This is a genomic window from Micromonospora sp. NPDC049836, assembly GCF_044465125.1.
Taxonomy (GTDB): Bacteria; Actinomycetota; Actinomycetes; order Mycobacteriales; family Micromonosporaceae; genus Micromonospora.
In genome coordinates, this window is record NZ_JBITLH010000006.1 from 228,241 (window position 1) to 281,568 (window position 53,328).

At 75.4% G+C, this 53,328-nt stretch carries 59 protein-coding genes; 30 read left to right on the forward strand and 29 right to left on the reverse strand.

Annotated elements, in window-relative coordinates; all coding sequences use genetic code 11:
• Positions 1-114: 114 nt before the first annotated feature.
• The gene (locus tag ACIBPB_RS18415) at positions 115-870 is read left to right on the forward strand and encodes a hypothetical protein (protein WP_396840781.1); all 756 of its coding nucleotides are present in this window, start codon (positions 115-117) and stop codon (positions 868-870) included.
• On the opposite strand, the gene ACIBPB_RS18420 is transcribed toward ACIBPB_RS18415, so the two are convergent.
• The gene (locus tag ACIBPB_RS18420; RefSeq protein ID WP_396840970.1) at positions 819-2,408 is read right to left on the reverse strand and encodes a phospholipase D family protein; all 1,590 of its coding nucleotides are present in this window, start codon (positions 2,406-2,408) and stop codon (positions 819-821) included. The genes ACIBPB_RS18415 and ACIBPB_RS18420 overlap by 52 nt on opposite strands.
• Positions 2,409-2,537: 129 nt before the next feature.
• Between ACIBPB_RS18420 and ACIBPB_RS18425 the strand changes: the two genes are divergently transcribed.
• Positions 2,538-2,669 (forward strand): hypothetical protein, encoded by a 132-nt coding sequence (locus ACIBPB_RS18425; protein WP_255352182.1) that lies wholly within the window; start codon positions 2,538-2,540, stop codon positions 2,667-2,669.
• Between the two features lie 52 nt (positions 2,670-2,721).
• On the opposite strand, the gene ACIBPB_RS18430 is transcribed toward ACIBPB_RS18425, so the two are convergent.
• Entirely contained in the window at positions 2,722-3,708 is a 987-nt protein-coding gene (locus ACIBPB_RS18430) for a pirin family protein (protein ID WP_396840782.1), read from the reverse strand.
• A 9-nt stretch (positions 3,709-3,717) separates the two neighbouring features.
• Complete coding sequence (locus ACIBPB_RS18435; protein ID WP_396840783.1) at positions 3,718-4,200, reverse strand: MarR family winged helix-turn-helix transcriptional regulator; 483 nt, start codon at positions 4,198-4,200, stop codon at positions 3,718-3,720.
• A gap of 135 nt (positions 4,201-4,335) precedes the next feature.
• On the opposite strand from ACIBPB_RS18435, the gene ACIBPB_RS18440 reads away from it, so the two are divergent.
• Positions 4,336-4,917 (forward strand): DUF1684 domain-containing protein, encoded by a 582-nt coding sequence (locus ACIBPB_RS18440; RefSeq protein WP_396840784.1) that lies wholly within the window; start codon positions 4,336-4,338, stop codon positions 4,915-4,917.
• Positions 4,918-4,971: 54 nt separating this feature from the next.
• On the opposite strand, the gene ACIBPB_RS18445 is transcribed toward ACIBPB_RS18440, so the two are convergent.
• Positions 4,972-5,559 carry a general stress protein gene (locus ACIBPB_RS18445; protein WP_396840785.1) on the reverse strand — a complete coding sequence of 196 codons (588 nt, stop codon included), beginning with the start codon at positions 5,557-5,559 and terminating at the stop codon, positions 4,972-4,974.
• 230 nt (positions 5,560-5,789) lie between these two features.
• Between ACIBPB_RS18445 and ACIBPB_RS18450 the strand changes: the two genes are divergently transcribed.
• The gene (locus tag ACIBPB_RS18450; protein ID WP_396840786.1) at positions 5,790-6,290 is read left to right on the forward strand and encodes a metallophosphoesterase family protein; all 501 of its coding nucleotides are present in this window, start codon (positions 5,790-5,792) and stop codon (positions 6,288-6,290) included.
• A 1-nt stretch (position 6,291) separates the two neighbouring features.
• On the opposite strand, the gene ACIBPB_RS18455 is transcribed toward ACIBPB_RS18450, so the two are convergent.
• Positions 6,292-6,513, reverse strand: coding sequence for a DUF3072 domain-containing protein (locus tag ACIBPB_RS18455; protein ID WP_396840787.1), 222 nt, complete (start codon positions 6,511-6,513; stop codon positions 6,292-6,294).
• Positions 6,514-6,567: 54 nt separating this feature from the next.
• Between ACIBPB_RS18455 and ACIBPB_RS18460 the strand changes: the two genes are divergently transcribed.
• On the forward strand, positions 6,568-7,554 hold the full coding sequence (locus ACIBPB_RS18460; RefSeq protein WP_396840788.1) for an NAD(P)/FAD-dependent oxidoreductase: 987 nt from the start codon (positions 6,568-6,570) through the stop codon (positions 7,552-7,554).
• Positions 7,555-7,567: 13 nt separating this feature from the next.
• Here the strand turns inward: ACIBPB_RS18460 and ACIBPB_RS18465 are convergent, their stop codons facing one another.
• The 3 genes from ACIBPB_RS18465 to ACIBPB_RS18475 form a co-directional block, all read right to left on the reverse strand.
• Positions 7,568-8,863, reverse strand: coding sequence for a cation:proton antiporter (locus ACIBPB_RS18465; RefSeq protein WP_396840789.1), 1,296 nt, complete (start codon positions 8,861-8,863; stop codon positions 7,568-7,570).
• Between the two features lie 64 nt (positions 8,864-8,927).
• Positions 8,928-9,689: an HAD family hydrolase gene (locus ACIBPB_RS18470; RefSeq protein ID WP_396840790.1), complete on the reverse strand. Its 762-nt coding sequence runs from the start codon at positions 9,687-9,689 to the stop codon at positions 8,928-8,930.
• A gap of 42 nt (positions 9,690-9,731) precedes the next feature.
• Positions 9,732-11,852, reverse strand: a complete 2,121-nt coding sequence (locus tag ACIBPB_RS18475) for a SpoIIE family protein phosphatase (protein WP_396840791.1) — start codon at positions 11,850-11,852, stop codon at positions 9,732-9,734.
• A 200-nt stretch (positions 11,853-12,052) separates the two neighbouring features.
• On the opposite strand from ACIBPB_RS18475, the gene ACIBPB_RS18480 reads away from it, so the two are divergent.
• Positions 12,053-12,919, forward strand: a complete 867-nt coding sequence (locus ACIBPB_RS18480; protein WP_396840792.1) for a hypothetical protein — start codon at positions 12,053-12,055, stop codon at positions 12,917-12,919.
• A gap of 62 nt (positions 12,920-12,981) precedes the next feature.
• Here ACIBPB_RS18480 and ACIBPB_RS18485 read toward each other — a convergent pair whose 3' ends face one another.
• Positions 12,982-13,344, reverse strand: coding sequence for a DUF6401 family natural product biosynthesis protein (locus ACIBPB_RS18485; protein ID WP_396840793.1), 363 nt, complete (start codon positions 13,342-13,344; stop codon positions 12,982-12,984).
• A 164-nt stretch (positions 13,345-13,508) separates the two neighbouring features.
• Here ACIBPB_RS18485 and ACIBPB_RS18490 point away from each other — a divergent pair, with 164 nt between their 5' ends.
• Positions 13,509-13,961, forward strand: a complete 453-nt coding sequence (locus ACIBPB_RS18490) for a hypothetical protein (protein WP_396840794.1) — start codon at positions 13,509-13,511, stop codon at positions 13,959-13,961.
• Here ACIBPB_RS18490 and ACIBPB_RS18495 read toward each other — a convergent pair.
• Positions 13,958-14,173, reverse strand: coding sequence for a hypothetical protein (locus tag ACIBPB_RS18495; RefSeq protein WP_357328106.1), 216 nt, complete (start codon positions 14,171-14,173; stop codon positions 13,958-13,960). The two genes, ACIBPB_RS18490 and ACIBPB_RS18495, sit on opposite strands and share 4 nt — an antisense overlap.
• A gap of 173 nt (positions 14,174-14,346) precedes the next feature.
• Here ACIBPB_RS18495 and ACIBPB_RS18500 point away from each other — a divergent pair, with 173 nt between their 5' ends.
• Positions 14,347-15,675 (forward strand): MFS transporter, encoded by a 1,329-nt coding sequence (locus ACIBPB_RS18500; RefSeq protein WP_396840795.1) that lies wholly within the window; start codon positions 14,347-14,349, stop codon positions 15,673-15,675.
• A gap of 137 nt (positions 15,676-15,812) precedes the next feature.
• Here ACIBPB_RS18500 and ACIBPB_RS18505 read toward each other — a convergent pair whose 3' ends face one another.
• From ACIBPB_RS18505 to ACIBPB_RS18520, 4 genes are all read right to left on the reverse strand, one after another.
• Entirely contained in the window at positions 15,813-16,076 is a 264-nt protein-coding gene (locus tag ACIBPB_RS18505; RefSeq protein ID WP_396840796.1) for a hypothetical protein, read from the reverse strand.
• 185 nt (positions 16,077-16,261) lie between these two features.
• Positions 16,262-16,723, reverse strand: coding sequence for an SRPBCC family protein (locus ACIBPB_RS18510; RefSeq protein WP_396840797.1), 462 nt, complete (start codon positions 16,721-16,723; stop codon positions 16,262-16,264).
• A gap of 54 nt (positions 16,724-16,777) precedes the next feature.
• Entirely contained in the window at positions 16,778-17,194 is a 417-nt protein-coding gene (locus tag ACIBPB_RS18515; protein ID WP_046562871.1) for a DUF2795 domain-containing protein, read from the reverse strand.
• An 85-nt stretch (positions 17,195-17,279) separates the two neighbouring features.
• A complete protein-coding gene (locus tag ACIBPB_RS18520) occupies positions 17,280-18,254 on the reverse strand; it encodes a YihY/virulence factor BrkB family protein (protein ID WP_396840798.1) in 975 nt (324 codons plus the stop codon).
• A 142-nt stretch (positions 18,255-18,396) separates the two neighbouring features.
• Here ACIBPB_RS18520 and ACIBPB_RS18525 point away from each other — a divergent pair, with 142 nt between their 5' ends.
• Positions 18,397-18,801, forward strand: coding sequence for a ChaB family protein (locus ACIBPB_RS18525; protein ID WP_046562869.1), 405 nt, complete (start codon positions 18,397-18,399; stop codon positions 18,799-18,801).
• A 60-nt stretch (positions 18,802-18,861) separates the two neighbouring features.
• Here the strand turns inward: ACIBPB_RS18525 and ACIBPB_RS18530 are convergent, their stop codons facing one another.
• Positions 18,862-20,295, reverse strand: a complete 1,434-nt coding sequence (locus ACIBPB_RS18530; RefSeq protein WP_396840799.1) for an aldehyde dehydrogenase family protein — start codon at positions 20,293-20,295, stop codon at positions 18,862-18,864.
• A 72-nt stretch (positions 20,296-20,367) separates the two neighbouring features.
• On the opposite strand from ACIBPB_RS18530, the gene ACIBPB_RS18535 reads away from it, so the two are divergent.
• The gene (locus ACIBPB_RS18535) at positions 20,368-21,960 is read left to right on the forward strand and encodes a phytoene desaturase family protein (RefSeq protein WP_396840800.1); all 1,593 of its coding nucleotides are present in this window, start codon (positions 20,368-20,370) and stop codon (positions 21,958-21,960) included.
• 54 nt (positions 21,961-22,014) lie between these two features.
• Here the strand turns inward: ACIBPB_RS18535 and ACIBPB_RS18540 are convergent, their stop codons facing one another.
• Positions 22,015-22,782 (reverse strand): polyprenol monophosphomannose synthase, encoded by a 768-nt coding sequence (locus tag ACIBPB_RS18540; RefSeq protein WP_396840801.1) that lies wholly within the window; start codon positions 22,780-22,782, stop codon positions 22,015-22,017.
• Positions 22,783-22,894: 112 nt separating this feature from the next.
• A complete protein-coding gene (locus ACIBPB_RS18545; RefSeq protein ID WP_396840802.1) occupies positions 22,895-23,332 on the reverse strand; it encodes an SRPBCC family protein in 438 nt (145 codons plus the stop codon).
• Between the two features lie 153 nt (positions 23,333-23,485).
• Between ACIBPB_RS18545 and ACIBPB_RS18550 the strand changes: the two genes are divergently transcribed.
• Genes ACIBPB_RS18550 through ACIBPB_RS18585 form a run of 8 tightly spaced genes read left to right on the forward strand, consistent with a single transcriptional unit; the run spans position 23,486 to position 32,192 of the window.
• Positions 23,486-25,207 carry an HAD-IIIA family hydrolase gene (locus ACIBPB_RS18550; protein ID WP_396840803.1) on the forward strand — a complete coding sequence of 574 codons (1,722 nt, stop codon included), beginning with the start codon at positions 23,486-23,488 and terminating at the stop codon, positions 25,205-25,207.
• A complete protein-coding gene (locus tag ACIBPB_RS18555) occupies positions 25,204-26,178 on the forward strand; it encodes a glycosyltransferase (RefSeq protein ID WP_396840804.1) in 975 nt (324 codons plus the stop codon). Before ACIBPB_RS18550 ends, ACIBPB_RS18555 begins: the two co-directional genes overlap by 4 nt.
• On the forward strand, positions 26,163-27,380 hold the full coding sequence (locus ACIBPB_RS18560; RefSeq protein WP_396840805.1) for a glycosyltransferase: 1,218 nt from the start codon (positions 26,163-26,165) through the stop codon (positions 27,378-27,380). The genes ACIBPB_RS18555 and ACIBPB_RS18560 overlap by 16 nt, the downstream gene beginning before the upstream one ends.
• Positions 27,380-28,060, forward strand: a complete 681-nt coding sequence (locus tag ACIBPB_RS18565; RefSeq protein WP_396840806.1) for an SIS domain-containing protein — start codon at positions 27,380-27,382, stop codon at positions 28,058-28,060. The genes ACIBPB_RS18560 and ACIBPB_RS18565 overlap by 1 nt, the downstream gene beginning before the upstream one ends.
• Complete coding sequence (locus tag ACIBPB_RS18570) at positions 28,057-29,556, forward strand: PfkB family carbohydrate kinase (protein WP_396840807.1); 1,500 nt, start codon at positions 28,057-28,059, stop codon at positions 29,554-29,556. The genes ACIBPB_RS18565 and ACIBPB_RS18570 overlap by 4 nt, the downstream gene beginning before the upstream one ends.
• Complete coding sequence (locus ACIBPB_RS18575) at positions 29,553-30,257, forward strand: SDR family oxidoreductase (RefSeq protein ID WP_396840808.1); 705 nt, start codon at positions 29,553-29,555, stop codon at positions 30,255-30,257. Before ACIBPB_RS18570 ends, ACIBPB_RS18575 begins: the two co-directional genes overlap by 4 nt.
• Positions 30,254-31,222 (forward strand): glycosyltransferase family 9 protein, encoded by a 969-nt coding sequence (locus ACIBPB_RS18580; RefSeq protein WP_396840809.1) that lies wholly within the window; start codon positions 30,254-30,256, stop codon positions 31,220-31,222. The genes ACIBPB_RS18575 and ACIBPB_RS18580 overlap by 4 nt, the downstream gene beginning before the upstream one ends.
• A complete protein-coding gene (locus tag ACIBPB_RS18585; protein WP_396840810.1) occupies positions 31,206-32,192 on the forward strand; it encodes a DNA topoisomerase IB in 987 nt (328 codons plus the stop codon). Before ACIBPB_RS18580 ends, ACIBPB_RS18585 begins: the two co-directional genes overlap by 17 nt.
• Positions 32,193-32,456: 264 nt before the next feature.
• Here the strand turns inward: ACIBPB_RS18585 and ACIBPB_RS18590 are convergent, their stop codons facing one another.
• The 3 genes from ACIBPB_RS18590 to ACIBPB_RS18600 all read right to left on the reverse strand — a co-directional run bounded on the left by ACIBPB_RS18590 (position 32,457) and on the right by ACIBPB_RS18600 (position 35,840).
• Positions 32,457-33,497 (reverse strand): helix-turn-helix domain-containing protein, encoded by a 1,041-nt coding sequence (locus ACIBPB_RS18590; RefSeq protein WP_396840811.1) that lies wholly within the window; start codon positions 33,495-33,497, stop codon positions 32,457-32,459.
• 143 nt (positions 33,498-33,640) lie between these two features.
• Complete coding sequence (locus tag ACIBPB_RS18595; protein WP_396840812.1) at positions 33,641-34,144, reverse strand: hypothetical protein; 504 nt, start codon at positions 34,142-34,144, stop codon at positions 33,641-33,643.
• 64 nt (positions 34,145-34,208) lie between these two features.
• Positions 34,209-35,840, reverse strand: a complete 1,632-nt coding sequence (locus ACIBPB_RS18600; protein WP_396840813.1) for a RecQ family ATP-dependent DNA helicase — start codon at positions 35,838-35,840, stop codon at positions 34,209-34,211.
• Between the two features lie 143 nt (positions 35,841-35,983).
• Between ACIBPB_RS18600 and ACIBPB_RS18605 the strand changes: the two genes are divergently transcribed.
• Both ACIBPB_RS18605 and ACIBPB_RS18610 read left to right on the forward strand, forming a co-directional pair.
• Positions 35,984-36,823, forward strand: coding sequence for a class I SAM-dependent methyltransferase (locus tag ACIBPB_RS18605; protein ID WP_396840814.1), 840 nt, complete (start codon positions 35,984-35,986; stop codon positions 36,821-36,823).
• 70 nt (positions 36,824-36,893) lie between these two features.
• Complete coding sequence (locus ACIBPB_RS18610) at positions 36,894-37,529, forward strand: TetR/AcrR family transcriptional regulator (RefSeq protein ID WP_396840815.1); 636 nt, start codon at positions 36,894-36,896, stop codon at positions 37,527-37,529.
• 68 nt (positions 37,530-37,597) lie between these two features.
• On the opposite strand, the gene ACIBPB_RS18615 is transcribed toward ACIBPB_RS18610, so the two are convergent.
• The 4 genes from ACIBPB_RS18615 to ACIBPB_RS18630 all read right to left on the reverse strand — a co-directional run bounded on the left by ACIBPB_RS18615 (position 37,598) and on the right by ACIBPB_RS18630 (position 41,792).
• On the reverse strand, positions 37,598-39,349 hold the full coding sequence (locus ACIBPB_RS18615; protein WP_396840971.1) for a hypothetical protein: 1,752 nt from the start codon (positions 39,347-39,349) through the stop codon (positions 37,598-37,600).
• Between the two features lie 90 nt (positions 39,350-39,439).
• Positions 39,440-40,483 (reverse strand): ATP-binding protein, encoded by a 1,044-nt coding sequence (locus tag ACIBPB_RS18620; RefSeq protein WP_396840972.1) that lies wholly within the window; start codon positions 40,481-40,483, stop codon positions 39,440-39,442.
• 155 nt (positions 40,484-40,638) lie between these two features.
• Positions 40,639-41,589, reverse strand: a complete 951-nt coding sequence (locus tag ACIBPB_RS18625; RefSeq protein ID WP_396840816.1) for a TIGR03557 family F420-dependent LLM class oxidoreductase — start codon at positions 41,587-41,589, stop codon at positions 40,639-40,641.
• A gap of 80 nt (positions 41,590-41,669) precedes the next feature.
• On the reverse strand, positions 41,670-41,792 hold the full coding sequence (locus tag ACIBPB_RS18630) for a hypothetical protein (protein WP_396840817.1): 123 nt from the start codon (positions 41,790-41,792) through the stop codon (positions 41,670-41,672).
• A gap of 136 nt (positions 41,793-41,928) precedes the next feature.
• Between ACIBPB_RS18630 and ACIBPB_RS18635 the strand changes: the two genes are divergently transcribed.
• Positions 41,929-43,428, forward strand: a complete 1,500-nt coding sequence (locus ACIBPB_RS18635) for a glycoside hydrolase family 3 protein (RefSeq protein ID WP_396840818.1) — start codon at positions 41,929-41,931, stop codon at positions 43,426-43,428.
• Between the two features lie 109 nt (positions 43,429-43,537).
• Here the strand turns inward: ACIBPB_RS18635 and ACIBPB_RS18640 are convergent, their stop codons facing one another.
• Complete coding sequence (locus ACIBPB_RS18640; protein WP_396840819.1) at positions 43,538-43,825, reverse strand: GNAT family N-acetyltransferase; 288 nt, start codon at positions 43,823-43,825, stop codon at positions 43,538-43,540.
• Complete coding sequence (locus ACIBPB_RS18645) at positions 43,822-45,048, reverse strand: cysteine desulfurase-like protein (protein WP_396840820.1); 1,227 nt, start codon at positions 45,046-45,048, stop codon at positions 43,822-43,824. The genes ACIBPB_RS18640 and ACIBPB_RS18645 overlap by 4 nt, the downstream gene beginning before the upstream one ends.
• Positions 45,049-45,179: 131 nt before the next feature.
• Here ACIBPB_RS18645 and ACIBPB_RS18650 point away from each other — a divergent pair, with 131 nt between their 5' ends.
• The 7 genes from ACIBPB_RS18650 to ACIBPB_RS18680 all read left to right on the forward strand — a co-directional run bounded on the left by ACIBPB_RS18650 (position 45,180) and on the right by ACIBPB_RS18680 (position 49,499).
• The gene (locus ACIBPB_RS18650) at positions 45,180-45,545 is read left to right on the forward strand and encodes a hypothetical protein (RefSeq protein ID WP_396840821.1); all 366 of its coding nucleotides are present in this window, start codon (positions 45,180-45,182) and stop codon (positions 45,543-45,545) included.
• Between the two features lie 58 nt (positions 45,546-45,603).
• A complete protein-coding gene (locus tag ACIBPB_RS18655) occupies positions 45,604-46,425 on the forward strand; it encodes a DUF1206 domain-containing protein (protein WP_357328215.1) in 822 nt (273 codons plus the stop codon).
• 78 nt (positions 46,426-46,503) lie between these two features.
• Positions 46,504-47,700 carry a mechanosensitive ion channel family protein gene (locus ACIBPB_RS18660; RefSeq protein WP_396840822.1) on the forward strand — a complete coding sequence of 399 codons (1,197 nt, stop codon included), beginning with the start codon at positions 46,504-46,506 and terminating at the stop codon, positions 47,698-47,700.
• Between the two features lie 266 nt (positions 47,701-47,966).
• Complete coding sequence (locus ACIBPB_RS18665) at positions 47,967-48,401, forward strand: phage holin family protein (protein WP_046566004.1); 435 nt, start codon at positions 47,967-47,969, stop codon at positions 48,399-48,401.
• Complete coding sequence (locus ACIBPB_RS18670; protein ID WP_396840823.1) at positions 48,398-48,739, forward strand: DUF3618 domain-containing protein; 342 nt, start codon at positions 48,398-48,400, stop codon at positions 48,737-48,739. Before ACIBPB_RS18665 ends, ACIBPB_RS18670 begins: the two co-directional genes overlap by 4 nt.
• 8 nt (positions 48,740-48,747) lie before the next feature.
• On the forward strand, positions 48,748-49,008 hold the full coding sequence (locus ACIBPB_RS18675) for a DUF4235 domain-containing protein (protein WP_396840973.1): 261 nt from the start codon (positions 48,748-48,750) through the stop codon (positions 49,006-49,008).
• Positions 49,009-49,295: 287 nt separating this feature from the next.
• On the forward strand, positions 49,296-49,499 hold the full coding sequence (locus tag ACIBPB_RS18680; protein ID WP_091424054.1) for a cold-shock protein: 204 nt from the start codon (positions 49,296-49,298) through the stop codon (positions 49,497-49,499).
• 170 nt (positions 49,500-49,669) lie between these two features.
• On the opposite strand, the gene ACIBPB_RS18685 is transcribed toward ACIBPB_RS18680, so the two are convergent.
• Positions 49,670-49,867, reverse strand: coding sequence for a hypothetical protein (locus ACIBPB_RS18685; RefSeq protein ID WP_396840824.1), 198 nt, complete (start codon positions 49,865-49,867; stop codon positions 49,670-49,672).
• A 115-nt stretch (positions 49,868-49,982) separates the two neighbouring features.
• On the reverse strand, positions 49,983-50,966 hold the full coding sequence (locus ACIBPB_RS18690) for an aldo/keto reductase (RefSeq protein WP_396840825.1): 984 nt from the start codon (positions 50,964-50,966) through the stop codon (positions 49,983-49,985).
• Between the two features lie 85 nt (positions 50,967-51,051).
• Between ACIBPB_RS18690 and ACIBPB_RS18695 the strand changes: the two genes are divergently transcribed.
• The gene (locus ACIBPB_RS18695) at positions 51,052-51,882 is read left to right on the forward strand and encodes a trans-aconitate 2-methyltransferase (protein ID WP_396840826.1); all 831 of its coding nucleotides are present in this window, start codon (positions 51,052-51,054) and stop codon (positions 51,880-51,882) included.
• Positions 51,879-52,904 (forward strand): adenosine deaminase, encoded by a 1,026-nt coding sequence (locus ACIBPB_RS18700; protein ID WP_396840827.1) that lies wholly within the window; start codon positions 51,879-51,881, stop codon positions 52,902-52,904. The genes ACIBPB_RS18695 and ACIBPB_RS18700 overlap by 4 nt, the downstream gene beginning before the upstream one ends.
• Here the strand turns inward: ACIBPB_RS18700 and ACIBPB_RS18705 are convergent.
• Positions 52,861-53,148, reverse strand: a complete 288-nt coding sequence (locus ACIBPB_RS18705) for a hypothetical protein (RefSeq protein ID WP_357328240.1) — start codon at positions 53,146-53,148, stop codon at positions 52,861-52,863. The genes ACIBPB_RS18700 and ACIBPB_RS18705 overlap by 44 nt on opposite strands.
• Positions 53,149-53,328 lie beyond the last annotated feature (180 nt).

The following is a 53,328-nucleotide window of genomic DNA, read 5'->3' on the forward strand; positions in this document are numbered from 1 at the left end:
ACGCCGACCGGTCAACGCGAAACCCGACAACCGGCTCAGAGTGTCGACTTTCCGTCGTTGTCCTGCACACGGGACCGTCGTAGCGTCCCTCTTGTACACATCGACGGAGGCACCGTGCTCGATCCCGCCGCTCCGCAACTGGTCGTCAACGCCCGGACGCTGCTGGTCAGCTGGCTCCCGGCGGACCCCGACGCGGTCGCGGCGCTCCTCCCGCCGGGCCTGCGCGCGCGCCCCGACCACCAGGTCTTCATGAACCAGTACGTCGTCGACGACGAGACCCAGACCTCCGGCTTCGGCGCGTACTCCTGCACCTATCTCGGGGTGTGCCTCGCCGACATCGAGCCACCGATGGTCGGCGACGCCCCCGGCGGCTGGTGGTGCCACTACCTGGCCTCCAGCCCTCGGGTCCGGGCGTACGCCCACGCGCGCGGCGCGCCGGCCACCGCCGGGGAGACCCGGATCGACGTCCGGGGGGACCGGCTGGTCGCCGAGACCCTCGTCGACGGCGTGCCGCTGATCCGCTCGGTGGCCCGGGTGGGTGACACCGGCAACCGGGTGTTCAGCGGTCACCACCGCTACCTGACCGTCCGGGACGGCGAGCGGATCGCGGTCGACTACCCGTTCGTCTCCGAGCCGGTCACCCCGTTCGAGATCGAGTCGGTGGAGTTCCTCAGCCCCGGCCATCCGGCGCACGCGCTACGGCCGGCCAACCCGCTCTGCATCGGCGGCGGGTTCTACTCGCCCCGGGTCTCCTTCGCCTACCCGGCCCGGCCCGGCGCGCTCGACGACCCCTCGGCGGCGGGCGCGGTCCCGCCCGCTCACCACGTGCCCGCGCGGCGGGCCCGCAGCGGCCTGCCGTCCGGGTCGTAGACCAGCCGGTAGACCGGCAGCGCCCAGAGCCGGGTGTGCCAGGCCAGCCGCTCGGGGCGGTGCGGCCGCAGCCGGCCCGGTGGCCGGGGCCCGCGGCGCCCGCCGGCGTGCCAGCGGTCCAGCGCGTCGGCCGCCGAGGTGATCGCGGCCACCGCGTCGGCCGGGTCCAGCAGGTCGGCGTCCTGCCCGCCGTCCGGGTCCCGGTCCAGGTGCTCCCGCCACAGCCGCAGCCGCAGATCCCGCGCGAAGACCCGGGCGCCGTCGCCCAGCCCGGCCGGATCGACCGGGGCCCGCTCGTCGCGGGTCTCGTCCAGCACCGCGCAGGACAGCTCGCTGTCGTGCGTCCAGGACCGGCGGTTGAAGTTGTCGCTGCCCACGCTCGCCCAGACGTCGTCGACCACGCAGACCTTGGCGTGCACGTAGACCGGGGTGCTCTCGTGGTTCTCCACGTCGAAGACGTGCACCCGGTCCGGGGCGGCCCGGTGGCACAGCGACAGCGCCTGCTCGCGGCCCACCATGTTGGGCGGCAGCGCCAGCCGGCCGTCCACGTCCGGGTGCCGGGGCACGACCGCCACCAGGTGCAGCTCCGGCTGCGCGCGCAGCGCCTCGGCGAAGAGTTCCGCCACCTCGGTCGACCAGAGGTACTGGTCCTCCAGGTAGATCAGCCGGCGGGCCCGGCGGATCGCCTTGGTGTAGCCGCGGGCCACCGTCCGCTCGCCGTCCGGGGCGAACCGGTAGCGCGGCCGGACCGCCGGGTAGGTGCGCAGCACCTGGATCCGGTGCGGGCCGCGGGCCGGCGGATCGGCGGGCTGCTCGGGCAGCGGATCGGGGCTGAGGTCGGCACCGCGCAGCCGGTCGCGCAGGTACGCCATCGGGTTCTCTGAGTCCAGCGGCATCGGGTCGGTCCACCGCTCCCGGAAGGTGGTGTCCAGGGCGCCGACGACCGGCCCGCGCAGCGCGAGCTGCGCGTCGTGCCAGGGCGGGCGCCCGCCGTACCGCGGGGACATGGCCACCGGCTGCGGGTCGCCCCGGTGCGTGGCGTCGTCGCGCCGGCTGTGGCACAGGTCGATCCCGCCGGCGAACGCGATGTCCCGCGCCGGGTCGTCCGGGTGGCGCAGCACCACCAGCTTCTGGTGGTGCGAGCCGCCCCGGCGGACCCGCTGGTCGAGCAGTACCTCGCCGCCGGCCGCGCAGATGGCCTCGCTGAGGTTGCGGTTCTCCGCCTCGCTGTAGGAGAGCGAGTCGAGGTGGGAGCGCCAGATCAGCCCCTTGACCACCACGCCGCGCTGGGCGGCCTGCGCGAACAGCTGCACCACGGTCGGGCCGTCCGGGCGCATCCGCTGATCGGGGTCGCCCCGCCAGTCGGTGAAGAAGAGGTGGTCACCGGCCTTGAGCGCGGAGACCTCGTCGACCAGCCGGTCGAAGTACGCGGACCCGTGAATCAGTGGCTCGGCGAGGTTTCCCGTCGTCCAGACGGGTAATTCAGATCCCGGGTTGGCACGTTCCTGTGCGGTGAGGAACCACTCCCGCGTCGCCACGTTCCAGCCTCCCGAGGTCGACAACGTCCTCACGGTAGGACCCCCGGGACCGCCCCGCACCTCGGCCGACCGGCCGGCGGGCTCTCCGGTGGGCCCGCCGCCCAGCATCCACACCGAGGAGGCCGCACCATGCCCGCCGAGACGACGAACACCGCCGGGACCGAGTACCGCGAGCAGGCGGTCGAGGGGGAGCGGGGTGCGGTGGTGGCGGTCTTGGTGATGGTGCTCCTCGGCGTGGCCGGCATCTTCGCCGTCTCCTGACCCGGCGGGCGCCCCGGGAGACCCGGGACGCCCGTACCTCCGGTGCCGGGGGTCAGGGCCGGGCGGCCTCGCCGTCGGTGTGCGGCAGCCGCGCGGCCGGGATCACGCCGAGCCGGCCGGCCTGGTAGTCCTCGAACGCCTGGACCAGCTCGGCGCGCGTGTTCATCACGAACGGGCCGTAGTGCGCCACCGGCTCCCGGATCGGCTGCCCACCCATGAGGTACAGCTCCAGGGCCGGGGTGTTCGAGTCCTGCCGGGGGTCGGCGGTGACCCGCAGCGCGTCGCCCGGACCGTGCACCGCGAGCTGGCCGAGCTGGATCGGCCGGCGCTCGGTGCCGACGGTGCCCCGACCGGCCAGCACGTAGACCAGCGCGTTGAAGTCCGGCCGCCAGGGCAGGCTCAGCTCGGCGCCCGGCTGCAACGTCACGTGCGCGATGGTGATCGGGGTGTGGGTCGAGCCCGGGCCACGGTGCCCGGCGACCTCGCCCGCGATCACCCGGATCAGCGCGCCACCGTCCGGCGTGGTGAGCAGCGCCGACTCCCGGCCGCGGATGTCCTGGTAGCGCGGCGGGTTCATCTTGGCCGCCCGGGGCAGGTTCACCCAGAGCTGGAGGCCGTGGAACAGCCCTCCGCTCATCACCAGGTGCTCCGGCGGCGCCTCGATGTGGAGCAGGCCGCTGCCGGCCGTCATCCACTGGGTGTCGCCGTCGGTGATGGTGCCGCCGCCGCCCTGCGAGTCCTGGTGGTCCATGATCCCGTCGATCATGTAGGTGACCGTCTCGAAGCCGCGGTGCGGGTGCCACGGGGTGCCCTTCGGCTCGCCCGGGGCGTAGTCCACCTCGCCCATCTGGTCCAGGTGGATGAACGGGTCCAGCTCGGTCAGCGGCACCCCGGCGAAGGCCCGGCGGACCGGGAAACCCTCGCCCTCGTACCCGCTCGGCGCGGTGGTCAGCCGGCGGACCGGGCGGAACGTGGTGTTCTCGGCCAGCTCCGGCAGGCGGGGCAGGACGAGGACGTCGTCGACAGTGATGGCGGGCATCGGGGCTCCTTAGTTGTCGGCCGGGGTGGACGACGCGTCGCGGTCGGCGCGCAGGCGCCGGCCGAGCCGCTCGAAGACCCGGGTGAGGCAGGCGACCTCGGCGTCGTCGAGGTCGTCGATCAGGTGGGTACGCACGGAGCGCACGTGGTGCGGCGCGGCCCCGCGCAGCGTCAGCAGGCCGGCGGCGGTGAGCACCGCCTCGCTGCCCCGGCGGTCGCCGGGGCAGGCCTCCTTGGCCACCAGGCCGCGCTTCTGCATCGAGGTGATCTGGTACGTCAGCCGGCTGGGGGAGAAGACCAGCCGGCCGGCCAGCTCGCCCATCCGCAGCCGCTGCCCCGGCGCCTCGGAGAGCAGCACCAGCACGTGGTAGTCGGCGAAGCTCAGCTCGCTGTCCGCGCGCAGGTCGTCCTCGAGCTGGGTGAACAGCCGCTGGCTCGACTCGATGTAGGCGCGCCAGCAGGCCAGCCGCTCCGCGTCCAGGCTCTCCGTCATGGCCATGACAGTAGCACTATTTAAAATTTAAACAAGCGCCAGCACGTCCGTGTGAGCAGCGCGACAACAATCCTTGACGGCGGGCGTTTTCAAAACTGAACTGACCCGGTCACCCGCGCGGGCTAGGGTCGGGGGGTGGATGATCTCGACCTGCTGGACTGGCGCGAGCGGATGGCCCGGCTCTACCTCTCCGAGCTCGACCTGGCCGGGTTCCGGGCCGCCCGCGACGAGCTGTTCCGGACCCACCCGTGCAGCCCGCTGCCCGCCGCCGACCGGCCCGGCACCGGCCTGCGCTGGTACCCGCCCGACCCGGCGGCCGTCGTCGAGGCGCCACTACGGCCCGCCTCGGGCACCGCGAGCATCGACACCGGCGGCCCCGACGGGGTGGTCCGGTACCGGCGGGTGGCCGTCGCCGAGACCCCCTGGGGCCCGCTCACCCTCTGGTGGATCGAGGCGTACGGGGGTGGGCTCTTCCTGCCGCTGCACGACTCCAGCTGCGGCGACGGGAGCTACGGCGGCGGGCGCTACCTCACCGACACGGTCAAGGGCACCTTTGGCCGGGGCCTGACCCTGCTGCCCGGCCGCCGGGTCCGGCTCGATCCGAACTACCTCTACAACCCCAGCTGCGCGTACGACGACCGCTGGGCCTGCCCGCTGGCGCCGGCGGAGAACCGGGTCGCCGTGCCGATCCGGGCCGGGGAACGGGCGTACCACTGAACGTGCCGCCGCCCCGGCGCGGCGGGCGCACCGGGGCGGGGACGGACCGCGCGGTCAGCGGGCGGTCGCGCCGGTCGGGGTGAGATGCATCCGGCCGAGCAACTGGCGGGCCTGTTCGGCCACGTCGGCGTCCACGGTCACCGCGTACTGGCCGGCCCGCAGCGAACTGGCCGAGGTGAAGTCCCGCTGCCCCCCGGTCATCGCGTGGGCCACCGCGCCGAACACCGCGCCCCAGATCGCGCCGATCACCAGCCCGGCCAGGATCACCGCGACCCAGTTGCCGGCGGTGAAGATGCCGAAGAGCAACCCGATGAAGAGGCCGAACCAGGCGCCGGTGCCCGCACCGAGGAGCGCGGCCCGGCCGGTGGTCAACCGACCCATCACCGTCTCCACCAGGGTGAGGTTGGTGCCGACGATCGAGGTCCGTTGCACCGGGAACCGGTTGTCGGCCAGATAGTCCACCACCCGCTGGGCGGACGGATAGTCCGGGTACGAGCCGATCGTGACGGTCGGCGCGCCGGCCTGCGGCCCGTGCCCGTCCCCGCTGGGTGCGGCCGGGCGACCGCCCGGACCCGACGGGAGGTTGTCGCCGCCCGGCATTCCGGGCCGCCAGGCGGCGGTCGGTGTCGAGGGTCTGGTCATGAGCATCCTCCTTCGTCAACCCGCCGCGTTCCCTGCGCCGCCGAGCGGTAACCCGTCGCCACCGGCCGATCGTTCCCGGCCGGCGGGCATGCGCCGGCCGGCCGGGGGTAGGCACACCGGTTCGGACCCGGCTCGACCGCCCGGCCGCGGCGGTGCGCCCGTCCGTGGTGCGCCGGCCTGCGGCGGAGCGCCCGGCGGCGGGGGTGGGGCCGGTGGGGGAGGATCGGCGGATGGAACTGGTGCTGGTGGCGGACACGCACGTGCCGAAGCGGGCGCGGGACCTGCCCGCGCCGCTCTGGGCGGCGATCGACGCCGCCGACGTGGTGCTGCACGCCGGGGACTGGGTGGACGTGGCGCTGCTCGACGCGATGGCGGCCCGGGCCCGCCGGCTGTTCGGGGTGCACGGCAACAACGACGGACCCGAGTTGCGCGCCCGGCTGCCCGAGGTGGCCCGGGTCGAGCTGGCCGGACTGCGGGTCGCCGTGGTGCACGAGACCGGGCCCAGGACCGGCCGGGAGGCGCGCTGCGCGGCCCGGTTCCCCGACGACGACCTGCTCGTCTTCGGGCACTCGCACATCCCGTGGGACAGCGTGGCCCCCGGCGGGCTACGCCTGCTCAACCCCGGCTCGCCGACCGACCGGCGGGCCCAGCCGTACGCGACCTACCTGACCGCGCGGGTGGCGGCGGGGCGGCTCGACCGGGTCGAGCTGCACCGCCTGCCCCCGCGCTGAGTCAGGTGCCCCGCCCCGTCTCCGCCTGGAGTTCGTCGATGCGCCGGGACGCCTCCGCCTTGGTCAGCCCCTCCGGCACCTCCTCGCCCGCCTCGCGGGCCAGCGTGCCCAGGTACGACTCCTGGGCGGCGGTCGGCGGCTCGTCACCGGTGACCCACTCGTCGGGATCCTTCACGGCGGCGTCCGGGTTGCCACCGGTCCGCGTGTCGTGGCGCTCAGCCATCGTCCTCTCCTCTCCTTCGAACGGGTGTACCACTACCCGGGTGCCGCCGGCTTCATGCCGGCCGGCACATACGATCACCGGGTGACGTCGGGTGTCGTGGTGGTCGGCGCGGGCATCGCCGGCGTGGCGTGCGCCAACGAACTGGTCCGGGCCGGCATCCCGGTCGAGGTCCGGGAACGGGCCCGGGTGACCGGTGGGCGGATGGCCACCAAACGCTTCGCCGGCCGGCCCGCCGACCTGGGCGCCGCCTACCTCACCGTGGACGATCCCGACTTCGCCGCGGTGGTCCGGCGGTGGCAGGCCGCCGGGCTGGTCCGGGAATGGACCGACACCTTCCTGGCGTACGGACCGGACGGGCGGCGCGCGGTGCCCGGGCCGACCCGCTGGGCCGCGCCGCGCGGCCTGCGCTCGCTGGTCGAGCACCTGGCCGGCGACCTCCCGGTGACGCACAACCGGCTCGTCATGACCGTCGAACCGGGCCCGCGCGTGGACGGCCGCCCGGCCGAGGCCGTGGTGCTGGCCATGCCCGGCCCGCAGGCGGCCCTGCTGCTCGACCCGGCCCTCGCCGCGTCGACCCGGGCGGTCGGCACGCAGCGCTGGTCGTCCACGCTGGCCGGGGTGCTGCGCTTCCCGACCCGGCGCTGGCCGCCGTTCCCGGGCGCGTTCGTCAACGACCACCCGGTGCTCGCGCTGGTCTGCGACGACGGCGACCGGCGCGGGGACGGGGCGCCGGTGCTGGTCGCGCACACCACACCGGAGTTCGCCGCCGGTCACCTGCTCCAGCCCACCGCCGCCGGCCCGGCCATCGAGCAGGCGGTCCGGGACCTGCTCGGGCTCCCCGAACCGGCCGAGCTGACCCACGTGCACCGGTGGACCTACGCCAAGCCCGGCGTCGGCGGCGACCGGACCTACCACCTCGACGACGACGGGATCGGCCTGGCCGGGGACGCGTTCGGCCGGCCCCGGGTGCAGAGCGCCTGGCGTTCGGGGCGGGACCTGGGCCGCGCGCTGGCCGCCCGGCTGCACGCCGTACCCGGCTGACCGCCCGCCCCGCTCAGCCGCGGACCCCGCCCAGGGCGGGTTCGTCCGACCGGTCCCGTTCCGCGCTGTCGCGCGTCCGCTCGTCGGCCCGGTCCAGCAGTTGCATCACCGGGGTGGCCGCGATGCCGTGCACCACCACCGAGACCGTCACCACCAGCCCGACCGTGGCCCACACCAGCTCGGCCTGGGGAAACGCGGTCGCGCTGGTCGCGTACGCCAGGTAGTAGAACGAGCCGACGCCGCGGATGCCGAACAGGGCGATCACCCAGTGCTCGGCCGGCCGGCCCGGCGCGCCGCGCAGCGACAGCCAGGCCACCGCCGGCCGGATCACGAAGACCAGGGCCAGCCCGACCAACGCCGCCGGCCAGGTCAGCGGGGCGAGCAGGCCGGAGATCACCGCGCCCCCGAACAGCAGCAGCAACAGCACGGTGAGCAGCCGTTCGATCTGCTCGGCGAAGTCGTGCAGCACCGAGTGGAACTCGTGGGTGCGTTCCGCCGCCCGGATCGCCCGGGCGGCCACGAACACGGCCAGGAAGCCGTACCCGCCGACCACCTCGACCAGCCCGTACGCCAGGAACGTCGCGGCCAGGGCGAGGAAGCCCTCGGCGTGCCGGGCCAACCGGAGCTGGCTCGGCGCCCGGAAGAAGAGCTTGCCCAGCAGCCAGCCGATCAGCAGGCCGCCGCCCACGCCCACGGCGAGCTTCCAGAGCACGTCGACGGTGACCCAGTGGGCCAGCCAGTCCCGCGGGGCGAGGCTGGTGGTGGCGATGGCGATGGCCGCGTACACGAAGGGGAAGGCCAATCCGTCGTTGAGGCCCGCCTCCGAGGTGAGCGCGAAGCGCACCTCGTCCTCGGAGTCCTCCGCGTCGGTCGGCTCGCCGACCTGCACGTCGGAGGCGAGCACCGGGTCGGTCGGGGCGAGCGCGGCGCCGAGCAGCAGCGCCGCCGCCGGCACCAGGCCGGCCCACCACCAGCCCAGCAGCGCCACGGCGGCGATGCACACCGGCATGGCGATGGCCAGCAGCCGCCAGGTCGACGACCAGCAGGCCCAGCTCAGCGGCCGGTCGATCTTCAGGCCGGCGCCCATCAGCGCCACGATCACGCCGACCTCGGTCAGGTGGGTGGTGAGTTCCGGCCAGCGCAGCGGGTCGGGGTCGGGCAGCCCGGTGGGGAGCAGGAAGACCAGCATGCCCAGCCCGAGGAAGGCGATCGGCATGGACAGCGGCCGGCGTTCCAGCAGGCGCGGCAGGATCCCCGCCAACAACGCCCCGACGCCGAGCAGCGCGAACGCGACATCCACCGGTTCCACGGCACCACCCTTCCGCCGCCCGCGGACCGGGCAGGTGGTCCCCTGTGCCCCGTGACGGAACCCGCTATGCCTCGGTGTCCGTCTTCTCCCCAGTGGGACCGGTCACCGTGTCACCGGCCCGGCGCGGCGCGCGTACCGACCGCGACGGATCGGTGAGGGCGGCGATCGCGCTCTCCGCGAGACCGTCCAGCAGGCCGGCCGGGTCGTCGTAGACCGCCACCGCGCCCGAGCCGGCCAGCTCGCCCCGGCTGGTACCGCCGCAGGTGAGGCCGATGCAGGGCACGTCCAGCTTGCCGGCGGCGGCCACGTCCCAGACCGAGTCGCCGACGAACACCACCCGCTCGGCGGTCAGCCCCGACTGGGCCAGCGCCGCCTCCAGGATGTCCGGTGCCGGCTTGCTCTCCGCCGCGTCCGCCGAGGAGGTGACCGTGTCGATCACGTCGTCGGCGGCGAGCGCGGCGCGCAGGGCGGCCACCTCGTGCTCGGCCGCGGAGGTGGCCAGCACCACCCGCAGCCCGCGTGCGGCGCAGGCGCGCAGCAGGTCCGCCGCCCGGGGCAGCGGTGCCAGCCGCTCCCAGTACTCGGCGTAGAGGGCGTCGTGCGCGTCGCGCAGCTTGCCGTCGCCGGCCCGGTCCCGCTCGGGGCCGAGCAGATGGTCCAGGAGCTTGTCCGAGCCCATCCCGATGGCCCGGTGGATCCGGGCCATCGGCACCTGGTGGTCGCCCTGACGCAGCGCCTCCCACCAGCTCACGGTGTGCAGGTAGGTGCTGTCGACCAGGGTGCCGTCCACGTCGAAGAGGACGCCGCAGCGGTTGTCGGTGGCCATGGCACCCCTCCTACCCGGCCGGGCCGGTGCCGACGCGCCCTTTCACCGGCCGGGAATGAGGATCTCGAACCAGACGGTGGAACCGCGCACGGTGGGATCCGTGCCCCAGGCGTCGCTCAGCTCCTCGATCAGGCCGAGGCCCCGACCGCGGCTGCTCAGCGTGTCGGTCTGCGCCCGGGTGACCTGCCCGCGGGTGCCCGAGTCCGCCACCGAGACCAGCAACCGCTCCGCGCTCAGGTCGATCTCCACCCGGGCGGCCGTGCCGGCGTGCAGCAGCGCGTTGGTGGTCAGCTCGCTGGTGCAGAGCACCGCCGCGCCGATCACCCCCTCGGGCACCTGCCACTCGGTGAGCTGGGCGGTCAGCCAGTGCCGCACCCGGCTCGGCGCGGTCGGCTCGGCCGGCACCCGCATTCCGGCCGAGCGGCTGGGGCGTACCGCGTGCTCGACCGCGAGCACCGCCACGTCGTCCTCGGTGGCGCCCGGCACGGCCGCGGTGGCCACCGCGCAGAGCGCCCGCGGGTCGCCGCTGGTCGCCGCGGTCACCGCCGCGCCGAGCCCGCTCAGGCCGGCGGTCAGATCCTGCCAGCGGCGCTCGACCACGCCGTCGCTGAACAGCAGCAGGGTGTCGCCCGGGTGGAACGGCACGGTGGCGGTCGGCGGCCGGTGGCCCAGGCCGAGCGGCGGGCCGGGCGGGACGTCGACGTACTCGGCGTAGGGGGTGCCGTGGGCCGGGGCGCGGCGGATCAGTGGGGCCGGGTGGCCGGCGCTGGCCAGCGTGATCCGCTGCCGCTCGGCCTCGATCACCCCGAACACCACGGTGACGAAGAGCTCCTGCGTCCCACCCTCCAGGCCGAGGCTGGCGACCAGCCGGTCCAGCCCGGCGAGCACCGCGTCCGGGCGCGGGTCGGCCAGCGCCAGCGCGCGCAGCGCGGCCCGTACCTGGCCCATCCGGGCGGCGGCCTGCACGTCGTGCCCGGCCACGTCGCCGAGGACAACCCCCAGCGCCCCGCTGGGCAGCACGAACGCGTCGTAGAAGTCGCCACCGGCGGCGTTGCCGTCCACGCCCGGGTCGTACCGGGCGGCGATGCGCAGCCGGGACAGGTTGGGCAGCCGCTCGGGAAGCATGCTGCGTTGCAGCAGCTGGGCGGTGCCGTGCTGGGTCTCGAACCGGCGGGCCCGCTCGGCCGCCTGACCGACCAGCTCGGCGGCGGCGGCCAACAGCGCCCGCTCGGCCGGCGACCACGGATGCGCGGTCTGGTAGCCGACGGTCAGCGCGCCCCGGATCACCGCGGAGCGCAGCGGCAGCGAGGCGAGCGCGCGGATCTTCTCGTCGTGCCGGTCCGCGGCGGTGTCCCGCAGCGGCTGCCCGTCGCCGGTGAAGGAGGGCACCCCCGAGCGGGCGGTCACCCCGACCGGGATGGGGGAGTCGGCCGCGATCCGCCGCCACAGCGGCGGCAGCCGCTCGTCGGCCTCGTCGAGCAGCTCGCCCCGCACCCGGCGGACCAGCCGCCAGGCCGTCCCCTCGTCGACCAGGACGGAGACCCGGTCGGCGTCGAACGAGTGCAGGAAGTAGCGCAGCGTGACCCGGGCGACGTCGTCCAGAGTGAGCGTGCCGGAGAGCGCGGCGGCGAAGTCGCTCAGGCTCTGCAACTGCTGCGTCAGCTGGGTGGTCTGCGCGGCCACGCTGAGCACGCCGATGACCGTGCCGGTGCTGTCCCGGACCGGCGAGTAGCCCCGGGTGAAGACCGCCGCCTCGGCCCCGCCGGGCCGCCGGTCGGCCGGGAGCACCGCCTCGTGTTCCAGGAACGGCTCCGCCCGCCGGTACGCCCGCTCCAGCATCTCCCCGGCGCCCGGCTCGTGCCAGACCTCCGCGAACACCTCCGCGGCCGGCCGCCCCAGCGCCTGCGGATGCCGGGGGCCGATCAGCTCCGCGTAGCCGTCGTTGTAGAGCAGGCTCAGCTCGTCGCCGTGGAGCAGGGCCATCGGCACGGGCGAGGTGAGCACCAGGTCGACCACGGCGCGCAGGGCCGGGTCCCACCCCTCGGGCGCGCCGAGGACGCCGGCCCACGGGTGGCCGGCCCCGGTGGTGGCGCCGCCCGGGTTCGTAGGCCCTCCGGCGGCGGGGGCCGACGGCGTGGGAACCCGTCCGACGGTGCCTGGCATGCCCGCAGCCTATCCGGAGGGTGGCGCGCAGGTTGCCATCGCGTGACCCGCGGCCCGGCCGGCACCGGCGGACCGGGGCGTCCGGGCAGGTCAGGGTCGGTTCGGCGGGGCATGTCGGGAAATTGCCGGGGTCCGTCTCGGCGTGCGGTCGATAGCAAGGGGTATGCGGGCGTCGCAGTTCACGCGACAGGAGGGACATCATGCCGAAAACCCTCGCGGTCGGGCAGGCCGACATTGGTGACGCCCTGACCGACTTCTGGAGGTCGGTGCTGCTCTTCATCCCGAGGGCCATCGCGTTCATCGTGATCCTCGTGGTGGGTTGGCTCATCGCCCGAGCCGTCCTCAAGATCGTGGATGCGGCACTGGAACGGGTCGGATTCGACCGTGCCGTCGAACGCGGCGGCATCAAACGCGCGCTCGAACGCACCAAGTACGACGCGAGCGACATCCTGGCCAAACTCGCCTACTACGCGGTCCTGCTGTTCACCCTGCAGTTCGCCTTCGGGGTGTGGGGACCGAACGCGATCAGCGACCTGATCCGCGGGGTGGTCTCGTGGTTGCCACGGGCGTTCGTGGCGATCGTCATCGTGGTCATCGCCGCCGCCATCGCCAACGCCGTCCGGGAACTGGTTTCCGGCGCGCTGGGCGGGCTCTCCTACGGGCGGGTGCTGGCCGACCTCACGGCGATCTTCATCCTGGCGCTCGGTGTGATCGCGGCGCTGAACCAGGTTGGTATCGCCACCACCGTCACCACTCCGGTGCTGATCGCGGTGCTCGCCACGGTGGCCGGCATCCTGGTGGTGGGCGTCGGCGGTGGTCTGGTGAAGCCGATGCAGGCGCGCTGGGACCACTGGCTCGACCGGGCCGCCGCGGAGTCCCGGGCGTTCCGGGAGCAGCGCCAGGGTCAGGGCGCCGGCCGCAGCGACTACGAGCGGCAGATGGCCGACCGGGGCGGACAGCCCGCACCGGCCACGCCCCAGTCCTCGATGTCCGGCAGCGGGCAGGGGGCGTACCGCTCCGGCGGGATGGGCGACGAGACCCAGCAGTTCCGCCGACCGAACGGCTGAGGCCGGACAGGGCGACGGGGAGGGTGTCCGCGGGGCGATCGCGGGCACCCTTCGCCGTGTCCTCAGGCCAGGTCGCGGGGGTCCAGCGAGCGGGCCAGCAGGCAGACCGCGAGCAGCCGGGTGAGCGCCCAGTCGGGCTGGGCCCAGTCGACCGGCCCGGCCGGCGGCTGCCACCCGTGCTCCAGCGCGGCGGCCCGGACGCCCTCGGCGTACCCGGCGAGCGCGGCCACGGTCAGCGGCCGGTGGTCGCCGTGCAGGCTGTCCCGGACGCTCGCGGCGTGCTGGTCGACCGCGGCGAGCAGACCCGGCTCGGCGGCGGCCGCGGCCAGCCCGGGGGTGCCGACGGCGGCGGTGAGGGTGGCGAGGCTGGCTCGCGCGGAGAGTGCCGCGGAGGGGGTCTCGACCCGGTGGTTGGGCGCGCGCATGGTGACCGAGGCTAGTCCCGCGCCGACCGGGGCGGCCTCGGCCGACCGGACGATGCCCGGGTCGTCCGGGCGCCACCGGGCGGTGGCCAGCGGGATTGAGCCGGTCGTCAGGGGGCAGAAGGAAACCGCGCGAACCGGCGCAACCGACGTCGCGGAGGAACGGAATGGGACAGCAGCCGGACGACGGACCGGACCCGGCGCACCGCCGGCCCGCCGGCGTGAATGACGTCACGGTCGAGGCGCTCGGGAAGCTGAGCGAGGCGCTGGAGACCGTGGAGCGGGCCCGCGGCCACCTGTACTCGCTGCACCAGCTGATCGGCCACGCCGACCTGATGCTCGACGACGCGGTGGCGCTGTTCCGCGCGGCCGGCCGGCAGGCCATCGCCGACCGGATCGAGCGGGAGCTGCTGGGCCGCAACGTCATCGCCGGCCGGTGGACCTTCCAGATCGTCGAGGACTTCGACGACGGGTACTACGCGCTCTTCCGCGAGCTGGACCGGCACGCCCGGGACACCCTGGTCGGGGGCCGCCGGCACCTGTTCGAGGCGGAGCTGAAGGAACGGCGCCGCACCCCGGGACGCCCGGGGCACGAGGCGGGGCCGGGGGCCGAGGGCTAGTCGGAGGAGCCGGCCTGGGCCCCGGCCTGGCGGCGGGCCGTGTCGTCGGCGATGATCACCGTGGCGATCATGAGCGCCACCACGAGGCTGAACAGCCAGGAGCTGTCCTCGACCAGCTTGGCGGCGACCGGCGCCTGGACGGCGGCGAGCAGGAAGCCGAGCCAGGCCAGGCGGCGGTGACGGGAGCTGAGGAAACCGGAGCCCTGTTGCATCCCGAAAGTCTTACGCGGCGCCGGGGCATCGCCGTCACCCGTTCGGCCGATTCTGGATGGGCTGTCCGTTAATCCGGCCGTCCGTATCGCGGTTTTTGTCCGTACGGTGGAGCCGGTCGAGCGATCCCGCCGGGCCTCCGCGCCGCGCCCGCGGTACGGCAGGATGGGGAACCGTGTCCCGCACCCCCGCCGCGCCCCGGGCCTCCCTGCTCCTCCTCGCCTACCTGGCCTTCGTCAGTCTCGGCCTGCCCGACGGGTTGATCGGCGTCGGCTGGCCGTCGATCCGCGTCGACCTGGGCGTGCCCACCGAGGCGGTCGGCGTGGTGCTCACCGCCGGCACGGTGGCCTACCTGACCTCCAGCGTGCTGGCCGGGTTCACCCTGGCCCGGCTCGGGGTCGGCTGGCTGCTGGCCGGCAGCACCCTGCTCGCCGCCGTGGCGCTCACCGGGTACGCGCTGAGCCCGGCGCTGGCCGTACTGGTCGGCTTCGCGCTGGTGCTCGGGATCGGCTCCGGCGCGATCGACTCCGGCCTCAACGCGTACGCGGCCGGCGCATTCGGCCCCCGGCACATGAACTGGATGCACGCCTTCTTCGGACTCGGGGTGGCGCTCGGACCGCTGATCATGACCGGGGTGCTCGGCGCCGGCCTGAGCTGGCGCTGGGGGTACGCCGCGGTCGCCACCGCCCAACTCGCCCTGGCCACCGCGTTCGCGCTCAGCGTGCGGGCCTGGCGGGACCGGGGCGGCGATCTCACCGGCCGGGACGCGCCGCCGGCCGGCCCGGTCGAGGCGGCCGGGACGGCCGGCACGCCGGCCGCCGGGCACCTCGTCCCAGACGGGCGGGACGAGCCGGCCGGCACGGCGGGCGGGCTGGTCACCCTGGCCGCCGACCAGGACGGCGCCGAGCCGGCCCCGCGGCCCACCCCGATCCGGGAGACGCTGCGCCTGCCGGCCGTCTGGCTCGGCGGGGCCGCCTTCGCCGTCTACGTGGCGATCGAGGTGACCACCGGGCTCTGGGCGTACCTGCTGCTCACCGAGGGGCGCGGGGTGGCCGGTCCGGTCGCCGGGCTCTGCGTCTCCGGCTACTGGGGGAGTCTCTTCCTCGGCCGGGTGGTGCAGGGCCTCGTCGCGGAGCGGCTGGGCACCGCCGGGGTGCTGCGCGGCAGCCTGCTCGGCCTGGTCGGCGGAACGCTGCTGATCGCCCTGCCGGCCCCCGCCTGGGTGACCGTGGCCGGCCTGGTGGTGGTCGGCTTCGCCGCCGCGCCGGTCTTCCCGCTGCTCACCCTCAGCACGGCGGAACGGGTCGGCCCGGCCCACGCGGACCGGACCATCGGACTGCAGGTGGGCGCGGCGGGGGTGGGCGCCGCGTTGGTGCCCGCGGGCGTCGGGGTGCTGCTCGCGCGTACCTCGGTGGTGCTGCTCGGCTCGACGCTGGTGCTGCTCGCGGTGGCCCTGCTCGCCCTGCACGTCGTCGCCACCCGGCGGGCCGCGCCGGCCGCCTGAGGGCCGCGCCGGCCGCCTGAGGGCCGCGCCGGCCGCCTGAGGGCCGCGCCGGCCACCTGAGGGCCGCGCCGGCCACCTGAGGGCCGCGCCGCCCGCCTGAGGGCCGCTCCGGGCGCCCGCGGCGCCCGGAGCCCGGGTCAGATGTTGTCCGGGCCGGTACGGCCGGTGGTCGACGGGCGGTACGCCCGGTCCGCGTCGGTCATCTCCCGCCGCTCGGCCTCCGGTCCGGCGCCCCGGTCCACCGCCTCCGGCCCGTGCCCGAACGTGGCCTCCTCGCCGGCGTCGTTGCCGGTGGCGTCGTCGGCCTGCCCGTCGAGGGTCGACCGGGCGATCGCGCGGTCCAGCTCGTGCAGGGGGGTCCGTTCCTCGTCGCGCCACACGTGGCGGTCGTTGTCGGTCATTCCCCTGCGGTACCCGGGCCGGATGATCGCAAACGGCCGCCGGGCGGCGGCCCGGGACGGCCGCCGGGCGGTTGGCCCGGAACGGCCGGCGGCCCGGGACGGCCGGCGTTCCCGGCGGTGGCCGGGAACGGCGATGGCCGCCGGGAACGCCGGCGGCCATCGGGTGTCGGGTGTACCGGGGGAGGTCAGGGGGTGGGCCGGTCGACCGTGCCGCGCCAGGCGCCGGTCTCCTGGCCCCGCCGCTCGATGAACTGCTTGAACCGGGTCAGGTCGCCCTTCGTGCGGCGGTCGACCACGCCGAGCTTCTCGCCGGCCTTCTCGACCACGCCGTGCGGCTCGAACTCCATCTGCAGGGTGACCCGGGTGTGCCCCTCGTCGAGGCGGTGGAAGGTCACCACGCCGGCCTGGTCGGTGCCGCCGGTGGAGCGCCAGGCCACCCGCTCGTCGGGCAGCTGCTCGGTGATCTCGGCGTCGAACTCGCGCTTCACCCCGGCGATCTCCACCGTCCAGTGGGTCATCGTGTCGGAGAGCTGCCGGACCTCCTGGACGCCCTCCATGAAGTGCGGGAACTCCTCGAACTGCGTCCACTGGTCATAGGCGGTGCGGATCGGGACGGCCACGTCCACGTGTTCCATAACGCCACTCATGCTGGGTCCTCCTGTTCCGCGGTGCGGGCGCGCGGCCGGTGGGCCGCGCCCCGGTCACCAGCGCGTCGTCTCGTTCTTGTGCCCCAGCGCCGCCCAGACCTCCGAGACGGTCTGGTAGCGGGTGCCCTCGGGCAGGCCTTCCAGCGCCGCCACGATGTCCGCGGGCGCCTGGTTCTCCCGCGCGTTGGCCACCAGCGCCGCCCGGTCGCCCGGCAGGGCGGTCATGGTGATGAAGCGGCCCAGGCGGCTGCGCGCCTCCACGTCCTGGGAGCTCATCCCCTGCGGGGCGCCGCTGCGCAGCTCGCCCGCCGGGGCCGTGGTGGCCTCCGGCTGATCCTCCCCGGCCGGTTCCGGCACGCGGAACTCGTCGACCCGGGAGCCTCCGGTGCCCGGCCCCTGGACGAGGCCGTTCACCTCGCTGCTCATCTGCTCGTCGACCCTGGGTGAGTGCTTGCTGCTGGCACGTTCCATGCCCACAGACATGCCCGAGGGGGCCGCCGGTAAACCGGGGCCGGCCGGTTGATCCGGGCAACTCGTCACGAACCTCCCAGGCCGGTCAGGACTCGGCCGGGGCGCGCGGCGGCAGCACCGGCTCGCCCGGGTCCCCGGCGCCGGCCTGCATCACCCGGCCACGCTGGAGCTCCGCGTTGACCTGCACGCCGAGCATCAGCGCGCAGTTGGACAGGTAGAGCCAGACCAGGAAGGCGATCACCGCGCCGAGGCTGCCGTAGGTGACGTCGTACGAGCCGAAGTTGGCCACGTAGAGGCCGAAGCCGAACGAGGCGAGGACCCAGGCCAGCAGGGCCAGCGCGCCGCCCGGGGTGAGCCAGCGGAACCGGGGCTGGCGGACGTTCGGGGCGATCCAGAACAGCAGCGACAGCAGGGTCATCGCCACCAGGGCGAGCAGCGGCCACTTCGCCACCGTCCACGCCGTCCGGGTCAGCCCGCCGGCGTGCAGCCGGTCGCCCACGAAGTCGGTGACCGGACCGCTCACGATCAGCCCCAGGGCCACCACCGCGAGCAGCACCAGCGACACCCCGGCGAGGCCGACCTGCACCGGGCGCAGCCGGTAGAACGGGCGCCCCTCCTCGACCCCGTAGATCGCGTTGGAGGCCCGCGTGAACGCGCCGATGAAGCCCGACGCGGACCAGAGCGCGCCGAGCAGACCGAAGCTCAGCAACACCTTCGCCGGCCCCTGCTGCTCCACCACGTTGCGCACCACGGTGACGAAGGCCTCGTTGCCGACCACCGAGCCGGCGCCGATCTCCCGGGCCAGGTCGATCACCGTGTCCACGGTGCGCGGCCCGTCGGAGACCAGCCCCACCAGGGCGACCACCACGATGGTCGAGGGAAAGAGCGCCAGCACCCCGTAGTAGGTGAGCGCGGCGGCCCAGTCGGCGCAGTTGTCCTTGACGAAGTTGCGTCCCGCGCGGACCAGCACGCCGCGCCAGGTGACCCAGCTCAACTGGCGCATCCGCCGGGGGAGCCGGGCCCGCTGCCGGCCGCCGGTCGCCGCATCCGTCGCCGTCATGACGCCTCCTCCGACCCGCCGGGCGCACCACCGATGGGTGGCCCGGGCGGTACCCGGTGGGGGAAGCCGACAAACCGGTGCGGTTTGCCGGGCCCCGGGGCGGGCATTCATCGGGGATCCCACGGAGACGGAGGAGGACGAGATGCCCGGGCGCGAGGTACTGCCCAGCACGCTGCGGCGCTCCCCGGCGAAGGCGCAGCGGACCTGGGAGAAGACGCACGATTCGGCGGTCGAGACGTACGGCGAGGGGGAGCGGGCACACCGCACCGCGTTCGCCGCCGTCAAGCACGAGTTCGAGAAGGTCGGCGACCACTGGGAGCCCAAGGGACGCAAGGGCCCCAGCGACCGGCAGGCGGCCGGCGGCGGACCCGCCCGGCGGGCGCCCACGGCCGGCGGGGTGGACGCCAACGCCACCAAGGACCACCTCATGGAGGTGGCGAAGAAGCTCGACGTGCCGGGCCGGTCCCGGATGACCAAGCCGGAGCTGGTCAAGGCGATCGAGAAGGCCAACAACAACGCCACCCGCAAGGCGCGCGGCGGCCGCTGACCAGCCGCCGACGACACCGGAGCCCGGGACCGCGCAGGTCCCGGGCTCCCGTCGGGCCGGTCACCAGTGACCGCCGCCCGGCGCCTCGATGTGCACGGCCTTCACCGTGCTGAACTCGTCGAGCAGTTCCGGGCCGTACCCGAAGCCCTGGCCGCTGCCGCGGCGCGGCTGCGCGGCGCCGCCCGGCGCCCCGCCGAACACCGCGTTGATCTTCACGGTGCCGACCGGCAGCTCCCGCCAGGCCCGGTGGGCGTGGCTCATCGAGCCGGTCAGTACGGTCGCGGCCAGCCCGTACGGCGAGTCGGCGGCGCAGCGCAGCCCCTCGCTGAACGAGTCGACCACGACGACCGGGGCGACCGGACCGAAGGTCTCCTCCCGGACCAGGGCCATCTCGTGGCGGCAGTCCGCGACGACGGTCGCCGGGTAGAACGCCCCCGGCCCGTCCGGGATGCGCCCGCCGGTGCGGATCCGGGCCCCCTCGGCGACCGCGGCGGTGACCTGCCCGTGCACGTGGTCCCGGTGCCGCCGGTCGACCAGCGGCCCGAGCTGCGTGCCGGCCTCCCGGCCCGGCCCCGTGACCAGCGCCTCGGCCCGCTCGACCAGGGCGTCGACGAAGTCCTCGGCGAGGTCCCGGTGCACGTAGACGCGTTCCACCGCGACGCAGATCTGCCCGGCGTTGGCGAAGCAGCCCAGCGCGGCCTGCTCCGCCGCCCAGACCGGGTCGACGCCGGCGTCGATCACCAGGGGGTCGCTGCCGCCATTCTCCAGCAGCACCTTCGCCCCGGTCCGGGCGCCGGCCGCCGCGATGGCCCGACCGGTGGCGGTGGAACCCACGTGGGCCACCACGTCGACCTCCTGGGCGGCCAGCGCCGCCCCCACCTCGGCCCCGCCGGTGAGCAGCGAGAGCACCCCGGCCGGCAGCGCGGAGTCCAGCGCCCTGGCCAGCAGCCAGCCGGTGGCCGGCGTCCGCTCGCTCGGCTTGTGCAGCACCACGTTGCCGGTGACCAGCGCCGCGCCGAGCAGTCCGCAGGAGACCGCCACCGGGTCGTTCCATGGGGTGATCGCGGCGACCACGCCGCGCGGCTCGGGGGCCATGAAGTCCAGCGCCGAGCCGGCGCCGTGCAGGGTGCGGCCGCCGCGCACCGGGCCCAGCTCGGCGTACTGCCGCAGGGTGCCGATGCCGGCCGCCACCCCGCCGCGGGCGTCGTCCAGCGGCTTGCCCATCTCCGCCGTGGTCGCCTGGGCCAGTTCCTCGGCCGCGGCCTGCACCGCGTCGGCGGCCCGGTGCAGCGCCGCCGCCCGCTCGGCCGGCGCGGTCGCCGCCCACTCCGCCGCCGCGCCCCGCGCCGCCTCCACCGCCTTGGCCACCTCGTCGTCCGTCGCCACGGGCACGGTGCTCACCGGGGAACCGTCCGCCGGGTCGTGTACGACCAGCTCGCCTCCCGTGCCACCCGCGCCCCACACTCCACCTATGAGCTGCGCAACCGTGTACATGCGGCAGTGGATGCCCCGACCCCGGCCGGACAAACGCGTTTCGCCCGGTAACCGGCCGGGTAGGCGGATCGGATGATTTCGACCGCGGACGCCGTCGTCATCGGGGCCGGCCACAACGGGCTGGTCGCCGCGAACCTGCTGGCCGACGCGGGCTGGGACGTGCTGGTGCTGGAGGCGACCGCCGTCCCCGGCGGCGCGGTCCGCTCGGCCGAGGTCACCGCGCCCGGCTACCTCAGCGACCTGTACAGCTCCTTCTACCCGCTGGGATACGCCTCGCCGGTGCTGCGCGACATGGACCTCGGCCGGTACGGGCTGACCTGGACGCACGCCCCCGACGTGCTGGCCCACCTGCTGCCGGACGGCCGGGCCGCGGTGGTCAACCGGGACCTCGACGTCACGGCCGCCTCGCTGGAGACGTTCGCGGCCGGCGACGGGGACCGCTGGCGGCAGGCGTACGCGGACTGGTGCACGGTGGCCGGCCCGATGCTCGACACCATCACCAGCCCGTTCCCGCCGGTACGCGGCGGCCTGGCCCTGCTGCGCCGGCTGCGGGTGGCCGGGGCGCTGCGGCTGGCCCGGCGGCTCGTCGTGCCGGTCCGCAAGCTCGGCGCCGAACTGTTCGCCGGCGAGGGCGGCCCCGCGCTGCTGGCCGGCTGCGCGCTGCACACCGACCTCTCCCCGGAGGAGGCCGGCTCCGGGGTGTACGGCTGGCTGCTCGCCATGCTCGGCCAGCAGGTCGGCTGGCCGGTGCCGGTCGGCGGGGCCCAGCGGATCACCGACGCGCTGGTGGCCCGGCTCGTCGAGCGGGGCGGCCGGATCGACTACGGCGCCCGGGTGGACCGGGTGCTCACCGCGCGGGGCCGGGCCATGGGCGTCCGCACCGTCGGGGGCACCGCCTGGCGGGCCCGCCGGGCGGTGCTCGCGGACGTGCCGGCCCCGGCGCTCTACCTGGACCTGGTCGGCGCGGCGGCGCTGCCGCCCCGGCTGGTGGAGGACCTGGCGCACTTCAAGTGGGACGGCTCCACCCTCAAGGTGGACTGGGCGCTGTCCGCGCCGGTGCCCTGGAAGAACCGGGCGGTGGCCGGCGCGGGCACCGTGCACCTGGGCGCCGACCTCGACGGGCTCACCACGTACGCGGCCGAGCTGGCCCGGGGCGAGGTGCCCCGGAACCCGTTCCTGCTGGTCGGGCAGATGTCGGTGGCCGACCCCCGGCACTCCCCGCCGGGCACCGAGTCGCTCTGGTCGTACACCCACCTGCCGTTCCGCCGGCAGTGGCGCGGCGACGAGGTGGTCGCGCACGTGCAGCGGATGGAGGAGGTGCTGGAGGAGGCCGCGCCGGGCTTCCGGTCGCTGATCGTCGGCCGGCACGTCGCCGGCCCGGCCGACCTGGAGGCCGCCGAGCCGAGCCTGGTCGGCGGCGCGCTCGGCGGCGGCACCGCCGCGGCGTACCAGCAGCTCTTCCTGCGGCCGATCCCCGGGTTGGGCCGGGCGGACACCCCGGTGGACCGGCTCTTCCTGGCCAGTTCCTCGGCCCACCCGGGCGGCGGGGTGCACGGCGCGCCCGGAGCGAACGCCGCCCGGGCCGCGCTGGCCCGCGACCGGGCGCTCACCGGCGCGGCGTACCAGGGGATGATCGGCGCGGCGCACCGGGCGCTCTACCGCTGAACCGGGACCGACCCCGGTCGCCGGTGGCGGCCGGGGTCGGCGGTGGCGGTGCGGTCAGCTGTCCAGGTTGCGGTGCTTGGCCCGCAGCTTGAACGGCATCAGCGCGCTTTCGATCTTGGTGGCGGTGGTCATCTTCGAGGCGCCCTCCCGGCGCTCCTCGAACCGGATCGGCACCTCCAGGATGGTGTGGCCGAGCCGGGTGGCCAGGTAGTGCATCTCCACCTGGAAGCTGTAGCCGTTCGACTGCACCCGCTCCAGGCCGATGTCGCGCAGCGCGTCACCCCGCCAGATCTTGAAGCCGGCCGTCAGGTCGCGGATGCGGACCCGCAGCAGGGTGTGCACGTACAGGTTGGCCCAGCCGCTGAGCGCCCGCCGGTACAGCGGCCAGGCCTCGTCCAGCTCGCCGCCGGGCACGTAGCGGGAGCCGATGACCACGCCGGCCTGGGTGGAGAGCAGCGCGCCGAGCATGCCGGGCAGCGCCTCCGGCGGGTGCGACAGGTCCGCGTCCATCTGGGCGACGTACTCGGCGCCGTCGGCCAGCGCGCGGCCGAGCCCGTCCACGTACGCCCGGCCCAGCCCCTCCTTGCCCGGGCGGTGCACCACCGTCACCCGCTCCGGGTGCTCGATGGCCAGCTTGTCGGCGACCTCGCCGGTGCCGTCCGGGGAGTTGTCGTCCGCGACGAGCACCTTCAGCCCGGGCAGCGGCAGCGCGAGGAGCCGCTCGACCAGCACCGGGAGGTTGCCCGCCTCGTTGTAGGTGGGCACGACGACGGTCAGGCGTGCGTCGCGCCACGGGGCGGGCAACTGCACGGGTTCGATCATCAAAGACATCCTCGGTCGCACGGCAGGTTTCACCTGAGAGGGTAGCCAGTTGTCCCGGCCCGGTCCGCACGGACGCCCGCCCACGCGCGCCGCGCCGGCCGGCGGTAGCCCCTCAGCGCTGCGATTTCTGCCGGGTGGCGATGTCCGAGAGCCGGTTCAAGGTCTCCCGGTTGCGCAGGTGCAGCACCAGATCGTTGAGCTTGTTGCGGACCCAGCGCAGCGGGCCGGCGGCGAACTCCTCGCCGATGGTGACCCGGGTCCGGCCGTCGTCCAGCGGCTCCAGGGTGAACACCACGGTGGCCTCGCCGGCCGGCCACAGCCCGGCCTTCAGCACCAGCCGGTGCGGCGCGTCGCAGGCCAGCACCGTCGAGGCGTCCTGCAGGGAGAACGGCCACGGTCCCGCCCGGTGGTGCAGCCGGCTGCCCACCCGGGGCCAGCTGTCGTCCACGTCCCGCACGTGCGCGGTGCCGACCACCCAGTCGCTGTACGTCCACCCGTCGGCGAGCACGTCGAAGACCTGCTGCGGGGACGCGTCGATCACTTTCTCCACAATCGCCACCTGCTTCCGGTACCCCCGCCCCGTCCGCCGCTAACGGCCACCGGGTTAGCTTCTCCGCAGCGGCGGGTATCGCCGGACCGTGCCCGGTGCGCGGCGGCGCGGACCGGCCGGCGGGCACCGACGGAGGTGCCTCCGCCGAAGTTGATGTTTACTCCTCGGGGGGTCGGGAACCCGCCGCCCGTGCGACGGGACCACGAGCGGGATCAGTGCAGGTCAGCCCGGGTTCAACCGGGTACTGGCCGGATCCCGTCGGGCCTCTACGACGCGGTGCTGCTGGATCGGGACGGCACGCTGATCGAGGACGTGCCCTACAACGGCGACCCGGAGAAGGTCCGGCCGGTGCCCGGCGCCCGGGAGGCGTTGGACCGGCTCCGCGCGGCCGGGTTGCGGCTGGCCGTGGTGACCAACCAGTCCGGGCTGGCCCGCGGCTACTTCACCGCCGACGACCTGCGCCGGGTCAACGCCCGGGTGGAGGAGCTGCTCGGGCCCTTCGACAGCTGGCAGATCTGCCCGCACGGCGAGCCGGACGGCTGCGCCTGCCGCAAACCCGCACCGGGCCTGCTGCACGCCGCGGCCCGGGCACTGGGCACCCGGGCGGAGCGCTGCGTGCTGGTCGGTGACATCGGCGCCGACATGGCCGCCGCCGCGGCGGCCGGCGCCGCCGGGATCATGGTGCCCACCGCGGCCACCCGGGCCCGGGAGGTGGCCGCCGCGCCGGCCGTCGCCGCCGACCTGCCCGACGCGGTCGCCACCATCCTCGACCGGATCCGGCTGGTGGCCCCGCCGGACACCGCGCCCCGGCGCGGCACGGTGCTGGTGGTACGCAGCGACGCGGCCGGGGACGTGCTGGTCACCGGCCCCGGCATCCGGGCCGCCGCGGCCGGCGCCCGGCGGGTCGTGCTGCTCTGCGGGCCGCGCGGCCGGGCCGCCGCCGACCTGCTCCCCGGCGTCGACGAGATCATCGAGTGGCCGCTGCCGTGGATCGACGCCCCCGCCCCACCGGTCGATCCGGCCGGCATGCGCGTGCTCGTCGACCGGCTCGCCGCCGTCGGCGCGGACCAGGCGGTGATCTTCACCTCGTTCCACCAGTCGGCGCTGCCGCTGGCCCTGCTGCTGCGGATGGCCGGCGTGCCCCGGATCAGCGCGATCAGCGACGACTACCCCGGTGCCCTGCTCGACGTCCGGCACCGCGTCCCGGCCGGCGTGCCCGAACCCGAGCGCGCCCTCTCCCTCGCCGCCGCCGCGGGCTTCGCGCTGCCCGCCGGCGACGAGCCCGGACTGCGGCTGCGCACCGACCGGCTGCCGCCCGTCCCGCCCGAGACCGGCGCACCCGGCTACGTGGTGCTGCACCCCGGCTCGTCGGTGGAGACCCGGGCCTGCCCGCCCGAACTGGCCACCCGGATCGTCCGGGTGCTCGCCGCCGCCGGCCACCGGGTGGTGGTGACCGGGGGACCGGACGAGCGGGAACTGACCGCCCGGGTGGCCGCGGCGGGCGGGATCGACCTGGGCGGGCGCACCGGCCTCGCCGAACTGGCCGCGGTGATCGCCCGGGCCGCGGCGCTGGTGGTCGGCAACACCGGACCGGCGCACCTGGCCGCCGCGCTGGGCATCCCGGTGGTCAGCCTCTTCGCCCCGACCGTCCCGTTCGGACAGTGGGGGCCGTACCGGGTGCCGACCGTCCGGCTCGGCGACGCCGGGGCCGCCTGCCGGGACACCCGGGCCACCCGCTGCCCGGTGCCCGGCCACCCCTGCCTCACCGCGGTGGAACCGGGGCGGGTGCTGGAGGCGCTACGGCTGCTCGGCGTGCCGGCCGGCGTGCCCGAGCCGCTCGGCGGCGTGCCGGTGACCGGCGGGGTGGGCCGATGAACATCCTCGTCTGGCACGTGCACGGGTCGTGGACCACCTCGTTCGTGCACGGCAAACACCGGTACCTGGTGCCGGTCACCCCGGACCGTGACCCGTACGGGCTGGGCCGGGCGCGCACCTATCCCTGGCCGGACAGCGCGGTCGAGGTGACGCCCGAGGAGCTGCGCGGCGCCGACGTCGACCTGGTGCTGCTCCAGCGGCCGGAGGAGTTCGACCTGGCCTGCGAGTGGCTGGGCCGCCGTCCCGGCCGGGACCTGCCGGCGATCTACGTCGAGCACAACACCCCCAAGGGCGACGTGCCGAACACCCGACACCCGATGGCCGACCGCGACGACCTGCTGCTCACCCACGTCACCGCGTTCAACGAACTGTTCTGGGACAACGGCGGCACCCGCACCACCGTCGTCGAGCACGGCGTGGTCGCCCCGGCCGTCGAGTGGACCGGCGAGCTGGACCGGCTGGCCGTGGTCATCAACGAGCCGGTCCGCCGGTGGCGGGTCACCGGCACCGACCTGCTGCGCCCGTTCGCCGAACTCGCCCCGCTGGACGTCTACGGCATGAAGGTGGCCGGCCTGGCCGACCACCTCGGCCTGCCCGCCGACCGGTTGACCAGCCACGACGACGTGCCGCAGCACGCCATGCACGCCGAGCTGGCCAAGCGGCGGGCCTACCTGCACCTGTGCCGGTGGACCTCGCTCGGGCTGAGCCTGATCGAGGCGATGACCATGGGCATGCCGGTGGTCGCGTTGGCCACCACCGAGGCGGTGGAGGCGGTGCCGCCGTCCGCCGGCGCGCTCTCCACCCGGGTCGACGTGCTCGTCGAGGCGGCCCGGGGCCTGCTGGACGATCCGGCGGCGGCCCGCCGGGCGGGCGCCACGGCCCGGGCCGCCGCCCGCGACCGCTACGGCCTGGAGCGTTTCCTCGCCGACTGGGACCGGCTGCTGGAGGAGGAAGTATGCGCATCGCGATGATCTCGGAGCACGCCAGCCCGCTCGCCGTCCTCGGCGGGGAGGACGCCGGCGGCCAGAACACGCATGTCGCGGAGCTTTCCGCCGCGCTCGCCGCCGCCGGTCACGACGTACGGGTGCACACCCGGCTCGACGCCGTCGACCTGCCGGTGACGGTCCGCGCCCCGGACGGCTACGACGTGGTGCACGTGCCCGCCGGGCCGGCCGAGCCGGTCGCCAAGGACGACCTGCTGCCGTACATGCCGGCGTTCGGGCAGTGGCTGGCCGAGCGGTGGCGCTCCGGCGACTGGCAGCCCGACGTGGTGCACGCGCACTTCTGGATGAGCGGTCTGGCCGGCCTGGCCGCCGGGCGGCGCACCGGGGTGCCGGTGGTGCAGACGTACCACGCGCTGGGCACCGTGAAGCGGCGCCACCAGGGCGCGCAGGACACCAGCCCGCCGGGGCGGCTCGAGCACGAGCGGGAACTGGGCCGCTCGGTCGACCGGGTGGTCGCGCAGTGCCAGGACGAGGTGGCCGAGCTGGTCCGGATGGGGGTGCCCCGGTCCCGGATGACGGTGATCCCGTCCGGGGTCAACCTCACCACGTTCGGCCCGCTCGGCCCGGTCGCCGAGCGTGACGGCGCCCGGCCGCGCATCCTCACCGTGGGCCGGCTGGTGGAACGCAAGGGCTTCCAGGACGTCATCCGGGCCACCGCGCTGGTCCCCGACGCCGAGTGCGTGGTGGTCGGCGGGCCGCCCGCCGGACTGCTGGAGACCGACCCGTACGCGCTGCGGCTGCGCGCCCTCGCCGAGTCCTGCGGCGTCGCCGACCGGGTCAAGCTGATCGGCGCGGTGCCCCGGGAGGAGATGGGGCGCTGGTACCGCTCGGCGGACGTGCTCGTCGCCGCGCCCTGGTACGAGCCCTTCGGGCTCACCCCGCTGGAGGCGATGGCGTGCGGCGTGCCGGTGATCGGCACGGCCGTCGGCGGCCTGATCGACACGGTGGTGCCGGGGCGGACCGGTGACCTGGTGCCGGCCCGGGACCCGGCGGCGCTGGGCGCGGCGATCCGCGGCCTGCTCGGCGACCGGATCCGCCGGTTCGCGTACGCGACGGCCGCGCTGGAGCGGGCCCGCAGCCGCTACTCCTGGTCGACCACCACCGAGCGGCTGGCCGAGCTCTACGGCGAGGTGGCCGCCGTGCGCCGGCCCAGCCGGGTGGTCGCCTGATGGCGGCGCCCGGGCCGGGCGTGGGCGGCACGGTGCTGGAGGACCACCTCACCCGGCTGGCCGCCGCGCTGCTGCCGCTGCGGGACGCGGAGCAGCTGCTGGCCCGCTGGGGCGGGGAGCTGGCGCACCGGCTCGCCGGTGGCGGGCGGCTGCTGGTGGCCGGCAACGGCGGCAGCGCCGCCGAGGCCCAACACCTCACCGCCGAACTCGTCGGCAAACTCCGCGACGACCGCGAACCACTGTCCGCCATCGCCCTGCACGCCGAAACCTCCGCCCTCACCGCCATCGGCAACGACTACGGCTACCACGAGGTCTTCGCCCGCCAGGTACGCGCCCACGGCCGACCCGCCGACATCCTGCTGCTGATGTCCACCAGCGGCACCAGCGCCAACCTGCTCACCGCCGCCCACGCCGGCCGGGAAACCGGCCTGCGCTGCTGGGCCTTCACCGGGCCGGCCCCCAACCCCCTCGCCGAGGCCTGCGAGGAGACCCTGGCCATCGACTCGCCGGACAGCCAGGTGGTGCAGGAGCTGCACCTGGTCGCCACCCACGTGCTCTGCGAGTACGTCGACCGGGCCCTGCCCGCGGCGCTGGCCGCCCGCCCGGCGGCCACCCCGGTGCGGACCGGGGTCGAGGTGGTGCTCGGGGACGCCCCCGACCGGGAGGTACGGGCCGGATGAGGAGGTCGAGCGTGACGGGACCCGTGGTGGTGCTCGGTGACACCCTGCTGGACCGGGACGTCGAGGGGGTGGTGAACCGGCTCTGCCCGGACTCCCCGGTGCCGGTGCTGGACGAGACCACGTACGTCGACCGGCCCGGCGGCGCCGGACTGGCCGCGCTCTTCGCCGCCGCCGAGGGCGCGGAGGTGGCGCTGGTCACCGCGCTCGCCGACGACGCCGGCGGGGCCCGGATCAGCGCTCTGCTCGCCGCGGCCGGGGTGCAGTTGTACGCGCTGCCGCTGGCCGGCGCCACCCCGGAGAAGATCCGGCTGCACGCCCGGGGCCGGGTGCTGCTGCGGCACGACCGGGGCGGGCCGCCCGGCGAGCCGGGCGAACCGAGCGAGGCGGTGCTGCGCCTGCTCGCCGGCGCCTCGGCGGTGCTGGTCAGCGACTACGGCCGGGGGGTGGCCCGGCAGCCGGCGCTGCGGGCCGCGCTGGCCGCCACCCGCGCGCCGGTGGTCTGGGACCCGCACCCGCGCGGCCCGGCGGCGGTGCCCGGCGTGCACCTGGTCACCCCGAACGAGTCCGAGGCCCGCGAGCTGGCCAAGGCCGCGCCGGGCGCGTCCCGCCTGGTCACCGCGTCCCGGGGGGCGCAGGCGCTGCGGCGGCGGTGGCGGGCCGGCGCGGTCGCGGTGACCCTCGGCGGGGACGGCGCGCTGCTCTGCCACGCCGGCTCCACTCCGCTGGTGGTGCCCGCCGCGCCGGCCGAGGGGGACACCTGCGGCGCGGGGGACCGGTTCGCCACCGCCGCGACCCTGGCGCTGGCCCGGGGCGCGCTGGTCTCCGAGGCCGTGCAGGCGGCGGTCGCCGAGGCTTCGGCGTACGTCGCCGGCGGGGGAGTGGCCACCGCCCTGCCGGCGCCGGTGCGGACCGCCGCCCCGCTGGTGGTCAGCGGCGGGGACCGGATCGGCGCGGCCGCGGCCGGCGCGGTGGTCGCCCAGGTGCGCGCGGCCGGGGGCACGGTCGTCGCCACCGGCGGCTGCTTCGACCTGCTGCACGCCGGGCACGTGGCGACCCTCCAGGCCGCCCGGCAACTCGGCGACTGCCTGGTGGTCTGCCTGAACTCCGACGCCGGCGTGGCCGGCCTGAAGGGCCCGGAACGTCCGGTCGTGCCGCAGGGCGACCGCAGCCGGTTGCTCGCCGCGCTGAGCTGCGTGGACGCCGTGATGATCTTCGACGAGCCGACCCCGCACGCGGCGCTGTCCTGGCTGCGTCCGGACATCTGGGTCAAGGGCGGCGACTACGCCTCCGGCGGCGGCGAGCAGACCCTGCCCGAGGCGGAGATCCTGGCCCGCTGGGGCGGGCAGTCGGTGGTCGTGCCGTACCTGGACGGCCGCTCCACCACCGACATGATCGCCGCGGCCCGCGCCGGCCGGGGCTGGAGCACGGCACAGATTCCCGGCGACGGGGCACGCCGGACGGCGGTCACCCGGTCCACGGCGGAGGGAGCACGATGAGCAGCAGTTCGTCCCCCGGGGCCGGCCCCACCGTCCTGGTCACCGGCGGGTCGAGCGGGCTGGGCGCCGCGGTGGTGACCGCGGTGGCCCGGGCCGGCGGCCGTCCCCTCGTGCTCGACCGGCGGGCCCCGGCCGACGGGGTGCCGTGGGTCGAGTGCGACCTGGCCGACACCCGGGCCGCCGAGGCGGCCACCCGCGCGCTGGCGGAACGCTCCGGCGGCCTGGACGCGGTGGTCACCGCCGCCGGCGTGGACGTGCCCGGCAAGCTGGCCGACGTCCCGGCCGAGACCTGGGAGCGGATCGTCACGGTGGACCTGCTCGCCACGGCGGCGGTGATCCGGGCGGCGCTGCCGTTCCTGGAGGAGTCCCGGGGCACCATCGTCACCGTCGCCTCCACCCTCGGCGTCAAGGCGGTCAGCGACGCCACCGCCTACTGCGCGGCGAAGTTCGGGGTGGTCGGCTTCACCCGGGCGCTCGCCGCCGAGCTGGCCGGCACGGTCGGGGTCACCCTGCTCATCCCCGGCGGCATGCGTACCGCGTTCTTCGACGAGCGGGACGCGCAGTACCGGCCCGGGCCGGACGCCGTGCTCAACGAGCCCGCCGACACCGCCGCCGCCGTCATGTTCGCCCTCTCCCAGCCGCCCGGCTGCGCGGTGCGGGAGCTGGTGGTATGCGCCGCGCAGGAGTCGTCGTACCCGTGATCCTGGTGCTCCGGGCGCTCGGGGTCGGTGACCTCGCCACGGCGGTGCCGGCGCTGCGGGGGCTGCGGGCCGGCCTGCCCGGCCGGGAGCTGGTGCTGGCCGCGCCGGCCTGGCTGGCCCCGCTGGCCGAGCTGACCGGCGCGGTCGACCGGGTGCTGCCCACCGCCGGCCCGCAGCGTCTGGCCTGGGCGGGGCCGCCGCCGGAGGTGGCGGTCAACCTGCACGGTCGGGGCCCGCAGTCGCACCGGGCGCTGGCCGCCACCCGGCCGCGCCGGCTGCTCGCCTACCGCAACGTCGCGGCCGGACACCCCGGGGGACCGGCCTGGGACGGCGACGAGCACGAGGTCCGGCGCTGGTGCCGGCTGCTGCACGCCCACGGCCTGCCGGCCGACCCGGCGGACCTGGCGCTCCGCCGCCCGGCCGGACCCGGGCAGCCGGCCGGCGCCACCCTGCTGCACCCCGGCAGCAAGATCCCGGCCAAGCGCTGGCCGGCGGAGCGCTTCGCCGCGCTGGCCGGCGAGCTGGCCGGGCGGGGACACCGGGTGGTGCTCACCGGCTCGGCCGAGGAACGGGAGCTGGCCGGGCGGGTGGCCCGGGACGCCGGGCTCACCGCCGACGCGGTGCTCGCCGGCCGCACCGGCCTGGCCGAGCTGGCCGCGCTGGTCGCCGACGCCCGCCTGGTGGTCAGCGGCGACACCGGCATCGCCCACCTGGCCACCGGCTACGGCACCGCCTCGGTGGTGCTCTTCGGCCCGGTGCCGCCGGCGCACTGGGGCCCGCCGCCGGACCGGCCCCGGCACCGGGTGCTCGGCGTCACGCAGCACCCCGGGACCGACCGGGATTGGGCCGCGGCCGGTGGGGTAGGAACCCACCCGACATTGGCGGCCATCGGCGTCGACGAGGTGCTGGCCGCCGTGGACGAGGCGGAACAGGCGGTGCGGGTCTCCGGTGCGACTGCGGCGTAGCGATCCGGGCCGGCCGGGCTACGGACGGCGGCGGCGCGGCAAGGGGTGGCTCTTCGTCGACCCGAAGGGCGAGCCGGTGCGCGACCCCGACCAGCTGGCCCGGCTGCGGGACCTGGTCATCCCGCCGGCCTGGCAGGACGTGTGGATCTCGACCTACCCCAACGGTCACATCCAGGCGACCGGGATCGACGCGGCCGGCCGCAAGCAGTACCTCTACCACCCGGCGTGGCGGCAGAAGCGGGACGAGGCCAAGTTCGACCACGTGCTGGAGGTGGCCCACCGGCTGCCGGTGCTGCGCGACCAGGTCGAGCACGACCTGACCCTGCGCGGGCTGCGCCGGGAGCGGGTCCTGGCCACCGTCACCCGGCTGCTGGACATGGGCGCGTTCCGGGTCGGCAGCGACCAGTACGCCACCGGCGAGGACCCCACCTTCGGCGTGGCCACCCTGCGCCCCGAGCACGCCCGCTCCCGGGGCGGCTGCGTGGTCTTCGAGTTCCCCGCCAAGGGCGGCATCGAGCAGGTACGCCGGATCGAGGACCCGCAGCTGTGCCAGGTGCTGACCAACCTGCGCCGCCGGCGGCGGACCCAGGAGCGCCTCTTCGGCTACTGGGACGGCCAGGCCTGGCGGGACGTACGCAGCGACGAGGTGAACGACTACCTGCGCGACGCCAGTGGCGGGGAGATGACGGCCAAGGACTTCCGGACCTGGCACGCCACCGTGCTGGCCGCCACCGAACTGGCCACGGCCGGCGCCCAGCGCTCGGCGACCGCGCGCAAGCGGGCGGTCGCCGCGGTCATGCGGTCGGTCGCGGAACTGCTCGGCAACACCCCCACGGTGGCCCGGACGTCCTACGTGGATCCCCGCGTCGTGGACCTCTACCACGACGGCGTGCTGGCCCCGGTGGACCCGGAGATGCCCCGTGAGGCGGTGGAGAAGGCCGTCCTGGTGCTGCTGGAGGAGGAGACCTGACCGGCCCCGTCGGGTGTCCTGGGGGGAAGTCACGACGGGGCCGGAGTCGGTGGCGGCGTCGCATCCGGTCGGTCGGCCACCGCACGTGGGTGGCGGCGCGCCGGGGTCGGATGACGGCCGATCGGTCCTGGGGCCGCGCCGCAGCGCTCCGGGCCGGGTGACGGCCGGACGGCACCGGGCGGCCGCCCGCGACGGTCCGTCGCAGGCGCCTCGCCGCGGCCCCCCGTTACCAGTGGGCCGCCCGGTCGCCCGACCGGCCCGGGATCAGTATGTCGGCCGGGAGTTGACCGCGAACGCCGCAGCGTTGACGTTGCGTGCCGGGTCGACGTGGCGGGCCCGGTACGCCTGCGGGGACTCCTGGTGGGCCGACCGGAACACCCGGCTGAAGTGGGCCTTGTCGCGGAAACCCCAGCGGGCGGCGATGGTCTGGATCGGCAGGTCGCGCAGCGCCGGCTCGGCGAGGTCCCGCCGGCACCGCGCCAGCCGCTGGTCCCGGATGTAGGCGGCCACCGTGGTCTGCTCGTCCTCGAAGAGCCGGTGCAGCGAACGGATCGAGATGTGGTGCGCGTCGGCGATGAGCTGCGGGCCGAGCCCGGGTTCGCCGAGATGCCGGCGGATGTGCGCCTGGATCTGGGCGAGCAGGGCCCGCCGGCGTACGTCGGCCGGGATCGCGTCCTCGGTGACCAGGTGCCGGCCGAGCATCGTGGCGGCCAGGTCCAGCCCGACGCCGGCCAGCCGCTCGGCGTCCGCCGCGTGGTACTGCTCCGGATGGCCGCTGAGCCGGACCAGGTAGTCGGCGAGCAGCGCGCCGATGCCCTCGCTGCCGGACATCCGGCCGGCGAACAGCGGGGCCAGCCGGGCGTACGGCAGCGGCAGCGCCTCGTACGGGATGAAGGCGACCACGGAGCTGGCGTCGGCGCGGCCCCGGTCGCCGTGGTGGCGTACCTCGTGCGGGCGGGAGCAGTCGTAGAAGGTGAACTCGCCGGGCCCCAGGGTGCTCTGCCGACCCTCCTGACCGGCGGCGCTGCCACCGGTCAGGGTGAGCGCGAGCAGGTAGTAGTCGGGGTCGGAGCGCTGGATGAGCTGGCGGGTGCGGACGCAGTCCAGCGACGGGTAGCGGTACCGGGCGATGAGCAGCGGCCCCAGCTCGAGGAACTCCGCCCGGGCGACGAAGTCGCCGGCGTGGTCGCTGCGCACCCGCAGCGGGGTGGGCGAGTCCGAGACCATGTCCAGCCAGAGGCCGAAGCGGTCCGGCGCGGGCACCTGCTCGGTGTCGAGGATGTGCGGCTGCAACCTGGCGTCCATCAACGGCCCTCCCCCCGGGTCGGCCGGCAGCACGTGGCGGGCACCCCGGGCGGTCCGTGCGGTGACCTCCCGGGGCGTCCGGCATCCGTCTTCGACGGCCATCATCCCGCCGGCGCCGCGGGCGGCGGCGCCGGGGTGGCCGGTCAGTCGTTGAGCACCTGGGCGAGGCGGTCCCGGAAGCGCCGCTCCGAGTCGCTCACCACGTCGCCGCCGATGCCCAGGATGCCGCCGCTGGACGCGGCGCCGACCACCTGCTCGGCGATCGCCACCAGCCAGTGCCGGTACGCCCCGGCCTGCCCCTCGTCCACCTTGGCGGCCAGCAGGGTGGTCGCCTGGCCGGCCCGGGCCAGCACGTCGTCGATCATCGCCCGCGGGTCGGCCGGCTCGATGGCCGGCAACTCGGCGCCCGCCTCCGGGTCGCCCACCCGGGCGACGATCTCACCGGCGACCGCCGCCACCAGCGGGCTGGCCGACTCCCGTCCCGCCGAGATGGTGTCCAGCCCGGCGGCGTTCTCGGCCATGGTGCGCTTGGTGCCGTCGGACTCGGCCGCGCTCGCGGCGGTGAGGACCGCCTGCGGCAGACCGACCAGCAGCCCCCACTCCTCGTCGGAGAAACCGAACCCGGTGTACGCCGGCTGCTCGATCACGATCAGGCCCCTTTCGCCGTGGTCGTCGTCGTTCGACGGGCACCACCACGGTGCCCGGGTCAGGCTAGTCCAGGGTCAGCAGGCCCTGTTCGGACACCACGCGCACGGACAGCGTCTTGTAGCCCACCTCGTCGAAGAGCACCGTCATCCGGTCCTCCTCGTAGCTGAGCACGAGGCCGGCGCCCCACTCCGGGTGGCGCACCTGGCTGTGCACCGGGAACGGCCCGACCGCCCGGTCGTCGGCGACGCTGGTGCCGGCGTGGCAGTTGTCGCAGTGCCCGCAGACCTCGCGCATCTGCTCGCCGAAGTACGCCAGCAGCGCCTGCCCCCGGCAGCCGGTGGTCTCGGCGAAGGCGCGCATCATGTCGGTCCGGGACCGGGTGACGGCCTGCTGCCGTTCGGCCTCGGCGAGCGCCGCGCGGGCCGACTCGGCGGCCGTCGGGGCGTACCGGGGGGCACCGAGACGCTGCCGGGGCCGGGGCTCCGCGGCGCCGACCTGCTCCAGCAGGGAGAGGTACTGGCCGAGCTTGCGCGGACCGAGCCCGGTCAGCTCGCGCAGTTCCTTCTTGCCGCGCGGCTCCTTGCGCAGCAGCGCGGCGAGGTCCCGCAGCTCCTTGAGGTCGGGCAGGCCGCCGCTGAAGTAGCGCTGCAGGCCGATGTCCTCGGCGCGCCAGAGCAGCAGCACCCGGGCCGGCTCGCCGTCCCGGCCGGCCCGGCCGATCTCCTGGAAGTAGCTGTCCGGCGAGTCGGGCAGCGCCGTGTGCACCACCCAGGCGATGTTCGGCTTGTCGATGCCCATGCCGAAGGCGGAGGTGGCCACCATGATCGGCACCTGGTCGGCGAGGAACGCCTCGTGCAGCTCGTGGCGGGCCGCGGTGGGCATGCCGCCGTGGTAGTACTGCGCCGGGTGGCCGGCGTCGGTGAGCCGCTGGGCCAGCTCCTCGGCGGCCCGCCGGGTCGGCACGTAGCTGATGCCCGGGCGCTTGTCGTCGCGGAGCAGGGTGAGCAGCCGCCGCCACCGGTAGTCCTCGGTCGGGCAGTGCGCCACCTCGAGGAAGAGGTTCGGTCGGTCCAGCCCGGAGACCACCACCTCCGGGTCGCGCAGCCGCAGCCGGGCGATGATGTCGTCGCGGACCGGCGGGGAGGCGGTGGCGGTCAACGCGACCACCGGCGGCCGGCCGATGCCCTCGATCAGGTGCCCGAGCGCCAGGTAGTCCGGGCGGAAGTCGTGCCCCCAGGCCGAGATGCAGTGCGCCTCGTCGATCGCCACCAGCGCGGGCCGCAGTCCGCGGACCTCGGCCAGCCGGTCCGGGTTGCTCAGCGCCTCCGGGGTGATGAAGAGGAACTCGGCCCGGCCCTGGCGGATCTCGTCGATCGCGGCGGCCTGCTGGGCCGCGGTCTCGTCCGAGCTGATCCGGACCGCGCGCAGCTCGGGTCGCTGCCGCTCGTTGAGCGCCGCGATCTGGTCCTGCTGGAGGGCGAGCAGCGGGGAGACGACCACGGTGGGTCCGGGGATCAGGCTGGCCGGGATCTGGTAGATCGCCGACTTGCCGGCGCCGGTGGGCAGGACCACCAGGGCGTCGCGTCGTTTCATCACCGCGCGCATGGCGGCCAGTTGATTGGGTCGCAGCGCGGTCCAGCCGAAGAGGCTGCGGGCGGCGCGACGCAACGTCGTCGAGTGCCTGGACAGTTTCATCAAGGGCCGCTGGTACCCCCGGCGATCAGCGGTGAAACCGCCGCGGTCCACCGCGGGGGAAGCGCCGGGCGGGATTGACGTCGGTGCCGGCGACCATCATTATGAACAGGCGTTCATGAACGTGTGTTCATACGGAGGCGGGCATGGGAATGATCCTGAACGAACACCAGGAACGCGCCTGGAACGGCTACGAGGGACGGCACTGGGCCACCCACCAGGCCCGCTACGACGCCATCAACAGCGGCTTCAACGAGCCCCTGCTGGCCGCCGTCCGCCCCGGCGACCGGGTGCTCGACCTCGGCTGCGGCACCGGCCAGCTCACCCGGCTCGCCGCCCGGCGCGCCGGGACCGGCCGGGCGGTCGGCGTCGACCTGTCCGCCCCGATGCTGGACCGGGCCCGCACCTGCGCGACCGACGAGGGCGTGCGCAACGCCGAGTTCGTCCGCGCGGACGCCCAGGTCCACCCCTTCCCGCCCGCCGGGTTCGACGTGGCGCTGAGCCGGTTCGGGGTGATGTTCTTCGCCGACCCGGTCGCCGCGTTCGCCAACGTGTGCCGGGCGTTGCGCCCCGGCGGCCGGCTCGCCTTCGTCTGCCTCGACGACGCCCGCCGGGGCGACCTCGGCGCGGTCTTCGCGCCGCTGGCCGCGCACCTGCCGCCGGCCGGCACCGACGGCACCGCCACCGGCGAGCCGCTCTCCCTCGCCGACCCGGCCGTGATCCGCGCCGTGCTCGGCGAGGCCGGCTTCACCGACGTCAGCTGCGCGCCCCGGCAGGAGCCCGGGATCTGGGGACGCGACGCCGCCGACGCCGGCCGGTTCCTGGCCGGGTGGGGGCCGGTGCGGCACCGGCTCGCCCCGCTCGACCCGGCGGTCGGCGACCGGGTCCGCACCGCGCTGGCCGAGGCGATGCGGCCGTACCAGGGCCCGGACGGGGTCCGGCTGCGCACCGCGGCCTGGCTGGTCACCGCGCGGCGACCGGGCTGAGCCCGACGACCGGCAGCCGGGCCCGGCTCGCACGGGGGAGCCGGGCCCGGCAACGCCTAGGATCCCGGTGATGGCACCCAGAAGAGCGGCCGCGCTACGCGGCGGCGAGCAGAGCCTGCGGGAGCACCTGATCGCCGCCGCCGAGCGGCTGGTGGCCCGCCGGGGCATCGTGGGGCTGACGGTCCGCGACATCGCCCGCGAGGCGGGGGTGGCCGACGGGGTGCTCTACAACCACTTCGCCGACAAGGAGGAGCTGCTCGCGCACGCCGTGCACGCGCACGCGCGGACGGTCGAGGCGGCGCAGCGCGGGACGGCCCCGCGACCGGGGGACGGGACCGTCGAGGCGAACCTGCGGGCGTACCTGGACCGGGGGCTGACGCTGCACGCGGCGATCCTGCCCGCCCTCGCCGGGCTCGCCACCCAGCCGAAGCTGCTGGCCCGGCTGGGCGCGCTGGCCGGCCCGCCCGGCGGGCCCGACCTGCGGACGGAACTCGCCGGGTACGTCCGGGCGGAGCAGCGGCTCGGCCGGGTGGCCGCGCACGCCTCCCCGGAGGCGGTCGCCACCCTGCTCGTCGGGGTCTGCCACGACGTGGTGCTGGGCCGGCTGCTCGACCCGTCCGGCCCTCCGCCGCAGCCCGCCCCGGCCCTGGTCGACGCCCTGGTGGGGACGGTCCTGCACGGGGTGCTGCCACCCGGGGCGGGCTGACCCGGCCGGTCAGCCCAGTCGGGGCAGCACCTCACGCCGGCACCGGTGCCGGCGTCCCGTCAAACGGGTCAGGTCATCCGGAACACCGGGCCGCGTGGGTTGAAGGGCAGCCGGGCCGCGCGCGGCACCAGGAACGCGTGGTCACGTCGGATCCGCAGCACGTCGCACTCGCCGTCGGTGATCACCAGGATGGGGCCGTCCGCCGGGAAGTCCTCGGCGGCCTCAAGCAGCCGCACCCCGGGTTGCAGCACCGTGCCGCCACGGCCGCGGACCCGAACCCGGCCGGCGATCTCCTCCACCGGGAGGTAGCCGGCGTCGTACGCCACGGTGTCGCAGAAGACCACCCGCGCGGCCGGCACGTCCCGGCTGGTCGCGTACCCGGCCACCGCGCCGAGCGCGCGCCCCATCAGCCGGGTGCCCATCGACCCCGAGGTGTCCAGCAGCACGCCGAAGGTCGGCCTGCGCTCGGTGACCTCGGGACGGTGCCAGCCGGGGCGCGGGATGCCCGGGGTGGCCGCCTGCCGGCGCGACGGCCGGGCGTACGAGCGCTGCCGCTCCCGGGCCGGGAAGCGCTCGTCGAACCAGCGGGCCAGTTGCACGTCCCATGGCGGCGGCGGCTCGTCGAGCACCCGGATCTCGGCGACCAGGCCGGCCGGGAGCAGCCCTCGCCCGGACGACTGGTGGTACGCCAGCCCGCTGGTCAGCGCCCGCCGGTAGTACTCGTCCAGGTCCACCCCGCGCCCCGGCTCGCGCGGCCCGGGGACGCCGTGCCCGAGGATGTCGCCGCGGCCGGGGCCGCGCAGGGTGGACAGCTTGCGGTACCGGCGCAGGTCGGTGGCGAGCCGGTCGTAGACCGCCTCGCCGGACAGGCCGCGCAGCTGCGGGTCGTACAGCAGCCCGTCGGGCGGCTCGCCGACCGCCATCTCCACCAGCCAGCCGTTGACGACGTAGTCGGTGGCCACGTTCCACAGGTACGGGTCCCGGTGCCCGACCCGGTCGCCGTGCCGCAGCGCCGCGTGCAGCATCTCGTGCGCGAGCACGAAGCGGCACTGCGCCTCCGGCAGTACCCGCAGCGGGTTGACGTAGATCTCCCCGGCGTGTGCGTCCACGGCAGCGACCGCGATGTCCCAGGACCGGGCCAGCTCGACGTCGGCGACGATCCGGAAGCCCGCGGCGAGGGCTCCGAGCAGCGGGTACGACGAGACGAACCACCGCCGCGCCCGTTCCCAGCCGGTGTCCCGGTCCACCCCGCCCGGCCCGGGCTTCGGGGCGCCCGCCGCCGCCACGGCCGCGCTGGCGGCCGCCGCCAGTCCCACCGCGAACCGTTCCGGCCAGGTTCGCCAGCGGGTGCCGGCGGGATTCGCGACGGCCCATCGCTGCGCCGGGGTGACGCGGTGGACCTGATCCCCGCCGTGTCCGCCGACCCCGCAGTCGAGGTATTCCGGCGGCACGCCACGGTGGCGCCAGTCGCCGGCCAGCCGCTCCTCGGCCGTGCCGGGCAACGGGGTGGGCAGCATCCGGGGCGGCCGGCCCAGCTTGGCGTCGAGCTGGAACCGGGCGACCGCCACGCAGGCCGCGACGGTGGCGGCCTGGTCGGCCCGGCCGGCCCGGTCCGGGTCCAGGTGGCCGAAGCCCAGGTGCAGCAGGCAGTGGGCGACCACCCACCACCACTCGTCGGGGTCGGCGCGCCGCCGCCGGTCGACCACGATCTCCCCGTCGCCCGCGACCCGGGCCCAGCCCTGCCCGTTCGCCAGCGCCTCGTCCTCGGTCCAGCGGAACCGGGCGCGGGGGTGGCCGTCGGCGAGCAGCGGCCGGAACATCGGGTGGTCGTACGCCCGCTTCTCGGCCTGGGCGAACGCCTCCTCGTTCGGGTCCGGCCGGCGGCCGGCGCGGCGTCGGGTGGCCACCGGTCAGGCCCGGGCCGCGACCAGGCGGGGCAGGTCCCGGGTCACCTCGACCAGGAACCAGGCCGGCAGCACCGGCATCCCGTCGTCGTCGGTGGCGACGACGAGCTGGGCGCACTCCAGGCTGATCTCGGCCAGTTCGACCAGCAGCCCTTTGGCCCGGACGGCGAAGTCGCGCACCGCGGGCGAGGCGTGCTCGCGCGAGGCGGGCAGCTCCCTGACCAGCCGGGCCCGGAACGCCTCGGCGAAGAAGTAGAGCAGGTCGCGGTCCTGGACGGCCCGCGGCCAGCCGGCATCGCCGCGCACGATGGCATCCAGGCCGTAGCGGTGCCGCACGGTCTTGACGTAGGCGCTGAAGTCCGCCGCGTGCCGCCCGGTGAGCGTCCCGCCGGCCAGCAGCCGCACCGTCGCCTCGTCGACCTCTGGGCCGAACGAGTGCAGCGCGTCGGAGAGCATGTGCCAGCTGCGCGGAGTGGAGAACGGCTCCTCGGTCTTGGGCGGGGCGACCCAGAGCTGGTCCGGGCGCTCGGTCAGGTAGTCCAGCACCCACGGGTGCAACCCGGCGCCGGTCGCCCAGGCCAGCCAGTCGGTGGCCGACGCGCGCAGGTGGACGTGCACCAGCCGGTTGACCAGCGCGGACGCCATCGGCCGGGCGAGCGCGTTGTCGGTGGCCCGGTTGCCGGCGCCGATCACGATCGAGCCGGCCGGCAGCTCGTACGAGCCGATCCGGCGGTCCAGGATGAGCGAGTAGAACGCCTTCTGCACCTCGGCACTGGAGGAGTTGAGCTCGTCGAGGAAGAGGCAGTACGGCTCGTCCCGGGCGATCGACTCGGGCGGGGCGAACCGGCTGCGCCCGTCGCGCAGCTCCGGCACCCCGATCAGGTCCTCGGCGGCGAGCTGGGTGCCGACCAGCGTCACGCAGGGCAGCCCGAGCGAGTCGGCGAAGGCGCGCACCAGCGAGCTCTTGCCGATGCCGGGTGCGCCCCAGACGAAGACGGGCCGGACCACCGCCACGTGCAGCAGCAGCGTGGGCAGTTCGGCCGGGGTCACCGTGAGGGCGGAGTGCACGCCCACCATGATCGGGACCCGGGCGCCCCGCGCGCACCCGAATATCGCCGTGGGGCGGACCGGCCCTTGGCACGCACCCGATTGTCGCCGCAGGGCGGGCCCGGCGGCGCTGGGCGTCGGCGGCCGGCCGGGCGGGGTCAGCCCAGTCGGGGCAGCACCTCACGCTGGTAGAGGTCGAACAGGCCCTGCCAGTGCGGGCCGGTGTTGGCCACGTAGATCTCATCGAAGCCGGCCTTGGCGTACTTGTCGACCATCTCCAGGTGTGCGTCGACGCTGTTGCCGCAGACGAAGGACTCCTTCATCATCTCCGGCCGGACCAGTTGGGCGGCCTGCTCGAAGTGCCGCGGCGAGGGGAGCACCTGGGACAGCTCACCCGGCACGCCGGCGTTCGGCCAGCGCTCGTACGCGATCCGCACGCCCTCGTCCTCGCTCTCGGCGTACGCCGCCTTGAAGCCGGCCTGGCAGGGCTTGTCGCCGCCGCCGTTGTCGCGGAACCGGCGCACCAGGTCGGCGTCGGGCATGGTGCTGACGTAGCCGTCGGCGATCCGGGCGGCCAGGTCGATCGACTTCGCGCCGAAGCCGGAGACGTAGATCGGCGGGGGCGTGTCGGGCAGCGTGTAGATCCGGGCGTGCTCGACCGTGTAGTGCCGGCCGTGGTGGTTGACGAACTCACCGGTCCACAGCTTCCGGATCACCTCGATCGATTCCTCCAGCATCGCCAGCCGGACGTCGGCCTGCGGCCACGGGTCACCGAAGATGTGCTCGTTCAACGCCTCGCCGGTGCCCACCCCGAGCACGAACCGGCCGTCGTGCAGCACCGCGCTGGTCGCCGCGGCCTGGGCGATCACCGCCGGGTGGATCCGGACGGTGGGGCAGGTGACCGCGGTGGTCACCGGCAGCCGGCAGACCTGGCTGAGCGCGCCGATGGTGGACCAGACGAACGGGCTCTGGCCCTGGGCGTCGACCCACGGGTGGTAGTGGTCGGAGATCCACAGTGCCTGGAAGCCGGCCTGCTCGGCGCCGCGCGCCTGGGCCAGCAGTTCCGCCGGGGTGTACTCCTCGCTGGACAGAAAGTATCCGATCTTCATGCTTCCCCCTCGCCGCGTCCGGTGCCGGGTGCGTGTCCGGACGAGGACAGCGGTACCCGGGGAGGCGGCGACCCGAACGCTCAGCGGCGGAACATCGCCCGGATGGCGATCAGCAGGAACAGCCCGCCCACGACCAGGCCGAGCAGGCGTACGCCGGGGATGTCCGCGGCCGTGGTGGCGTCGGCGAGCAGCGCGGAATGCATGGTCGCACTCTCCCACGGGCGGTACCGGTGCGCCAGGAGCTAACAGTAAGGATTGTTGACTATTTAGGGAGCCAGGTGTGACCATGTCAGCACCGCCGGGGCGGCGGACCGTGGGGAGACGGGGGTACGACAGCGCATGAGCGAGCGGATCGCGGGATCGACCGGGGACCTGGCGGCGCTCGCCGCGACCGTCCTGCAACCGGGCTTCGTCGGCACCACCCCGCCACCGTGGGTGTGCCGGTGGCTCGGCGAAGGGCTCGGCTCGGTCGTCCTGTTCGCCCGCAACATCGTCGACCACGACCAGGTGGCCACCCTCACCGCGACCCTGCGCGCCGAGCGTCCCGACGTGATCGTGGCGATCGACGAGGAGGCCGGCGACGTCACCCGGATCGAGTCGGCCCGGGGCAGCACCCGGCCCGGCAACTTTGCCCTCGGCGCGGTCGACGACGAGGCGCTGACCGAGGAGGTGGCCCGGGACCTCGGCGCCGAACTGGCCGCGGCGGGCGTCACCCTCAACTACGCGCCGGACGCCGACGTCAACTCCAACCCGGCCAACCCGGTGATCGGCGTGCGCTCCTTCGGCGCGGACGCGGCCCTGGTGGCCCGGCACACCGCGGCCTGGATCCGGGGGCTCCAGTCCGGCGGGGTCGCCGCCTGCGCCAAGCACTTCCCCGGCCACGGGGACACCCGGGTCGATTCCCACCACGCCCTGCCCCGCATCGGCGCCGACCGGGCCCGGTTGGACGCCGTCGAGCTGGCCCCGTTCCGGGCCGCGGTGGCCGCCGGGGCGCAGGCCGTGATGACCGGGCACCTGCTGGTGCCCGCCCTCGACCCGGAGCTGCCGGCCACCCTCAGCCCGCGCATCCTCGGCGGGCTGCTCCGCGACGAGCTGGGCTTCCAGGGCGTGGTGGTGACCGACGCCGTGGAGATGCGGGCCGTCGCCGACCGGTACGGCTTCACCGGCGGCGCGGTCCGCGCGCTCGCCGCCGGGGCCGACGCGATCTGCGTGGGCGGGGAACGGGCCACCGAGGCCGACGCGGTCGAGCTGCGCGACGCCATCGTCGCCGCCGTGCTGGCCGGGGAGCTGCCCGAGGAGCGGCTGGCCGAGGCGGCCAAGCGGGTCGGCCAGCTCGCCGCCTGGACCGTCGCGGCCCGGGCCGACCGGCCGGCCGCGCCGCGTGGCGACGGACCGCCGATCGGGCTGGCCGCCGCCCGCCGGGCGCTGCGGGTGACCGGCGGCCCTGCCGGGTTGCCGCCACTGGCCGGCCCGGCGCACGTGGTGGAGTTCGCCCCGCCGCACAACATCGCCATCGGCGCGGAAACGCCGTGGGGGATCGCCGGGCCGCTGACCGAACTCGTCCCCGGCACCACCACCGCCCGGTACGCCGAGGGCGAGGTCCCCGCCGACCCGGCGGCCGGATCGGCCGGCCGCCCCCTGGTGCTGGTCGTGCGGGACCTGCACCGGCACGACTGGATGCGGGCGGCGGTGGAGCACGCCCTGGCCGCCCGCCCGGACGCCGTGGTGGTCGAGCTGGGCGTGCCCGCCCTGGTCGCCGGCGCGGTGCACCTGGCCACCCACGGCGCCACCCGGGCCACCGCGTACGCCGCCGCCGAGCTGCTGGCCGGCGGTCGCTGAACCGCCGGCGCCCGGCCGACACGAGCGCCCCGCGTGGCCGGGCCGCCGCCGGGCCCCGGCCACGCCGGCGCATCCTCGGCCCGGCGCCCGCTCCGGCCCGCGGCCGGGATCAGGCGTCCGGGACGACCAGGTCGGCGTACTCGGGGTGGCGCTCGATGAACGCCGCCATGAACGAGCACCGGGACACCACCCGGCCGCCCCGCTCGCGGATCTGGTCCAGGGTGCCGCGGATCAGCGCCGCGCCCACGCCCATGTGCTGGAACCGGTCGTCCACCTCGGTGTGCGTGAACACCAGCAGCTCACCGCGGGGCTCGTAGGCGGCGAACCCGGCCAGCGCGTCGTCGACCAGGATCTCGAAGCGGCGCGCGGCGGGGTTCTCCTCGACCAGGAAGCTCACCGGGCCATTCTCTCCCCGCCACCGGCCAGCCGGTCCAGTTCGGCCAGCAACCGGTCCACCTCGTCGACCGTGTTGTAGTGGTAGACGCTGGCCCGGACGGCGCCACCGCTGGCGCGCAGCCCCATCGCCTCGAAGTACTCGTAGGCGTAGTAGTCGCCGGAGGAGAGGCAGAAGCCGGCCGCGCCCAGCCCCGCGGCGGTCTCCGCCGGGGCCGCTCCGGCGACCCGGAACGAGACGGTGGGGCAGCGCCGGGCCGGGGAGCCGTACACCGTGACGGCCGGGTGCTCGGCCAGCCCGGCGAGCAGCCGCGCGAAGACGATCTCCTCGTGCGCCTGGGCCGCGGCCAGCCCGGCCCGGACCCGCTCCCGCCGGCTGCCGGTGGCATCCGGGTCGAGGGTGGCCAGGTGGTCCACGGCGGCGGTCACCCCGGCCAGCAGCGGAAAGCTCGGCGTGCCGTACTCGAAGCGGTCCGGCACCGCGTCGGAGGAGGGCAGCAGCTTGGCCGGGCGCAGCGCCGCCCACCGGGCCGGGTCGGCGGCCATCGCCGCCAGGTGCGGGCCCGACCACTTGTAGGCGCTGGTGACCAGGAAGTCCGCGCCGAGCGAGGCCAGGTCGGTGGGGCCGTGCGGGACGGCGTGGACGCCGTCCACGCAGACCAGGGCGCCGGCGGCGTGCGCCGTCTTGGCGATCGCCGGCACGTCGGGCACGGTGCCGGTGGCGTTGCTGCCGGCGGTCACCGCGACCAGCCGGGTCCGCGCGGTGACCAGCTCCTCGTACTGCCCGGCGGGCAGCTCACCGGTCGCCGGGTCGAACTCGGCCCAGCGCACGGTGGCCCCGGCCGCCTCCGCCGCCTGCACCCACGGCCGGACGTTCGCGTCGTGGTCCAGCCGGGAGACCACCACCTCGTCGCCCGGCCGCCAGCCCGCGCCGAGCGTGCGGGCCAGGGTGTACGTCAGCGCGGTGGCGCTCGGCCCGAGCACCACGCCGGCGGGCTGCGCGCCGAGCAGATCGGCCACCGCCGAGCGGGCGGCGGCGACCAGCTCCAGCGACCGCCGGCCGGGCTCGAAGGCGGTGCTGCGGTTGCCGACGGCGGCGCCCATCGCGGTGGCCACCGCGTCGATCACCGGTCGCGCGGTCTGGGTGCCGCCGGCACCGTCGAAATGGACGAAACCCTCGCCCAGGGCGGGGTAGGCGGCCCGTACCCGGGCGACGTCGAAGACCATCCCGGCACCCTAGCGGGCCGGGAAGCGCCCTGCTCAACGCGTCCGGCCCGCGGCGGGCGCCCCGTCCGGCCGCCGCCACCGGGCGGCGCGCGCCCGGCCCGGGGTGGTTTCGGCCCCGTACCCTTGTCCGGGTGACGAACCGACGCGTTTCCCCCTCGCCGACCCCCGTCCGTCGCATCGCCGGCCTGCTGGCCGGGCTGACCCTGGGCGCCGCGCTGCTCGTCGGGTGCAGCGCGGAGGGCGCCTCCACCGACTGCGGCCTGGACGCCTGCACCGTCACCTTCGACCGGGGCGTGGAGGCCAGCGCCTCCATCTTCGGGGTGGAGGCGAAGCTGGTCGGCGCGCAGGGCGACCAGGTGACCGTCGAGGTCGCCGGCGAGCAACTCACGCTCACCTCCGGCCAGCAGGCCACCGAGGTCGGCGGTTTCCAGGTCAGCCTGGACAGCGTCACCGACCAGCAGGTGGTGATCCGGGTGGCGCACAACGCGACCAGCTGACCGGCCCCGTCGAGGCGGCCGACGTTTGGAAATCTTCGCTTTCGGTGATTGTGCCGCCATGTCACTCACCCGGAACGCCGAAGCCACCGCCGCCCGGACGGCGAACAGCAGGTGGCTGGAACTGTTGACCCGGGCCGGCTTCATCGGCTACGGGATCGTGCACCTCCTCTTCGCCTGGCTCGCGGTGCAGATCGCGTTCGGCAAGTCCGGCGAGGAGGGCAACCAGAACGGCGCGCTGCGCACCCTCGGTGCCCAGCCGCTCGGGAAGTTCCTCCTGGTCGCCATCGCGGTCGGCCTCTTCGCGATGGCCATCTGGCAGGCGTTCGAGGCGGTCATCGGCCACCGCTTCCGGCGCGGCCGGGAGAAGCTGTTCGAACGGATCGCCTCCGTCGTCCGCGTGGTCGTCTTCGTCTGGCTGGGCTGGACCGCGATCAAGGTGGTCCAGGACGCCAGCAGCAACGCCGCGGACCAGCAGCAGCAGTTCACCGAGAAGCTGATGGCCTCCGACGGCGGCCGGTGGCTGGTCGGGCTCGCCGGCCTGGTGCTCGCCGCGGTCGGCATCGGCATGGTCATCTACGGCCTGAAGAAGAAGTTCGAGCGCAACCTGAAGACCGGCGAGATGAGCCCGAAGACGCACCGGCTGACCCGCCGGCTCGGCATGGCCGGGTACGCCGCCCGGGGCGCCGTCTTCGCCATCGCCGGCGTGCTGATCGTGGTCGCCGCCGTGAACTACGACCCGGAGAAGGCGCGCGGCCTGGACGCCGCCCTGCGTACCCTGCGCGACCAGTCGTACGGGCCGGTGCTGCTGACGCTGATGGCGCTCGGTGTCGCCGCGTTCGGCGTCTACTGCTTCCTCCAGTCCCGCTATCGCCGGGTCTGATCCTGGTCGATACCGGGCGGGGCCGGGCACCATTGGGCCTTTGCCCGGTTCCCGGCTGGTGAGAGGGAGAGAGATTTCGTGCAGAGTTACCTCGTCACGACCGCCGCCGCGCTCAGCGCGGCGGCGGTCGCGTTGGTGCTGGTCGAGGTGGTGCACCGGCTGGCCCGACGGCTCGGCCGGCGCGCGCTGCTGATGACCGAGCTGGCCGAGCACTCGCACCGCGCGTTCCAGGTGGCCGCCACCGTGCTCGCCGTGCAGCTCGCGGTCCGGTTCAGCACCGGCTACGCGGTGGGCAGCCCGTGGCGCAAGCTCGTGCTGCACGCCCTGGTGCTCGCCATGATCGCCACGGCCGCCTGGCTGGTCGCCTCGCTGCTGGTGGTGGCGGAGGACACCGCGCTGGCCCGGTTCCGGGTGGACGTGCCGAACAACCGGCACGCCCGGCGGGTACGCACCCAGGTGGTGCTGCTGCGCCGGCTGACCATCGCGGTGATCGTGGTGCTCACCGTCGGCGTGATGCTGATGACCTTCCCGGCCGTCCGGGGCATCGGCGCCGGCGTGCTGACCAGCGCCGGTGTGGTCGGTGTGGTCGCCGCGCTCGCCGCGCAGAGCCTGCTGGGCAACGTCTTCGCCGGACTCCAACTCGCCTTCAGCGACGCGGTACGCCTCGACGACGTGGTCGTGGTGGAGGGCGAGTGGGGCCGGATCGAGGAGCTGACCCTCAGCTACGTGGTGGTGCAGATCTGGGACGACCGGCGGCTGATCCTGCCCACCTCCTACTTCACCAGCACCCCGTTCCAGAACTGGACGCGTACCGAGGCCGCGGTGCTCGGCACCGCCGAGTTCGACCTGGACTGGGCGATCCCGGTGCAGGCCATGCGGGAGGAGCTGCGGCGGCTCTGCGAGGGCACCGAGCTGTGGGACGGGCGGGTCTGCGTACTCCAGGTCACCGACGCCACCGGCGGCATGATCAAGGTGCGCGCGCTGGTCAGCGCCGCCGACGCGGGCAGCCTGTGGGACCTGCGCTGCCTGGTCCGCGAGCACCTGGCCGGCTGGGTCCGCGACCACCGACCGAGCGCGCTGCCCCGGTTGCGCGCCGAGGTCGGCGAGACCGGCGGCACGCTGCCCTGGCAGGCCGGGCGGCCGCGCCACCCGGGCCGCCGGCTGCCGGACACCGAGGTCCCCGACGACGCCCGGGTCTTCGGCGGCAGCGACGACGGCGAGGCCCGCAGCGAGGTCTTCGTCGGCCGCGAGGAGCACGCCGACACCCGCCGCTGACCGACACCCGGTCGCCGCCGGGTCCGTCGTGACCTGCGCGGCGGTCGGCCCGTTGCACCTGCGGAATGCCGGCCCGGCCGCGACTTGTCGGGCCGACCGGGTTTGTTCCGGCCGATCCGGGGGACCTGCTGCCCACGCCCCGGATCCGGTCGCCGCCCGGCGGCCGGCGTCCGGTGGCGCGCGGCCGGGCCGACCGGCCGTTCCGCGCAGGATTGACGGGCGGCGACTCCGGGCATACAGCGCGGTGATGACGAAAGGAGGACAGCATGGCTGACGTCGCGAGTCGCAGCGCGTCCCGGACCGGGAACGAGCCGTCCACCGCCGAACTGGTGCAGCGGGCCACCGAGCAGGTCTCCCGCCTCGTCCGGGACGAACTGGCGCTGGCCCGGGCGGAGCTGACCCAGAAAGGCAAGCACGCCGGGATCGGGATCGGCCTGTTCGGCGGCGGCGGGGTGATGGCCTTCTGGGGCGCCGGTGCCCTGATCGTCACCGTCATCCTGCTGCTGGACCTGGTGATGCCGGCCTGGCTGGCCGCCCTGATCGTGGCGGTGGCGCTCTTCCTGCTCGCCGGGATCCTGGCGCTCGTCGGCAAGAAGCAGGTCAGCCGTGCTGTCCCGCCGGTGCCGGAGGCGACGGTCCGCAGCGTCCGGGCGGACGTGGACACCGTCACGGCCGCGGTGAAGGACGGGAGGCGGGCATGACCGGCAACGGGACCGGGGACGTGGAGGCGCTCCGCCAGGAGATCCGCCGTACCCGGGTGGAACTGGGCGAGACGATGGAGTTGCTCGCGGCCAGGGCCGACGTCAAGGCTCTGGTGCGGCACTCCGCCGACCAGGCGAAGGCGCGGATGCGGGAGCAGGCGGCGTTGACCGTGGCGCGGGTGCGCGGGCAGGCTGCCGAGAAGGCCCGGGTGGTCCGGGCGCAGGCGTACGAGAAGGGTGGCTCGGTCGGGCGTAGCCCGGTGCCGTGGGCGGCGGTCGCGGCCGGCGCCGTGGCCACCGCGGTGCTGCTGCTGATCGTCCGGGGGAGGCGCAGGTGAGCAAGGGCATGGGCAGGGTCGTCTACAAGCCGGTCGGGGTGCTGATGGGCCTGGCCGCCGGCACCGTCGCCGGGGTCATCTTCCGGCACGTCTGGAAGCTGACCGCCGGTGACGGCGAGGCGCCCAGCGCCACCGACGAGGACCGCCGCTGGGGCGAGATCCTCGCCGCCGCGGCGTTGCAGGGGGCGATCTTCGCGGTCGTCCGCGCCGCCGTGGACCGGGGCGGAGCGGTCGGCGTACGCCGGCTCACCGGCCGCTGGCCCGACTGATCCGAGCTGTCCGAAAGGCCCCTTCCACTGTGTTGGACAGGGGCCTTTCGCATGGTCCGGCCGGGCCGCCCAGTGGATCTGTCGCCGCCGTCAGGTCACATGTCGGAGAATTTCGTCGGTTAGGCTGTGCAGAGTTTTTGCGTACGTGGTTTGCTGTCTCACGCTGTTGAGAGACGCGTGGGTTGAGAGAAGTCTCCTTCACCGGGGGCCGCCTCAGGCGCCGCTGCTCGAAAACGGCCAATCGGCCGCACGGCGTGCTCGGCCGCCAGTTTTAGAAGGAGATACACATGGCGCAGGGAACCGTGAAGTGGTTCAACGCTGACAAGGGCTTCGGCTTCATCACCGTCGACGGCGGGGGTGCTGACGTGTTCGTCCACTTCTCGGCCATCCAGTCCAGCGGCTACCGCACGCTGGAGGAGAACCAGCGGGTGGAGTTCGAGATCGCCCAGGGTCAGAAGGGTCCGCAGGCCGAGCAGGTCCGCCCCATCTGAGCTACGCCGCCCGGCGCGTCCGCCGGCGGCGAAAGCCCCGCGTCCCGTTCCGGGAGGCGGGGCTTTCCATTTGCGACCGAACCGAGGCCCAGCCCGGGGCGGCGCATCCGGGCGGCGGTTCAGCCGGGCGGGCGGCGTATTCGTGCGGGCGGCGCATCCGGGCGGGCGGTTCAGCCGCGCGGGCGGCGGGCCCGCATACCGAACCAGAGCGCGACGAGTCCGATCAGGACGACCACCGGGCCGACGGCCGCGGCGGGCCGCTGGTCGGTCAGCACGCTGTCGCCCCCGTAGCCCAGCCCCTGCACGGTCCAGAGCGCGCCGAGCACCACGGCCAGCAGCCCCACGGTGAGCCGGAACCAGCCCCTCATCGTTCCCCCTCCGACGACGCACGTCCGGCTCCAGCATGCCGGCCGCCCCCGGTCACCGGCGGCGCCGCGCCGGGCCGCCGGGCGGCGTCGGTCGGCGGCGCGCCGGGTGGCCGGGTCACCACCGGTCGTGCACCTGCGGGCGGATCAGCTCGTCGTAGGTGGCGCGGACGGCGGTCAGCTCCACCTCGGTCAGCGGCGGCAGGTCGACGGCGGCCGCGTTGCGCCGGGCCTGCTCGGCGTTGCGGGCGCCGGGGATGACCACGGTGACGCCGGGCTGGTCGAGGATCCAGCGGAGCGCGAACTGCGCCATGGTGCGGTCCGCGCCGACCAGCGGGGCGAGCCGGCGCACGGCGGCCAGGCCCAGGTCGTAGTCGACCCCGGAGAAGGTCTCCCCGACGTCGAACGACTCGCCGTGCCGGTTGAAGGTGCGGTGGTCGTCGGCCGGGAAGGTGGTGTGCTCGTCGTACCGGCCGGAGAGCAGGCCGCTGGCCAGCGGCACCCGGGCGATGATGCCGACCCCGGCCGCCGCGGCGGCGGGCAGCACCCGCTCCAGGGGCTTGAGCCGGACCGCGTTCAGGATGATCTGCACGCTGGCCACCCCCGGCCGGGCGATCGCGGTGAGCGCCTGGTCGCAGGTCTCCACGCTGACCCCGTACCCGGCGACGCGTTCCTCGGCGACGAGGGTGTCCAGGGCGTCGAAGACCCGGTCGTCGGCGAAGACGGCGCTGGGCGGGCAGTGCAGCTGCACCAGGTCGAGCGTGTCCATCCCGAGGTTGGCCCGGGACCGGTCGGTCCAGGCCCGAAAGTTGTCCAGCGTGTACGCCTCGGGCGTCTGCGGCACCCGCCGGCCCATCTTGGTGGCCACGGTCAGCCCGTGCCCCGGGTGCTCGCGCAGGAACCGGCCGATCAGCTGCTCGCTGCGGCCGTCGCCGTACACGTCGGCGGTGTCCAGGAAGGTGACCCCGGCGGCCACGGCGGCGGCCAGCACGTCCAGGGCCTCGTCCGCGCTGACCTCACCCCAGTCGGCGCCGAGCTGCCAGGCGCCGAGTCCGACGATGCCGACGTGCCGGCCGAGCCGGTCGAAGCTGCGCTGTTCCATTTCACCGAGCCTAGTGACCGGCCTTGCCGGGGCGCGCGTCGGGCCGTACCGTCTAGCAAGACGTACGTACGGTTTGGAGGCTGCGATGTGGGACCCGAGCACCTATCTGCGTTACGGCGACGAGCGCTCCCGGCCCTTCCACGACCTGCTGGCCCGGGTGCCGGCGGAGCGGCCGCGCGCCGTCGTCGACCTCGGCTGCGGTCCGGGCACGTTGACCGCCACCCTCGCCGACCGCTGGCCCGGCAGCCGGGTCTCCGGGCTGGATTCCTCCGCCGAGATGATCGCCCGCGCCCGGGCCCTGGCGCGTACCCGTGCCCTGGCCGCGGCCCGCACCGTGGCCGGGCCGGTCACCTTCGCGGTCGGCGACGTCCGGTCCTGGCACCCGGAGCCGGACGTCGACGTGGTGGTCTGCAACGCCGTGCTCCAGTGGGTGCCCGGCCACCGGGACCTGCTCACCCGCTGGGTCGCCGAGCTGCCCACCGGCGCCTGGCTCGCGGTCCAGGTGCCGGGCAACTTCGACGCGCCGTCGCACCGGGCGCTGCGCGAGGTCGCCGGCCGGGACCGGTGGCGCGACAGCCTCGCCCCGCTGCTGCGCGAGGCGCCCGTCGACGACCCGGTCGACTACGCCGCGCTGCTGGTCGGTGCGGGCTGCGCGGTCGACGCCTGGGAAACTACCTACGTGCACCTGCTCCCGGCCGCCGCCGCCCCGGATCACCCCGTGCTGACCTGGATGGAGGGCACCGCGCTGCGCCCGGTCCGGGCCGCGCTGGACGCCGCCGGCTGGGCCGACTTCCGCGCCGAGCTGGGGGTACGCCTCGCCGAGGCGTACCCGATCCGGCAGGGTCAGGTGTACTTCCCGTTCCGCCGGATCTTCGTGGTGGCCCGCACCGGCGCCCACGCAGAGGAGAACCCGTGACCGACCTGTCCACCTTCATCGCCGGCCTGCCCAAGGCGGAGCTGCACGTGCACCACGTCGGCTCCGCCTCGCCCCGGATCGTCGCCGAGCTGGCCGCCCGGCACGAGGGGCGCAGCCCGGTCCCGGCCGACCCGGAGGCGCTCGCCGACTACTTCGCGTTCCGCGACTTCGCCCACTTCGTCGAGGTCTACCTCAGCGTGGTGGACCTGATTCGGGACGCCGACGACGTCTGGCTGCTCACCCACGAGGTGGCCCGGGAACTGGCCCGGCAGCAGGTGCGCTACGCCGAGCTGACCGTCACCCCGTACTCGCACGTGCACCGGGGGATCCCCGCGCCGGCGTTCTGCGAGGCCATCGAGGACGCCCGCAAGCGCGCCGAGGCCGACTTCGGCATCGCCCTGCGGTGGTGCTTCGACATCCCCGGCGAGGCCGGGCTGCCGGCCGCCGAGCAGACCCTGCGGATCGCCCTGGAGCAGCGGCCCGCCGGGCTGATCAGCTTCGGGCTCGGCGGCCCCGAGATCGGCGTGCCCCGGCCCCAGTTCAAGCCGTACTTCGACCAGGCCCGCGCGGCCGGGCTGCGCTCGGTGCCGCACGCCGGCGAGACCACCGGCCCGGAGACCATCTGGGACGCGCTGCGCGAGTTGGGCGCCGAGCGGATCGGGCACGGCATCTCCGCCGCGCTCGACCCGGAGCTGCTCGCCCACCTGGCCGAGCGGCAGATCCCGCTGGAGGTCTGCCCCACCTCCAACGTCCGCACCCGGGCCGTGTCGCGCATCGAGGAGCACCCGCTGCCGCAGCTGGTCCAGGCCGGCGTGCTGGTCACCATCAACTCCGACGACCCGCCGATGTTCGGCACCACCCTCGACAACGAGTACGCGGTCGCGGCCCGGCTGCTCGACGCCGGCCCCGAGGGGATCGCCGCGCTGGCCCGCAACGCGGTGACCGCGTCGTTCCTGGAGCCGGCGGAGCAGGCCCGGCTCACCGGCGAGATCGACGCCTACCTGGCGGCCGCGCCGCGCTGACCGGACCCGACGGCACCGGCCGGCGTCGCACCTGCGCCGGCCGGTGCCGTCCGGCCAGGACCAGTCCGAACCCGGCCAGCGCGACGGCCGACGCGGCCAGCCCGACCGGGCCCGGTCGCGGCACGACGCCGGCGTGACCCGGACCGTACGCGAGCACCGGGTCCTGCCAGATGGCGAGGGTGAGGGCGACACCCACCCCGATCACGGCGGCCCAGCGGAGCAGCCGGCTGACGGTCGGCGTCATCACGGTCACCTCACGCCCGGGCTCGACGGGGGAGTGGCGCGCGGCGGGAGCGAGGTGTGGGGGGACCGAACTCCCGCCGCGCGCTCGGCTCCGCCGGCCGGAGTATTGCGGGGCGTCCCGGCCGACGGAACTGATGGGTTCGTCCTTGATGCTGACAGCTCCGCGGGCCGGCAGGGCCGC

Coding starts and splice junctions, on each gene's coding strand:
- ACIBPB_RS18495 (WP_357328106.1), bottom strand. CDS start 14,173: ATGCAACAGGGCTCCGGTTTCCTCAGCTCCCGTCACCGCCGCCTGGCC.
- ACIBPB_RS18530 (WP_396840799.1), bottom strand. CDS start 20,295: ATGTACACGGTTGCGCAGCTCATAGGTGGAGTGTGGGGCGCGGGTGGC.
- ACIBPB_RS18635 (WP_396840818.1), top strand. CDS start 41,929: ATGAGCGAGCGGATCGCGGGATCGACCGGGGACCTGGCGGCGCTCGCC.
- ACIBPB_RS18450 (WP_396840786.1), top strand. CDS start 5,790: ATGGAACTGGTGCTGGTGGCGGACACGCACGTGCCGAAGCGGGCGCGG.
- ACIBPB_RS18565 (WP_396840806.1), top strand. CDS start 27,380: ATGGCGGCGCCCGGGCCGGGCGTGGGCGGCACGGTGCTGGAGGACCAC.
- ACIBPB_RS18480 (WP_396840792.1), top strand. CDS start 12,053: ATGCCGAAAACCCTCGCGGTCGGGCAGGCCGACATTGGTGACGCCCTG.
- ACIBPB_RS18655 (WP_357328215.1), top strand. CDS start 45,604: ATGTCACTCACCCGGAACGCCGAAGCCACCGCCGCCCGGACGGCGAAC.
- ACIBPB_RS18630 (WP_396840817.1), bottom strand. CDS start 41,792: ATGCATTCCGCGCTGCTCGCCGACGCCACCACGGCCGCGGACATCCCC.
- ACIBPB_RS18455 (WP_396840787.1), bottom strand. CDS start 6,513: ATGGCTGAGCGCCACGACACGCGGACCGGTGGCAACCCGGACGCCGCC.
- ACIBPB_RS18485 (WP_396840793.1), bottom strand. CDS start 13,344: ATGCGCGCGCCCAACCACCGGGTCGAGACCCCCTCCGCGGCACTCTCC.
- ACIBPB_RS18550 (WP_396840803.1), top strand. CDS start 23,486: ATGTTTACTCCTCGGGGGGTCGGGAACCCGCCGCCCGTGCGACGGGAC.
- ACIBPB_RS18515 (WP_046562871.1), bottom strand. CDS start 17,194: ATGGAACGTGCCAGCAGCAAGCACTCACCCAGGGTCGACGAGCAGATG.
- ACIBPB_RS18470 (WP_396840790.1), bottom strand. CDS start 9,689: ATGGCCACCGACAACCGCTGCGGCGTCCTCTTCGACGTGGACGGCACC.
- ACIBPB_RS18645 (WP_396840820.1), bottom strand. CDS start 45,048: ATGGTCTTCGACGTCGCCCGGGTACGGGCCGCCTACCCCGCCCTGGGC.
- ACIBPB_RS18445 (WP_396840785.1), bottom strand. CDS start 5,559: ATGACCAGACCCTCGACACCGACCGCCGCCTGGCGGCCCGGAATGCCG.
- ACIBPB_RS18490 (WP_396840794.1), top strand. CDS start 13,509: ATGGGACAGCAGCCGGACGACGGACCGGACCCGGCGCACCGCCGGCCC.
- ACIBPB_RS18695 (WP_396840826.1), top strand. CDS start 51,052: ATGTGGGACCCGAGCACCTATCTGCGTTACGGCGACGAGCGCTCCCGG.
- ACIBPB_RS18615 (WP_396840971.1), bottom strand. CDS start 39,349: ATGTTCCGGCCGCTGCTCGCCGACGGCCACCCCCGCGCCCGGTTCCGC.
- ACIBPB_RS18600 (WP_396840813.1), bottom strand. CDS start 35,840: ATGAAACTGTCCAGGCACTCGACGACGTTGCGTCGCGCCGCCCGCAGC.
- ACIBPB_RS18505 (WP_396840796.1), bottom strand. CDS start 16,076: ATGACCGACAACGACCGCCACGTGTGGCGCGACGAGGAACGGACCCCC.
- ACIBPB_RS18555 (WP_396840804.1), top strand. CDS start 25,204: ATGAACATCCTCGTCTGGCACGTGCACGGGTCGTGGACCACCTCGTTC.
- ACIBPB_RS18610 (WP_396840815.1), top strand. CDS start 36,894: ATGGCACCCAGAAGAGCGGCCGCGCTACGCGGCGGCGAGCAGAGCCTG.
- ACIBPB_RS18575 (WP_396840808.1), top strand. CDS start 29,553: ATGAGCAGCAGTTCGTCCCCCGGGGCCGGCCCCACCGTCCTGGTCACC.
- ACIBPB_RS18510 (WP_396840797.1), bottom strand. CDS start 16,723: ATGAGTGGCGTTATGGAACACGTGGACGTGGCCGTCCCGATCCGCACC.
- ACIBPB_RS18475 (WP_396840791.1), bottom strand. CDS start 11,852: ATGCCAGGCACCGTCGGACGGGTTCCCACGCCGTCGGCCCCCGCCGCC.
- ACIBPB_RS18625 (WP_396840816.1), bottom strand. CDS start 41,589: ATGAAGATCGGATACTTTCTGTCCAGCGAGGAGTACACCCCGGCGGAA.
- ACIBPB_RS18540 (WP_396840801.1), bottom strand. CDS start 22,782: ATGATCGAACCCGTGCAGTTGCCCGCCCCGTGGCGCGACGCACGCCTG.
- ACIBPB_RS18680 (WP_091424054.1), top strand. CDS start 49,296: ATGGCGCAGGGAACCGTGAAGTGGTTCAACGCTGACAAGGGCTTCGGC.
- ACIBPB_RS18425 (WP_255352182.1), top strand. CDS start 2,538: ATGCCCGCCGAGACGACGAACACCGCCGGGACCGAGTACCGCGAGCAG.
- ACIBPB_RS18605 (WP_396840814.1), top strand. CDS start 35,984: ATGGGAATGATCCTGAACGAACACCAGGAACGCGCCTGGAACGGCTAC.
- ACIBPB_RS18665 (WP_046566004.1), top strand. CDS start 47,967: ATGGCTGACGTCGCGAGTCGCAGCGCGTCCCGGACCGGGAACGAGCCG.
- ACIBPB_RS18675 (WP_396840973.1), top strand. CDS start 48,748: ATGGGCAGGGTCGTCTACAAGCCGGTCGGGGTGCTGATGGGCCTGGCC.
- ACIBPB_RS18525 (WP_046562869.1), top strand. CDS start 18,397: ATGCCCGGGCGCGAGGTACTGCCCAGCACGCTGCGGCGCTCCCCGGCG.
- ACIBPB_RS18705 (WP_357328240.1), bottom strand. CDS start 53,148: ATGACGCCGACCGTCAGCCGGCTGCTCCGCTGGGCCGCCGTGATCGGG.
- ACIBPB_RS18535 (WP_396840800.1), top strand. CDS start 20,368: ATGATTTCGACCGCGGACGCCGTCGTCATCGGGGCCGGCCACAACGGG.
- ACIBPB_RS18690 (WP_396840825.1), bottom strand. CDS start 50,966: ATGGAACAGCGCAGCTTCGACCGGCTCGGCCGGCACGTCGGCATCGTC.
- ACIBPB_RS18670 (WP_396840823.1), top strand. CDS start 48,398: ATGACCGGCAACGGGACCGGGGACGTGGAGGCGCTCCGCCAGGAGATC.
- ACIBPB_RS18435 (WP_396840783.1), bottom strand. CDS start 4,200: ATGACGGAGAGCCTGGACGCGGAGCGGCTGGCCTGCTGGCGCGCCTAC.
- ACIBPB_RS18520 (WP_396840798.1), bottom strand. CDS start 18,254: ATGACGGCGACGGATGCGGCGACCGGCGGCCGGCAGCGGGCCCGGCTC.
- ACIBPB_RS18560 (WP_396840805.1), top strand. CDS start 26,163: ATGCGCATCGCGATGATCTCGGAGCACGCCAGCCCGCTCGCCGTCCTC.
- ACIBPB_RS18570 (WP_396840807.1), top strand. CDS start 28,057: ATGAGGAGGTCGAGCGTGACGGGACCCGTGGTGGTGCTCGGTGACACC.
- ACIBPB_RS18590 (WP_396840811.1), bottom strand. CDS start 33,497: ATGGACGCCAGGTTGCAGCCGCACATCCTCGACACCGAGCAGGTGCCC.
- ACIBPB_RS18460 (WP_396840788.1), top strand. CDS start 6,568: ATGCCGGCCGGCACATACGATCACCGGGTGACGTCGGGTGTCGTGGTG.
- ACIBPB_RS18430 (WP_396840782.1), bottom strand. CDS start 3,708: ATGCCCGCCATCACTGTCGACGACGTCCTCGTCCTGCCCCGCCTGCCG.
- ACIBPB_RS18685 (WP_396840824.1), bottom strand. CDS start 49,867: ATGAGGGGCTGGTTCCGGCTCACCGTGGGGCTGCTGGCCGTGGTGCTC.